The following is a 57476-nucleotide window of genomic DNA, read 5'->3' as shown; positions in this document are numbered from 1 at the left end:
GGACCTTCTCCCTTCGGTACGACCCATCCACGCGGGGCGTCCTGACCCGCAACCGGTGCGGCCGTCATGGCGTGCGCCGAATCTTGGATATGTTGATGACCGATTTCACGTCCCTCGGCCTGGCCGAACCGCTGCTGCGCGCCCTGGCCCAGGAAGGCTACACCACCCCCACCCCGATCCAGGCGCAGGCCATCCCGCTGGTGCTCGAGGGCCGCGACCTGCTGGGCATCGCCCAGACCGGCACCGGCAAGACCGCCGCCTTCGCGCTGCCGATCCTGCACCACCTGGCCGACCGCAAGGCGCCGGCCCCGCGCGGCGGCTGCCGCGTGCTGATCCTGTCGCCGACGCGCGAGCTGGCCTCGCAGATCCATGACAACATCCGCGCCTATGGCCGCTTCATGGGCCTGTCCTCCACGGTCATCTTCGGCGGCGTGGGCGCGCGGCCGCAGGTGCAGGCGCTCTCGCGCGGCGTGGACATCCTGGTGGCGACGCCGGGCCGCCTGCTCGACCACGTGCAGACCGGCGCCGCCCGCCTGCAGGGCGTCGAGGTGCTGGTGCTGGACGAGGCCGACCAGATGCTCGACCGCGGCTTCTGGCCCGCCATCCGCAAGCTCACCGGGCTGATGTCCAAGAACCGGCAGACGCTGTTCTTCAGCGCCACCATGCCGGAGGAGATCGCCAAGATCGCCAACGAGCTGCTGAAGGACCCGGCGCGCGTCTCCGTCACCCCCGTGGCCTCCACGGCCGAGCGGGTTGAGCAGCGGCTGATCCATATCGACGCCAGCCAGAAGCGCGTGCTGCTGGCCGAGATGCTGCGTGATTCCGCCATCGGCCGCGCGCTGGTCTTCGCGCGCACCAAGCACGGCGCCGACCGCGTGGCCAAGCACCTGGTGGCCGAGGGCATTAACGCCCACGCCATCCATGGCGACCGCAGCCAGGGCCAGCGCGAGCGGGCGCTGGCCGAGTTCCGCAACGGCCGCGCGCCGATCCTGGTGGCCACCGACATCGCCAGCCGCGGCATCGACGTCGATGGCGTGACGCATGTCTTCCAGTTCGACCTGCCGGACACGCCGGAGGCCTATGTGCACCGCATCGGCCGCACCGCGCGCGCCGGCGCCAGCGGCGAGGCGATCGCCTTCTGCGCGCCGGACGAGGTGGTGAAGCTGAAGGCGGTGGAGAAGCTGATCGCCATGAAGATCCCGGCCGAGGACCGCCGCAGCCCGGCGGCGCGCGCCGAGGCCGAGGCGGCGCAGCCGAAGAAGCAGCCGCCGCGCGGCCGTGGCCCGCGCCCGCAGGGCGCGAGCGGCCGGCCGCAGGGCGCCGCCCCGCGCGGTGGCCGCGGCATGCCGCCGGGTGCCGCCGGCGCCCGCAAGGACCGCAACTGGCGCGACAGCGACTTCCGCAACTCCTCGCGCTGAGGCGTTGACGACCGGGCCGGAGGCACCCCCTCCGGCCCTTTTTTTGTCCCGCGCCGTGTTGCCATGCGGGCGGGACGGGGCAAGGCTGGCGCGGTTCGCAACCGCCGGAGCCGAACCCATGCCGCAAGAGACCGACCCCCGCCTCGCCGCCATCGCCGCCGAGGCGACGCAATGGCGCCGCCACCTGCACGCCAACCCGGAGCTTTCCTTCGAGGAGCACCGGACCAGCGACTTCGTCGCGGCGAAGCTGGAGAGCTGGGGCATCGCGGTGACGCGCGGCATCGCGGGCACGGGGCTGGTCGGCACGCTGCGCGGCAGCCGCGGCCAGCAGGGCGCCAATGCCGGCCGCGCCATCGGCCTGCGCGCCGACATGGACGCGCTGCCGATGCAGGAGATGACCGAGGACCTGCCCTACAAATCCACCGTGCCGAACGTGATGCATGCCTGCGGCCATGACGGCCACACCGCCATGCTGCTCGGCGCCGCGCGCTACCTCTCCGAGACGCGGGATTTCGAGGGCACGGTGCACTTCATCTTCCAGCCGGCCGAGGAGAAGGGCGGCGGCGGCCGGGTGATGGTGGAGGAGGGGCTGTTCACCCGCTTCCCCTGCGACGCGGTGTACGGCATCCACAACGGCTCCAACGTGCCGAAGGGGCAGTTCGTCATCACCCGCGGCACCACCAACGCGGCGGCCGACACGGTGAAGCTGACGGTGCGCGGCCTGGGCGGCCATGCCGCGCGGCCGCACCAGGCGCTGGACCCGGTGCTGGTGGCCTCGCACATCGTGGTGGCGCTGCAGAGCGTGGTGAGCCGCCGGGTGGACCCGCTGGATTCCGCCGTGCTCTCGCTGTGCAGCATCCATGGCGGCAGCGCCTGCAACGTCATCCCCGAGGAGGTGGTGATCGAGGGCACGGTGCGGACGCTGCGCCCCGAGACGCGCGACGAGATGCAGCGCCTGCTGACCGAGGTTGCCACCGCCACCGCCCAGGCGCATGGCGCCCGCGTCGAGATCGACTATGAGCGCGGCTATCCGCCCGTGGTGAACAGCGACGCCCCCGTGGAGCGCGCGCAGCTGGCGGCGGCGAAGCTGGCGGGGGAGGGGATGCTGGTGCGCGAGGCGCCGCCGACCATGGGGGGCGAGGATTTCTCCTACATGGCACGCACCGTGCCCGGCTGCTTCATCCGCCTGGGCCAGATGGACCCGGCCAGGCCGAACTTCTCGACGCACCACCCGCGCTACAACTTCAACGACGACATCCTGCCGACCGGCATCGCCTTCTGGTCGTCCCTGGTCGAACAGGAACTGACTCCCGCCTGACTGGCAGAAAGAAGATGGGGGTCTGGGGGAATTCCTTCCCCCAGCCTTTCCCTGTCCCTCAATCGGTCCCGATGACCTTCACATAGCTCCCCGGCGCATCCTCGATCGCGGGCAGCCCGCCTTCGCCCGGGATGCGCGCCGGCACCTGCGCCTTGTCCAGCCCGCTCACCCAGCGGTGCCAGTCCGGCCACCAGGAGCCGGCGAACTCGGTGGCGGCGCCGAACCAGTCATCCGGCTCGGCTGGCAGGCTGTCGGCCACCCAGTGGCTGTACTTGCCGGATTCCGGCGGGTTGGCGACGCCGGCGATGTGCCCTGAGGCGGCCAGCACGAAGCGCACCGGCCCGCCATAGATCTGCGTCGCCTTATAGGTGCTCTTCCAGGGCGCGATGTGGTCCTCGCGCGTGGAAAGGATATAGGTGGGCAGCTTGACCTTGCGCAGGTCGAGCGGCACGCCGGCCAGGGTGATGCCGCCCGGCTTGGCCAGGTCGTTCTGCTGGTACATGCGGCGCAGGTAGAAGCTGTGCATCGCCGCCGGCATGCGGGTGCTGTCGTCGTTCCAGTAGAGCAGGTCGAAGGGGAAGGGTTCCTGCCCCATCAGGTAGTTCTGCACGACGAAGGACCAGATCAGGTCGTTGGCGCGCAGCATGTTGAAGGTGGTGGCCATCTCGCGGCCTTCGAGGTAGCCGCGCTTCTGCATCCGCTCCTCGAGCGACTGCAACTGCTCCTCGTCGATAAAGACGGAGAGTTCCCCCGCCTCGGCGAAATCGACCATGGTGGTGAAGAAGGTGGCGGACTTGATGCGGGTGTCCCGCTTCTCCGCCATGTGCGCCAGCGTCGAGGCCAGCAGCGTGCCGCCGAGGCAGTAGCCGATGGCGTTGACGGCCTTCTCGCCCGTGGCCTTCTCGATCGCGTCCAGCGCCGCGTAAGGGCCTTCGAGCATGTAATCCTCGAAGGATTTCTCCGCCAGCCGCTCGTCCGGATTGACCCAGGAGACGACGAACACCGTGTGCCCCTGGCTCACCGCCCAGCGAACGAAGCTGTTCTTCGGCCGCAGGTCGAGGATGTAGAACTTGTTGATCCAGGGCGGCAGGATCAGCAGCGGCCGCTTCAGCACCGTCTCGGTCGTCGGGCTGTACTGGATGAGCTGCATCAGCTCGTTCTGGTAGACGACCTTGCCGGGCGAGACGGCGATGTTCTCGCCGATCTTGAACTTGGTCTCGTCCGTCATGCGGATGCGCAGCTTGCCCTTGCCGCGCTCGAGATCGGAGAGCAGGTTCTGCAGGCCGCGCAGCAGGTTCTCGCCGCCCGTCTCGGCGGTGCGGCGCAGCACCTCCGGGTTGGTCATCAGGAAGTTGGACGGGCTCATCGCGTCGACGAACTGGCGGGTGTAGAAATCCACCTTCTGCGCCGTCTTGGGGTCGAGGTCGTCGGCCGCGTGCGCCACGTTGGTGAAGTAGCGCGCAGAGAGCAGGTAGGACTGCTTGATGAAGTCGAACACCTCGTTGTCCCGCCACGCCTCGTCCTTGAAGCGGCGGTCCTTCGGGTCCTCGGCGATGACGGGGCTCACCTCGCCGCCCCACATGCGGCGCGCGGTGTTCTGCCACAGCGTCATGTAGTCCTGCCAGAAGCCGAGCTGCGCCTGCATCAGCCGCGCCGGGTTGGTCATCAGCCGGGCGGTCATCTCCATGAAGGCGGTGCCGATATGCATCGGGTCCGGCCCGTCCGCCCCGCCGCCCGGCGCCTCGCCCGCCTGGCGGCGCAGGAAGTCGGCCACGATGCGCTGCCCGCGCTCCGCCACATCGGCCATGGTGCGGGAGACGAGGGCGGGGTCCGGCAGGCGGAATGCGCCCGGGTCCGGGGGGGTGTCGTCCTTGGCCATGCGTCCCTCCGCGCCTTTGGCGCCTGCTTCCTGCGATTTCGCGAGCCCGCCTTGTGGCACGCGGACCCTGAAGCCTTCGTTTCGCCACACGGGGAACCCGGGCTTGGCTGCACGGTTCCGCGCGGCCTTCCGCCGACCCCGCCTTTCGGGCTAATGCCCAGGGAATGGGCGAGAAGAGGCGGAGCATGGACCAGCGCAGCGACCGAGGCCGTCTGCAAGGTAGGGCTGGCGCGAGGGGGCATCAAGCGGCCTGCGGCATTGTGCTGCTCGCGCTCTCGCTCGCGGGTTGCGTGGGCTCCCCGACGGAAGGGCCGCGGGAATTCTGGAAGAACGCCTTCGGCCCGCCGCTGGAGGGCCGGCCCCTGCCGCCCGGAACGGAAGGGGCCTACCCCAACCTGGCTTCCGTGCCGCCCGCCCCGCCGCGCGGCGCCGCCTCCGAGCGCGAGGCGCTGCGCGACGCGCTGGCCGATGCGCGCAGCCAGTCCCGCCAGCCCGTGGTGCCGGGCCAGCCCGTGCCGCCGCCGCCGGCGGGCGCCGAGAGCGCGGGCCAGGTGCCGCTGGCGCCGCCCGGGCCGCCCCGCCTGGCCGCCGCCCCGCCGCTGCGGCGCGAAGCCCCCGCCGCCGCGCCGGGCCTGCCGGACTCGGCGCCGGCCCTGCCCGCCGATCCCGGCGCGCCCCCCGCCCCGCCGCCGGCGGAATTCCTGGCGCCCGCGCCGCCCGCCGGCGACATGGCCGCCCCGCCGCCGCCGCGGCTGTAGCCCGCCGCGCGGCCGTTTCCGCGGGGGGGCAATCCGTTCTATGGTCGCGCCCCCGATTCACCTGTCTCTCTGCCCGCTCCAGTCGCACGGACCCCCAAGGCCATGACCGAGGAATTCCACCGCATCCGCCGCCTGCCGCCCTATGTGTTCGCCGAGGTGAACCAGGCCAAGGCTAGCGCGCGCGCCGCGGCCGAGGACATCGTGGATCTCGGCATGGGCAACCCGGACAGCCCGACGCCGCCGCACATCGTGGCCAAGCTGGTCGAGGCGGTGCAGAACCCGGACACGCATGGCTACTCGGCCAGCCGCGGCATCCCCGGCCTGCGCCGGGCGCTGGCCGGCTACTATGCCCGCCGCTTCAACGTGAAGCTGGACCCGGAGACGGAGGTGGTGGCCACCCTCGGCTCGAAGGAGGGGCTGGCCAACCTCGCCGCCGCAATCTCCTCGCCGGGCGACACCATCCTGGTGCCGAACCCCTCCTATCCGATCCACCAGTTCGGCTTCATCATCGCCGGCGCCTCGGTGCGCTCCATCCCGCACACGCCGGATGACGAGATGCTCCAGGCGCTGGACCGCGCGGTGCGCCACTCCGTGCCGAAGCCCACCGCGCTGATCGTCAACTTCCCCTCCAACCCGACGGGGCTGATGGCGGGGCTCGACTTCTACAAGGAGATCGTGGCCTTCGCGAAGCGGCACGAGATCTTCGTGCTGTCCGACCTCGCCTATGCCGAGCTGTACTATGGCGACAAGGTGCCGCCCTCGATCCTCGAGGTGCCGGGCGCCAAGGATGTGGCGGTGGAGTTCACCTCCATGTCCAAGACCTACAACATGGCCGGCTGGCGCATGGGCTTCGCCGCCGGCAATCCGCGCCTGATCGCGGCGCTGACGCGGGTGAAGTCCTATCTCGACTACGGCGCCTTCACGCCGATCCAGGTGGCCTCCACCGCCGCGCTTAACGGCCCGCAGGACTGCATCGACGACATGCGCAGGCTCTACCGCGAGCGGCGCGACGTGCTGGTGAAGGGCCTCAAGCAGGCCGGCTGGGACGTGCCGGTGCCGGAGGCCGGCATGTTCGTCTGGGCGCCGATCCCGGACCGCTACAAGCACCTCGGCTCGGTCGAGTTCAGCAAGCTGCTGCTGGCGCGCGCCAAGGTGGCGGTGGCCCCCGGCCTCGGCTTCGGCGAGCATGGCGACAGCCATGTGCGCATCGCCATGGTGGAGAACACCCACCGCATCCGCCAGGCGCTGCGCGGCATCCGCGCCTTCCTGGCCACCGACAATGGCGGGCCCGTCACGGAGCCCGCCGCCGCTCCTGCTGCTGAACTGGTGAAAGAATGACCCGTCCGCTTTCCGTCGCGGTCGCCGGCCTGGGCACGGTCGGCGCCGGGCTGCTCGCCCTGCTGCGCGACAACGCCGAGATCATCGCCGCCCGCGCCGGCCGCCCCGTCGTCGTCACCGCCGTCTCGGCGCGCGACCGCAACCGCGACCGCGGCGTCTCGCTCGACGGGCTGCGCTGGTACGAGGACCCGGTGGCGATGGCCGCCGACGCCCAGGCCGACGTGGTGGTGGAGCTGATCGGCGGCAGCGACGGCCCGGCCCGCGCCCTGGTGGAGGCGGCGCTCGCCGCCGGCAAGCCGGTGGTGACGGCGAACAAGGCGCTGCTCGCCCTGCACGGCACCGCGCTGGCGGGCATGGCCGAGGCCAGCGGCGCCACCCTCGCCTACGAGGCGGCGGTGGCGGGCGGCATCCCCGCCATCAAGGCGCTGCGCGAGGGGCTGGCGGGCAACCAGATCCGCCGCGTCACCGGCATCCTGAACGGCACCTGCAACTACATCCTCACCAACATGCGCGAGCAGAAGCGCGAATTCGCCGACGTGCTGGCGGAGGCGCAGAAGCTCGGCTACGCCGAGGCCGACCCCTCCTTCGACATCGACGGCATCGACGCAGCGCACAAGCTGGCCATCCTGGCGGCGCTGGCCTTCGGCCGCCCCGTCTCCTTCGCCGACGTGCATGTGGAGGGCATCCGCGCCGTCTCCGCGCTCGACATCCGCCTGGCGGACGAGCTGGGCTACCGCATCAAGCTGCTCGGCATCGCGCAGCGGGAGGAGGGCGGCATCGCCACCCGCGTGCACCCCTGCATGGTGCCGGCGGCCCACCCCATCGCCCGCGTGGACGGCGTGTTCAACGCCGTGGTGGCGGAGGGCGACTTCGTCGGCCGCGTGGTGCTGGAAGGGCGCGGCGCCGGCGCCGGCCCCACCGCCAGCGCCGTGGCGGCGGACCTCATCGACATCGCCCGCGGCCGCCACACCCCGGTCTGGGGCGCCGCGCCCGGCGCGCTGGATGGCGCGCCCGCTCTGCCCATGGAACGGCACCACGGCGCCTACTATCTCCGCCTGATGGTGCTGGACCGGCCCGGCGTCATCGCCGACGTCACCGCCACGCTGCGCGACAACGGCATCAGCCTGGAATCGATGATCCAGCGCGGCCGCGCGCCGGGCGAGGCGGTGCCGGTGGTGCTGACCACCCATGATTGCCGCGAATCCGCGATGCGCGCCGCGCTGGCGCGCATCGGCGCGCTGGAGGCGGTGCTGGAGCCGCCGGCGCTGATCCGCATCGAATCCCTTTGACACGCGTTGGCGGGGCGGTTGCAAACCCCGCACCGGGACAGACAGGAGCCACCATGCGCCGCGACACCACCCCCGTTGACCGCAATCTCGCCCTCGAACTGGTGCGCGTCACCGAGGCGGCGGCGCTGGCCGCCAGCCGCTGGATCGGCCGTGGCGACAAGAACGCCGCCGACGGCGCGGCGGTGGACGCCATGCGCAAGGCCTTCGACACCATCGCCATCAGCGGCACCGTGGTGATCGGCGAGGGCGAGATGGACGAGGCGCCGATGCTCTACATCGGCGAGAAGATCGGCCTCGGCGGCCCCAAGGTCGACATCGCCGTCGATCCGCTGGAGGGCACCAACATCTGCGCCACCGGCGGGCCGAACTCCATCGCCACCCTGGCCGTGGCTGAGGATGGCGGTTTCCTGCACGCGCCCGACATCTACATGGACAAGATCGCGGTGGGCCCCGGCCTGCCGGCCGGCATCGTCGACCTCGACGCCAGCCCGGCCGAGAACCTGCGCGAGCTGGCCCGCGCCAAGAAGGCCGAGATCAACGACCTCGTCGTCTGCATCCTCGGCCGCGACCGGCACAAGGAGATCATCCGCGCCTGCCGCGAGGTGGGCGCGCGCATCATGCTGATCCCGGATGGCGACGTGGCCGGCCTCATCGCCGTCTCCCAGCCGGAAACGGGCGTGGACCTCTATCTCGGCTCCGGCGGCGCGCCGGAGGGCGTGCTGGCGGCCGCCGCGCTGCGCTGCATTGGCGGCCAGATGCAGGGCCGGCTGCTCTACGAGGATGACAGCCAGATCGCCCGCGCGCGCGAGATGGGCATCACCGACCCGCAGAAGAAGCTCACCGCCGAGGACATGGCGCAGGGCGACGTGATGTTCGCCGCCACCGGCGTCACCGGCGGCCCGCTGCTCAAGGGCGTCCGCCGCGGCCCGACCTCGGCCTACACCCACTCCATCATCATGCGCAGCAAGACCGGCACGGTCCGCTACATCGAGGCGCACCACAATTTCTCCCTCAAGCCGAGCGCCTTTGTTGACTGACGGGCTGGCCCTGTCCGGGACCGGCATGGGCGCCGCGGTGGGCGCCGCGCCGGTCCTCGGCGTCTCCCACTCCGCCCAGGGGCGGCGCTGGATCTGGCGGCAGGGCGATTCCCGCATCGGCCTCGCCATCGCCCAGCGCCTCGGCCTGCCGGAGCTGGTGGGGCAGCTGCTGGCGGCGCGCGGCATCGGCATCGAGCAGGCGGCGGTGTTCCTGGAGCCGACGCTCCGCGCCCTGCTGCCCGACCCCTCCGTGCTGCTCGACATGGACCGCGCCGCCGGGCGCCTGGCCCAGGCGGTGCAGGCGGGGGAGTCCGTCGCCGTCTTCGGCGACTACGATGTGGATGGCGCCTGCTCCGGCGCGCTGATGCTGCGCTTCCTGCGCGGTCTCGGCTGCCCGGTGCGCGCCTATGTGCCGGACCGCCTCAAGGAGGGCTACGGCCCCAACCCCGCCGCCATCGCCGCCCTCTGCGCCGAGGGCGCGACGCTGATCGTCTGCGTCGATTGCGGCATCGCCGCCCATGCGGCGCTGGAGGCCGCGCAGGGCCGCGCCGACGTGGTGGTGCTGGACCACCACAAATCCGAGGGCCCGGTGCCGGTGGTGGCCGCCGCGGTGAACCCCAACCGGCTCGACTGCACCTCCGGCCTGCGGCATCTCTGCGCCGCCTCGGTGGCCTTCATGGCCGCCATCGCCACGCTGCGCACGCTGCGCCGCGCCGGCTTCTTCGCCAGCCGGCCGGAGCCCAACCTGCTCGGCCTGCTCGACCTCGTGGCGCTGGCCACGGTGTGCGACGTGATGCCGCTCACCGGCCTCAACCGCGCCCTGGTGACGCAGGGCCTCAAGGTGATGGGGCGCGGCGAGCGGCCTGGCATCGCCGCCCTGCTGGAGGTGGCGCAGGCGCGAGAGGCGCCCTCCGCCTACACGCTGGGCTTCCTGCTCGGGCCGCGAATCAACGCCTCGGGGCGCATCGGCGAGCCGGATCTCGGCCTGCGCCTGCTGGCCTGCGACGATCCGATCGAGGCGCGCGCCATGGCCGAGCGGCTGGATGCCGTCAACCGCCGCCGGCAGGAGGTGGAGAGCGAGGTGCTGGCCGCCGCCTTCGCCCAGGCCGAGGAGCAGGCGGAGGCCGGCCACCCGGCGCTGCTGGTCTGCGGCGAGGGGTGGCACCCCGGCGTGGTGGGCATCGTCGCCGGCCGGGTGAAGGAGAAGTTCAACCGCCCCGTCTGCGTGGCCGGCGTGGCGGCGGGGCTGGCCAAGGGGTCCGGCCGCTCCGTGCCGGGGGTCGATCTCGGCGCGGCGGTGATCGCGGCGCGGCAGGGCGGCCTGCTGGAGACGGGCGGCGGCCATGCCATGGCGGCCGGCTTCTCCTTCCGGATGGAGCAGCGGGAGGCCTTCCACGCTTTCCTCGACACGCAGCTCGCCCACGCCGCCACCCTGCCGACCAGCGCCGACCTGGTGGTGGACGGCACCCTGCTGGTGCCCGCCGCGACCGTCGCGCTGGTCGAGCAGGTGGCGCGCCTCGGCCCCTTCGGCGCCGGCAACGAGGAGCCGGTCTTCGTCTTCCCACGCACCCGCATCGTGCGCGCCGACCGCGTGGGCAAGGAAGGCAACACCATCCGCGCCTTTGTCGAGGGCGAGGGGGGAGGGCGGCTCAAGGCGGTGTGCTTCCGCGCCAAGGAGGGGCCGCTGGCGGATCTCCTGCTGAACAGCCGCGGAGCGCCTGTGCATCTGTGCGGCACGCTGCGGGCCGAGAGCTGGAACGGCAATGTTTCGGTCGGCCTGCATGTGCAGGATGCCGCCGCGGCATAGCCGTGATGCCCACCTTCGCCACGGCGTTTTCCTGCCTGGCGAGGGCTGGACGTCCGGTTCCGTCTGCGGTAGTAAGCCGCCGCTGCCGCGGGCCATGTTTCCTGGCCGGACGGCTTGCTTGGCGTAGGTCCCCATCGTCTAGAGGCCTAGGACACCAGCCTTTCACGTTGGTAACACGGGTTCGAATCCCGTTGGGGACGCCATTCTCTCTCAGATCCACTAATCCACTGTTTTTGGTAGATTTTCTGAGATGAGCGATGTGGAATTACCCACCTACTTTACCCACCAGAAAAACTGCTCCGCTGGCGTTGTGTTATGAAGGGGGCTGAACTGCTCAAGGCAGCCTTTCAGGCAGCGCTGGGGCAAACTCGCGCAGATGTGGATTCTGCTGTAGGGCCGGATAGAGCCTTTGTCCGGATTGGGTGATCTTCAGAGACTCACAGACACCCTTAGATTAGTGAGAATGGTTGATCCACTAACACTCTAACCCTGAGATTGACCCACAGGGACCCTGAGAGGTATCTAGAAACATTAAGGATGCTGTAGGACTTTGAAGTGTCTGCCTTGTATGCCCCGTTGCCAGCCGAGATTGCGTCCACCTTCCTCGATGCAGCCAAGCCGCTTTCCTTCTCCCTGGTGCCAGCCTCAGCAGCCGCTGAAGGGCTAGTGGAGGCCATCGCGGGTCAGGTCGCGGAATACGGTGCAGCAGGCCGCAAGAGGCAGCCCAGGAAGAAGCTGGGGGATCAGCATAGGGCTGTAGGCACCATCACCGGCAGCCTGCTGAAAAGGTGGAGTGCAGAACAGCCCGCCTGTGTGTGGCATTCGGCTAAAGCGGAAGGCTTCACGGAGCTTCCTGTGGGTTATCGGCTGTTCAAGGCCGCCCAGGAAGGCATGATTGCGTTGGGCTATGTGAGCCATGCGCCCGGCATCAGGTTCAATGCTTCGGGTTTTGATAGTGGGCCCTGGTCAGGCCGTGCTTCTCGTATGTGGCCCACGGAGAAGCTGTTGGCTTTGGCGTGTGAGCATGGCGTCACCCCTGGCCATGTGCCAGATGCCTTCAGGTTCCAGATGCCTTCAGGTTAGAGCCGTCCAGCAAGCCGCCAGTGGTGAAGCAACTGGTGGAACTGCGTGGCCTGTCCAGCTACGACGGTGCGAAGAAAGTCAAAGGCCAGGAGCTACCTATTCCGGTCGATGATCCTGAGTTCATCCGCATCCGGGAAGGTGTTGAGGCTCATAACGCCTTCGCTGCGGGCTTTACGGTCGAAGGCTGCACCCCTCCACGCTTCTACCGCATCTTTACCGGAGGCTGGCAGCTTCATGGCCGCTGGTACGCCGCTGGTGCCGACCAAACCACGGTCTATCTCCACATGCCGGAGAGGGAGCGGCTGAAGCTGCGGATCAGTGGTGAGGCCGTGGCGGAAGTGGATGTGTCGGCTTCCCACCTTTCCATCCTCCATGGCCTGTTCGGGTTTCCCCTGCCTGATGGTGACCTCTACAGCATGGTTCCCGGCGTTCCTCGGGGAGCTGTGAAGGCGTGGCTCACCATCACCCTCGGAAGAGGCAAGGCCAAGCCGAAGTGGTCCGATGAGACCCCGGAGAAGCACCGGTTACACGATGCCGGCCTGATCTGCGCCAAGATGGTGGAGGCTTACCCTTTCCTAACCAAGCTAGATGAGATTGTGCCTGCGGACGTCAGGGCGGCTCATTCAAAGGGGGCGCACTCTCTCCCTTCACTGGTCCTCCAGGGTATCGAAGCAAAGGCCCTGACAGGCGCCATGGAAGTGCTTCGTAACCGTGGCATCCTGGCGCTGCCGACTCATGACGGCCTGATTGTTCCCGCATCTGCCGCTGAAGAGGCCAAGGAAGCCTTCAAGGGTTCCTTCGGCTACTTTGCCAAGATCCAGCCACGGCTTGATGTGGAGCCGAAGGAGAGAGTCTGATGGGGCAGTATCAGATGGCTCTGTGAGGCTGTAGGAAGCCCACTAGAGGCCTTGCAGAGCTTCCGCTTGATAGGAAAGGCCAGCGGCCTCCAGAAACGCCCTGGCGGGGCTTGTTTGGACGCCAGGAATATCTGCCTGCCCTGGCCTCCTGAGGCGTTACCCGCAACTCGTTTTGACGCCCCCCTTCGGCAGCTTGAGGTGGTATGGGTACCGGGGGCTACGAGGAGTCCTTGAGGCTGACAACAAGGCCAATGAGATGAGGCTCGGCGCGAATGGGCCAATAAGCCATAATAAAACTGCCCGGCATTTCGCGAAGACGGGGTTATAGGGACCCCGACGGGGGCCTGTTATGGGAACCCTATCGTTGCTATATCGAACATGCTGCTTTTCTGGCGACCACGGGCACTATCCGGCTCTTGTGAAAGAGAAGCCTGGATAACCACACAAGCCCGGTAGATGATTCAAGGGCGGCTGGTCATCACACAGCAGGGCTTCATGGTAGCCTTGGAACAGAACAACGGCGCCAGAGAGGGACCGATATCCCTGACGCCGCTGCTACTGACATGCCGTTCCTGGGTGTGCCGATAGTATGCACGTTCGACCTAACCGTGATGGTCCCTTCTGGTTCCGCAGAGAGTGTTCGAAAGCGCACAAAGATCATTCCCAGCAGCGCTTTCCGTGCCAGCAAAGCGGCGGGAGCAGCCTGTGGCAGCGGCCTTCAGTAGAGGGTTGTGTGACAACAGAGGGCCGTGTGAGCCAGCCAGAAGATGGAGGCTATGCTGATAGCTACGCACCCCAGGGAAACCAGATAAGTCTGTCGCATGCCATGCCCCCCCAATTGTTGATCTTTGCTCCGGTTCATATCCCAATCGAATTGATACGAAAACAGGAAAAAGCAACCCAGTAGTTTTTTCGGCCTAGGGATAATCGCGTGACTGGGCTGGTGTCCCACAAGAGCTTGCCCATGTGAGTCAGGCCAGAAGCCCTGGAATGTGTCTCACACATGTCCAAATTGACTTTTGGAACGGTACGCCTCACTATGTCTAAAGGTCATTTGGGACATAGGACATGGCTAGCAGGGTGAAGCGGACCACCACCAAGCCAACTCCCGAAGTCGGGGCACCGTCTGCGAAGGGCCATCTGGTGGGCTATGCCAGAACCAGCACGGTTGAGCAGGAAGCCGGTCTAGAGGCCCAGGAACGGGACCTGAGGGCTGCTGGCTGCACCAAGCTGTTCTGCGAGCGGGTATCATCGGTGGCCAAGCGGGAGAGGCTTGAGGCGGCCCTAGAGTACGTCCGTGAGGGTGATATGCTGGTTGTCACCAAGCCTGACCGGCTGGCCCGCTCCACCGCCGATCTGCTGGCCATTGTGGGCCGCCTAGAGGCCAAGGGCGTGGCCCTGCTGGTCCTCTCGATGGGTGGACAAGCGGTGGACACCAGCACGCCTACAGGCCGCCTGATGCTGACCATGCTGGGGGCTGTGGCTGAGTTTGAACGGGCTCTGATGCTGGAACGGCAGCGGGAGGGCATCGCCAAGGCGAAGGCGGAAGGGGCCTACAAGGGCCGGAAGCCGACTGCTAGGGCGAAGGCTGACCAAATTCGGAAGTTGAATAGCGAGGGAGTAGGGGCAGCTGAAATTGCCAAGCTTCTGAAAATCGGACGGGCTAGTGTCTACCGAGCATTCCATGCAGATCACAAACGCAAAAAAGAAACGGAGCCGTCTTGATCATTCACGTCGCTCACGCTCAGGCTACATCAGCCTTTAGTGTGATCTGACTGATTCAGGAACAGAAAGCTAAACCTAAATCATGGTCAAAGAAAGCGCGAAAAAATGGCTCAAAACTGCCGTGCATGGGCCAGCAATAGAGAAAGAAAAATATCTCTCAAATAAGAATGTATCTCATTATACATCAGCAGAAGTAGCCATAAACATTCTTCGATACAAAGAGATATGGATGAGAAATGCGTATGTCATGAATGATTATTCAGAAATCCAACATGGGGAGAAATGCTTAGAAGCTGCGTGGCAGAGCGATGCCGGTAAAAGGTTTTGGGAACTCCTAGATCAAGGAGTCCCAGGTTTAAGCGCATCAATAAAAAAAATTCACTTGGATGATCACCTTGCCTTTCGCTCAAAAACTCACATTGCATGTTTCTCAGAGCATGGAAGCCATGAGAGCAATCTAGGGCGGTTATCCATGTGGCGAGCTTATGGCGGCGAAAATAGTGTCGCGCTCGTTTTCAAGCCATCATTTCTGTTTCCGCAAGAAAAAGAACCAAGAAGCGATGCGCCTGATGTTAACGTAGCTCCAGTATTTTATCAGACCCCCTTGGAGTTCACCTATAGCTTCAAGGTTATGGCCAAGAAATTTGAGGAAAATTTACAGTATCTTGGTCATTTAAATGGCAGTGAAGTAGCAAACGCACTTCTAAATAGATTTAGATTTACAGTACTAAGCACAAAACACCCTGGTTTTATCGAAGAAAAAGAAATTAGACTTATTGTAAATCCAGGATTTAAAGAAAACATGGAAGTCAATAGTGATGTGAAAGCTATTAATGGCGTGCCTCAGATTATTTACAAATTTACTTTAGATGTTTTAAATGATTTGGATCATATTATCATTGGTCCGTGCCGATATCCCGTAGCAATCTTTGATGCCTTTGTGTCGGAACTTAGCAAAATCGGATTTAAAGAGCCTAAAGAGAAAGTTGTTATCTCTGAGATACCACTCAGGCGTTAGCCTAAGCTTGAGACTATAGTGTCTATTATAGCCACAATATGCCACAAAGGCATTTTGATTGAAGAGAATAAAACTTATTTTATATTTAATATGTCGATAGGGAGCCTTAGTGTCGAGGCTGCATGAAGCAGTTGTTGATCGCTGGGGCCCCGACTGTATCGACCTAAACCCTCACCAGGGCGCCGATGTCCCATAAGAGCGTCTGCGACCCAAGGGTCAATGCCTCCATGCTCAAGAAGTGTGCGTGCTCTGTGCCGCCAGCTATGCCCAGCTACGAGAGTCTCATCAGACACCAGATGCTTGTCTAGATATCGTCCAAGTCGCTGTGAGACTGCGCTAGATCGCTTGCCTTTGCGGCCATTGGATTCCGTAAAATCAGGCAACTCATAGAAGATGAAGCCATCGGTGGACGCCTCACTTCGCCGTCCCAGCATTTCAACCACACTGGACTCAACTACCGGAAACCGTCTCTTAGCCGCTTTGGTCTTTCCACCGGCCACGGATACCCAAGCTGTGCCATTCTGAATCACAATGTCCTGGCAGCGAAGAGAGCAAGCCTCCGATAGCCTCAAGGTAGAGGTTGCTAACAAGCTCACAATATCCAAGTCCAACGGCAACTCGCCTGATACTTGTGCAACGATCCGCAGGAACTTAGCCGCTTCGGCCTCAGTGAAGGGCCTACGTCCATCGCCGTTCTGATCCTGCTCATCGTGACGGGCCACAGAACGGTTCAGACCGGCCCAGATATCTATCCCGGCTTCGCGATAGCCATGGGTCTCCAACCACCCCCAGAACTGCCTGATCGAAGTAAGCATCCTGTTGATGGTGGCTGGATCACGGCTCGGCGCCAGAACATCGCTTACGAACTGCGAGGCAGCCCGTTTGGTTAATTCCTGCACAGTCTTATGCCGCTGGAGTAAAAGCCCTACTGCCTGCCGGTCCATAATCTTCGTCTTATCTCTCACTTGTCGGTCGGCCAGCCACAGGCCCACCAGGGGCGCCATCTCCGTCAATTGGCCTGTAGCAAGCTGGTAGAGCCGCAGAGCTTCGGGGTGTGCCTCAGCAGCTTCCTCAGGATCATTGGGGTTGCTTGGAGCAAGCGCTTCAGCCTCGTCTTCTAGCAGGCTGAGGATGATCTCCCGGCCCTCCGCTGAAGAGGCCTGAGCAAGATGCTGCCGATAAAAGGCGGCACGAGCAATTACCTTATCTCCACCACGTGCCCTGTCGATCATGGCTTGCCACGATGCGATGAGCAGAGGGGCACGCTTCAAGGCCTCTCGCTCGCTGGCAGTCCTGAGCGACTTTATAAATCGGCGTTTCCCATCAAACTGGGACCGTAGGGGCTTAGGAATGTCCAGGCTGGCATACCAAAGCCCATTGCGGACTTCGATGTTCCTCGGTGCCTGCTTACGGATGATGGCTGACTTACCGGACACGGCATTACCCACCAAAATTACCCACCTCTATATCGGAGATAGCGCAGGAAATCCATTGATTTAGAGTGTTAGGGCAGGGTTCTTATCCCCTCCCGTTGGGGACGCCATCACTTCCAGACAGCCATTAAATTCCGCATGTCGGCTCTTCTGAGGGCCGCTGGTCTGGAAGCTGCTTGGATGGTGCTGACACAGTAGGCGCTGTAAATGATCAAGGCCAAGGCAATAAAGGCAGAGAATTTCTGCTTCCTGCCCTCGAGCTTGCCTGCCTGAACAGCTGTTCAAAGCGCCTCCTAGACTGTCCTTCAGACTTGAGATCTGCAGTTCCTCCCAGAAACGACGCTTGGGAATTCCATGCGGCATATTTTGAAGGCTGTTCTGGATCTGCGGCGAGCCGGGCGGCCTGCTTGGGCGTGTGGCGTGCAGCGCCGGCAGGTGATCCGGCGTGCCGGCTGTCGGGTGCAGCTTGGAACGCGCCTTCCGCTTGGCACCTTCATATCCGGAGCGGGTTTCGCTTTCCGGCATGGAGCGCAACGTCCTGTTGTCCAGAAGGGCAGGGCAAGGCAGGGCCTGCCCTCCGGTGGCCAGGCACGGCACGATGCGCAGATCCTTGGCCACCGCCTCGAAGCAGCCTGCCGCCAACCAGCGCTGCGCCTGCTGGTCGACAAGGGTTGTCCACTCCGGAAGGCCATTCGGCATCCAGCGCCCGGTACACCGCTCTTCACAACATAGCGCAGGCCATGGAACACCTCGCGCCGACTGCGATCACGCCGCCCTGCGTCTTGCGGCAGAAGAGTCAGAAGGTGCAACCAGCGCCCAGGCTTCATCAGATCCATCGTTCGGGTACGCCTTGCAGGCAATCACATGACCATGGAGCGCGGCCTGCGCTCTCGCGGAAAAATCTCTCGATAACAACGGGCTGATGTCCACGAGGCAGATGGTGGACGGAAAGATGCACGCGTAGGGGCCATGGCGCATGGCGAGGCGGCGCCAGCCCTCAGAGTCCGCCGAGCACGCCCTCAATGCGGCGCCACTGGCGGTAGAACTTCCTGCCATGCGGGAGACGCCGCCTGCTGCCGCTCCCGGCACCCTCATCGGGCGTATCTCCCTTCATCCCCCTTCCCGATCGGGCGGCGCGGGGCTTCGGCGGCCTGTCCGGCGCGTCATCTGTCCTAAGGCAAAAACTGTCGGGAACCTTCGGGGCTCTCGGCAACTGCGTCCTTTGTCGATCGCCCGCCCTCGGGTTCTGATCAGGATGACGAGTAGAAAAGGGCCAGAGCATGAGCGGACATTCTCCGCAGACGCCATCTCCCTCCACAACTCCGTTCGGCGCGAAGCCGACGGAGCAGGAGGGAAAGACGCGTGAGGCGATGCCGGATATCCGGCAGGATGCCAAGGACGCCGCCGCCAGCCTGGCGGAAGAGGCGAAACAGAAGAAGCGCGACATCACCGAAGCCGCGACCGAGCGGGCCGAGAGCCTGGCCGAGCAGGGCAAGGCCGCTGGTGCCGAGCGGGCCGAAGGGCTGGCCCATGCCGTGCGCCGCGTAGCCGACGACCTCGAGGACAGCTCGCCCGAGATCGCGCGTCATGTGCGCGCTGCGGCGGAATCCGTCGAAGGCATTTCCTCAAGCCTGCGCGAGCGCAGCGTGGGTGAGCTGGTGGAGCAGGTCAACGGCTTCGCCCGCCGCCAGCCGACGGCCTTCTTCGGTGCGGCGGTGCTGGCGGGTTTCGCCATCACCCGTTTCGCGCGTGTGGGCCTGTCGGAGGGCATGTCGGGTGGAGCGCGGACGGGCGGCGCGCAGCGGTCCAGCCATTCTGCCGGCATGGGCGCTGAACCCGCCATGGGCGCGGGCCGCACGGGGTATGGGACAGGCACGGGCAGCACCGGCACCGGCACCGCAGGTGCGGCCGGCCCGGCTCCCGGATGGGTCAGCAACCCGGCTGCGCCCGGCGCCCCTTCCAAGCCGGTGACGATGCCCGCCGCCACGCTGGGTGGCGCCGCGGCGCATCGCCCCGGTACCGGCCAGCCCGGCAGCATGCCGCGTGGTGATGAGGTGACATCCTGATGGCAAACGAAGGCAACCGGACCGTCCCCGATCTGCTCGGCGACCTGGTCCAGCAATCCTCGACCCTGGTCCTCAAAGAGGTCCAGCTGGTGCGGGCCGAGATGAACGAGGCGGTCGGGCAGGTGGGGCGCGGGGTCGGCAGCATCGCTGTCGCCGCCGCCCTGCTGATGGCGGGCCTGGTGATCCTGCTGCAGGCCCTGGCGGCCTGGCTGGTCACGCTGGGGCTGTCCACGGCGCTCTCCAGCCTGATCGTCGGCGTCCTGGCCGCAGTGGTCGGCTTCGTGCTGCTCCGCACTGGCGTCAATCGCCTGCGGGCAACGCAGCTGATCCCGCAGCGCGCCGCCCATCAGGTGTCGCAGGATGCTACCCTCGCCAAGGAGGCCGTGCGATGAGCCACACCAACGACCAGACCACCGATCCCCGTGGCCAGTCGGCCGCCGAGATCGAGAGCGATGTCGAGCGCACCCGCGCGCGGGTGAACGAGACCATCGAGGCCCTGCGCGGCAGCATGGCGCCAGGTCAGCTTGTCGAGCAGGCGCTGGATTATGCGCGGAACGCCGGCGGCGCGCAGTTTGCGCGCAATCTTGGCCAGGCGGTTCGCGACAATCCCTTGCCGGTCCTGATGATCGGCGCCGGGATCGGCTGGCTGATCATGTCGGGGCGGGATGGCGGTGCGCCGCGCAGCAGCCACTACATGCCGCCGCCGCGCGATCTGTCTCCGCCGCGCCAGCCTGCGCTGCCGGCGCCCACGGTCACCACCACCTCGGCTTCCAGCCATGGCACGTCCTCCGGCCCGAGCGCACCGGGCCTGGGCAGCCGGCTGGGCGACGCCGTGGCGGGCGCGAAGGAGAGCGTCAAGGACGCCGCCGCCTCCATCGGCCAGACGGCTTCCGATATGACGGACCGTGTCTCCAGCACGGCCGGAAGCGCGGGAGACAGGGCCCGGATGTACCAGCATGATGCGCGCGATGCCGCCTCGCATCACTACAACCGCCTGGCGGAGGGCACCGGTCATCTCGGCCGGCAGGCCGGCGAAAACTGGAACCGCATCACCACCGAGCAGCCTCTGCTGATCGGCGCGCTGGGCCTGGCAGTCGGCGCCGCGCTGGGTGCCCTGCTGCCTCGCACGGAAACCGAGGACCGGCTGATGGGTGAGGCCAGCGAGGCCACCGCCCGCCAGCTCCGCGAGACGGCGGAGACGCAGTACGAGCAGGCGAAGGATGCGGTCACCACCCAGGCGCAGGGCATCGGCCAGGCACTCGCCGAGACCTATGAGCATGGCAAGGAGAAGCTGAAGGAGCAGGGTGGCGGCACGGTATCGGCCACCGGTGGTGCGGTGGAGCAGGCGGTGCGCGGCACCGGCACCGGCACCGGCGCTGGTACCGGCACTGGCCCTGGAACTGGCAGCGGCACCGGCGTCGCGGGTAGCAGCAGCAGCGGTACGGCGCACAAGGATGCCAGCACCTCCACCACTCTGGGGCAGAGGTGAGGCAGCGCTCAGGCGCCGAAGCCTGATGCCTTCCTAGCCATCCGCCGGCCGGCAGTATGCCGGCCGGCGGACACCATCATGCGGGTCTATCTCCCCCGCGTGGTTGCTGTCCGCTGGGAGAAGGCGGGCCCGGGCGTCACGAGCTGGGGCGTCACCGGAAGGAGCGTCACCGGAAGGAGCGTCACCGGCAGGAGCGTCACCGGCAGGGTGGTGGACGGCCTTCCGGGCAGGGGTGGCCAGCCAAGCTGATGAAGTTCCGCCTCTGGCGCCCTCATGCGCCGAGGCTGCTTGTCAGCCCGTGCCGAACCCGGAGCCTGCGACGCGGTATTCCGGCCGCGGCGGGCTGAAGATGTCGAGCACCCGCGCGCCCTCCGGCCCGGCCCGCATGGTGTGCGGAACCCCGCCGGGCGTGCGCCAGAAATCGCCTTTCCCGACGTGGATTTCCTCCCCGCCCTGGATGCGCACGGCGCTGCCTTCCAGCAGCACGCCCCATTGCTCCTCCGGGTGGGAATGCACCTTGCCTTCCGCATTCGGCGCGATTGTCACCACGGAGAGCATGGCCTGCTCCCCCGCGAAGATCCGCGTGGTCAGGCCGGGCGCCAGTTCGCGCAGGATGCCGCCTGTTCCTGAATCGAGATTGTGGAATTCATCGGCTTGGCTCATGGCGCCTTTTCCCTCCAATGCTCAGCCCGTGCATGCCGCGGGCATGCCGGAAGCGGTTCTTGACATGGGCGCCGTCCCGGGGCGGGTGTGCGCGCGGTGGATTGTCCGTCCTGATCTCCGCCGCCGCAAGCGCGCGTCTCGCCGGGCCGGCCTCCGGCGGCTCCGTGCCCGGCATCCGGATGCCCTGCCCGGCGAGGAAGGCTTCCATGTGGTGCTGTTCCGCCGCTCCGGACCGCTGGCGGCGGCGCTCTACGGCGCGGCGCTGCCGTTCAACCTGCTGCCGCGGATGGCAAGCGTGCAGATCCGGCGCACCCGGGGCTATGCGGCTCGAGGGCGCCTCCGCCCTGGCGCAGATGGATGGCGATCCGGCCGGCGCCCTGCCGGTGAAGGTGCCGGACGCGCCCGGGCCGCTGCGCGTGCTGCTGCCACCCTGACGCGCTGCGCCCGGAAAGCCAGTTCAGGCAGGCGACTCAGGCGGCGAAGGCGCGGGCGGTTTGCGGCACCAGGCGGCAGGGCTGCCCCACGCGCAGCAGGCCAAGCGGCGCCTCCGCCTCGATGACATGGCCCGCAAGGTCCAACTCCACATGGGCATGGCCGCCAGCGGGGCGCTGGCTGCGCAGGGTGGCGTTGGCCTCCCCCTCCGGCGCCGGCGCCACCGCCCATTCATGCGCGCGGATGAAGGCCAGGACCGGCCCGTCCTGCGCCGGGGCGGCGCGCAGGGCGGCGCGCGGCAGAGGGGGCAGCGGCACGCCCCCGAAATGCAGCGCCCCCTCTGCCAGCCGCCCCGGCAGCCGCGCCGCGTGGCCCAGGAAGCCAGCGACGAAGGCGGTGGCCGGCGCCTCCACCAGCCGCTCCGGCGTGTCGATCTGCACCAGCCGGCCGGCCTCCATCACCGCCACGCGGTCGGCCAGCTCCAGCGCCTCCTCCTGGTCATGGGTGACGAAGAGGCTGGTCAGGCCCATCTCGGTGTGCAGGTCGCGCAGCCAGCGGCGCAGGCCCTTGCGCACCTCGGCGTCCAGCGCGCCGAAGGGCTCGTCCAGCAGCAGCAGGCGCGGCTCGATGGCCAGCGCCCGCGCCAGCGCCACGCGCTGCCGCTGCCCGCCCGAGATCTGCTCCGGCATCCGCCGCTCCAGCGCGCCGATCTGCATCCGCTCCAGCAGCGCGCGCACGCGGCGGCCGATCTCGGCCTCGCCCGGGCGGGCGGCGCGCGGCCGCACGCGCAGCCCGAAGGCCACGTTCTCGAACACGCTCATGTGCCGGAACAGCGCGTAGTTCTGGAACACGAAGCCCAGCCGCCGCGCCCGCGCCGGCACGGCGGACATGTCCTGCCCCTCGATCTCCACCGTGCCGCTGTCGGCGAAGTCGAGGCCGGCGAGGATGCGCAGCAGCGTCGTCTTGCCCGAGCCGGAAGGGCCGAGCAGCGCCACGAACTCGCCGGGCCGGGTCTCCAGCGCGATGTCGCGCAGCGCCGCGGTGGGGCCGAAGCGGCGGGTGAGGCCGCGCACCGCCACGCTCATGCGGCCGCGCCCCGCGCCGTGCCGCGCTCCACCAGCGCCTTGGCGCCGAGGGTGACGAGGGCCAGCAGCGCCAGCAGCGCTGCCACCGCGAAGGCGCCGACGAACTGGTACTCGTTGTAGAGGATCTCGACATGCAGCGGCATGGTGTTGGTCTCCCCGCGGATATGGCCGGAGACGACGGAGACGGCGCCGAACTCGCCCATGGCCCGGGCGTTGCAGAGCAGCACGCCGGAGAGCAGCGCCCAGCGTATGCCGGGGAGCGTCACGCGCCGGAAGCTCTGCCAGCCGGAGGCGCCGAGGGTGGCGGCGGCCTCCTCCGCCTCGCGCCCCTGCTCCTGCATCAGCGGCACCAGCGTGCGCGCCACGAAGGGGAAGGTGACGAAGAGCGTGGCCAGCACCAGCCCCGGCACGGCGAAGATGATCTGCAGGCCGCGCGCCTCCAGCCAGGGGCCGAACCAGCCATGCGCGCCGAACAGCAGCACCCAGACCAGGCCGGACACCACCGGCGAGACGGAGAAGGGCAGCTCGATCAGCGCCAGCAGCAGGGCGCGGCCGGGGAAGCGGTAGCGCGCGATGCACCAGGCGCCCGCCAGCCCGCCCAGCGTGTTCACCGGCACGGCGATGGCGGCCACCAGCAGGGTGAGGCGGATGGCCGCCAGCGCGTCGGGGTCGGAGAGCGCCTGCCACATGGGGGGCCAGCCCCGGCGCAGCGCCTCGGTGAACACCGCCGCCAGCGGCAGCAGCAGGAACACCCCGAGCAGCAGCGCGGCGAGCAGGATGAGCAGCCAGCGCAGGCCGCGCGGCTCGGTGGTGGAGGGCGTCATGCGCGGCGCCAGAGGCGCTGCACCAGGTTCAGCGCCAGCAGGAGCAGGAAGGACAGCGCCAGCATCGCCACCCCCACGGCCGCGGCGCCCGCGTAGTCGAACTGCTCCAGCCGCACCACGATCAGCAGCGGCGCGATCTCGCTCACCATCGGCATGTTGCCCGCGATGAAGATGACGCTGCCATACTCGCCGATGGCGCGCGCCGCCGCCATGGCGAAGCCGGCCAGCAGGGCGGGCGCCAGCGCCGGCAGCACCACGCGCCACAGCGTCTGCGCCCGGCTGGCGCCGAGCGTCGCCGCGGCTTCCTCCGCCTCGCGCGGCAGGTCGCGCAGCACCGGCTCGACGGTGCGGACGATGAAGGGCAGGCCGACGAAGGCCATGGCCAGCACCACGCCGAGCGGCGTGTAGGCCACCTTCAGCCCCAGCGCGGCCAGCGGCGCGCCCAGCCAGCCATTCGGCGCGTAGAGGGCGGTGAGGGCGAGGCCGGCCACGGCGGTGGGCAGGGCGAAGGGCAGGTCCACCATGCCGTCCAGCAGGCGCCGGCCGGGGAAGCGGTAGCGCACCAGCACCCAGGCCACCAGCAGGCCGGGCGGCACCGTGGCCGCCGCCGCCGCCAGGGCACCCAGGAAGGACAGCCGCAGCGCGGCCAGCACGCGCGGCTCCGTCACCGAATGCCAGAAGCCCGCCGGCCCCAGCTCCAGCGGCCGCAGCAGCAGCGCCAGCAGCGGGATCAGGACGAGGCCGAGCAGCCAGAGCAGGGTGACGCCGAGGCTGAGGCCGAAGCCCGGCAGCGGATCGCGGCGCCGCGGCGTCATTGCCCGGGCTGATAGATGCGGTCGAACAGGCCGCCATCGTTGAAATGGGTGGCCTGGGCCCGTCTCCAGCCGCCGAGGGCCGGGTCGTCGATGGTCACCAGCTCGAGCCTGGGGAAGCGGTCTCCGGCGGCGGCGAGCGCCGCCTCGTCGCGCGGGCGGTAGTGGTGCCGCGCGGCCAGCGCCTGGCCTTCCGGCGCGTAGAGCGCCTGGAGATAGGCCTCGGCCAGGGCGCGCGTGCCGCGCCGGTCCACGTTGCGGTCCACCACCGCCACGGGCGGCTCGGCCAGGATGGAGAGGGAAGGGTGGACGATGTCGAACTTGTCGGTGCCGAACTCGGCCAGGGCGAGATACGCCTCGTTCTCCCACGCCAGCAGCACGTCGCCCTGGCCGCGCTGGACGAAGCTGGTGGTGGAGCCGCGCGCGCCGGTGTCCAGCACCGGCACGTTGCGGAACAGGGTGGCGAGGTAGTCCTGCGCCGCGCGCTCGCCGCCCGGCTGGCGCAGCGCCCAGGCCCAGCCGGCCAGGTAGTTCCAGCGCGCCCCGCCCGAGGTCTTGGGGTTGGGGGTGATGACGGAGACGCCCGGCCTCGCCAGGTCGCCCCAGTCGCGCAGGGCCTTCGGGTTGCCCTTGCGCACCAGGAAGACGATGGTGCTGGTGTAGGGCGCGCTGTTGTACGGCAGGCGCTTCTGCCAGTCCGGCGCGATCAGCCCGCGCTCGGCGATGGCGTCGATGTCATAGGCCAGGGCGAGGGTGACGACATCGGCCTGCAGCCCGTCGATCACCGCGCGCGCCTGCCGGCCGGAGCCGCCATGCGAGGCATTGGCGCGCACCGTCTGGCCGGTCCTTGCCTTCCACTGCCCGGCGAAGGCGGCGTTGAAGGCGCGGTAGAATTCCCGCGTCGGGTCGTAGGAGACGTTGAGGAGTTGGGCGGCGCCCTGCGCCCGCGCGGCGTGCGGCGCGGCGGCCCCCAGGGAGGCTCCCAGGGAGGCCCCCAGGGCTGTGCCCAGCAGCAGGCGGCGAGGCAGAGCAGGCAGGGTCATCGGGACCTCACTCTCTCCAGGCACGGATCATCCAGCCTGGGCCGCCGCGATGCAATGTTTCCGTGGAGATGCCCCACGCGCCCTCCGGCGGCCGCGCCCGTCTCAGGCGGGCGGAAGCGTCACCCGGGCCTTGAGCGGAAGATGGTCGGAGGCCCGCCGCGCCAGGGGCGTGTCATGGGCCACGACCTGCGGCGCCAGGTGCGGCGGGTGCAGCAGGATCCGGTCCAGCGCCAGCCAAGGGCGGAAGGCGGGGAAGCTCGGCGGGTGCGGCGGCGCGCCGAAGACCGGCTCCAGCACGCCCAGCGCCGAGGCGCCCGGCCGCCACTCGTTGAGATCGCCCAGCAACAGGGTGGGGATGCGGGGACCGGAGCCGGTCCGCATCGCCGCCAGCAGGGCCTGCGCCTGGAGCCGCCGCCGCGCCGCGCCGAGGCTGAGATGGGCCGAGATCAGGCGGAATGGGCCGGCGCCGAGGTCCAGCTCCGCCAGCAGCCCGCCGCGCGGCTCCATCCCGCCCAGGCGCAGCCCCTCGGGCGGGCGGAGGAAGGTGGCGTCGCGCCGCACCAGCACCACGTTGCTGCGCCAGCCCTGCTGCGCCGGCGCTTCCGCCACCCGCAGCGGGCGCAGGCCCAGCGCCGCCACCGCGGCCTCCCCCAGCATCGGGGTTTCCCGGCGCAGGTAGTGCTGCGCCTCCTGCAGCGCGATCAGGTCCGGGCGGATCTCGGCGATGACGGACAGGATGCGCGCCGGGCGGAACCACCCCGCGGGCCCCCGGCCGCGATGGATGTTGTAGGTGGCGACGAGCATATGGCGCTCAGCGGCGGCAATCGGAGAGGCGCGGCGCCCGCGGCGCGGGGGCTTCCCGCCACACCGCCCAGGCGGCCGCGAGCACCGCGCCCAGCGCGGTCAGCGCCACGTCCGTCACCGTGTCCACCCCGTCGCCGATCAGCCCAGTCGCCCATTCGAACACCTCCCAGCCGATGGCCAGCGCCAGGCCGAAGGCCGCCGCCGCCCAGACCAGGCCGCGGGCGGGCCGGTGCCGCCCATCCGCCCGCAGCAGGGCGAGGAAGACGGCGCCGGCCAGCACGCCGTTGACCAGGTGCACCACCTCGTCATAGGGGCCGGGGCGGTAGAACCACCCCAGGCCATAGCCCGGCGTGGAGAGCAGCGTGGCCAGCACGGGCGTGGCGTCCAGCCCGCGCGGCAAGGCCCGCAGCCGGTGCGGCAGCACGCCCATGCGCTCGCGGGGTGGCAGGACCAGACCCAGGCAGCCCAGCAGCGCGGCGGCGGTGCCCAGCGCCGCGCCCTGCCGGCCCAGCAGCCAGAGCCCAAGGCCGGTGCCGGCCAGGGCGAGCAGGCAGGCCCAGGCGAAGGCCGAATGGGGCCGCAGGTCGTCCTTGGTCAGCAATGACATGGCATCTCCTCTCCTCTCCGCGCCTGGGCCTGGGCCTGGGCCTGGCCCGCAGCCATCGGCCGGGGGCGGAGCCTTAACGTGCGGCGGGCACTTTCGGTGCAGGCCGGCCTGCCGCCGCAATCCCCGGCCGGTCCGGCAGGAATGCAAATTTCATAAAACCGCGCATGTCGGCCCGTTAAGGCCTGGGTAAGGCGCGGCCAGGATCAGCGGATCGGGAATCGCGCCATGACGGGACTGACGTCTACCTCGCTCTGGAGTCATGACACCGCCAGCGGCGGCACGGCCGGGGGCGCGGAGGTGGTGGCCTTCGACGAGGCGCGCCAGCTGGTGCTGGTGCTGGGGCCGGATGGCGTCGACGCGCTCCGCATGCAGGATGGCAGCCTGGCCTTCTCGCTGCCGGCGGCCGGAGCCGGGCCGTTCGGCACCGGCAACAGCGTGGCCGTGCATGGCGACGTGGTGGCGGTGGCCTATGACGGCGCCACCCCCGGCAGCAATGGCACCGTGGCCCTCTACCAGCTCGACGCCGCCGGCACCGGCGCCACGCTGCTGCGCAGCGTCACGGTCGGCGCCGTGCCGGACATGGTGACCTTCACCCCCGATGGCAGCCGCCTGCTCGTCGCCATCGAGGGCGAGCCGACCGACGACTACGCGGCGGACCCGGCCGGCGGCGTGGCGGTGATCGATGTCGCGGCCGGCACCAGCACCTTCGTCGATTTCGGTGGCTTCGACACGGCGGCGCTGCGGGCGGCGGGCGTCCGCATCACCGGCCCCGCCGGCACCCTGGCCGCGACGGATCTGGAGCCGGAATACATCGCGCTCTCCGCCGATGGCCGCACCGCCTATGTGACGCTGCAGGAGAACAACGCCGTCGCCGTGCTGGACCTGGACGGCATGGCCTTCACCGCCGTCCACGCCCTGGGCACGAAGGACCATTCGGTGGCCGGGCAGGGGCTCGATCCGTCGGACCGTGACGGTGGCCCGGCCATCGTCACCGCGCCCGTCTCCGGCCTCTACATGCCGGATGGCCTTGCCACCTTCACGCGGGACGGCAAGACCTACCTCGTCACCGCCAATGAGGGCGATGCGCGGGAGTGGGGCGACTACGCGGACACCGACCGGCTGAAGAACGTCACCCTCGACGCTGACAGCTTCGGCGGCGCCGCGGCGGTGGCGGAGCTGCAATCCGACACGCGCCTCGGCCGCATCGACGTGCTGACCACCGAGGGCGACACGGATGGCGATGGCGATATCGACGTCATCACCACGCTCGGCGGCCGCTCCTTCTCCATCTGGGAAGTGACCGACAGCGGCCTGACGCAGACCTTCGACTCCGGCGACATGATGGAGCGCGTGCTGATCGAGCAGTTCCCCGCGCTGTTCGACGACGGCCGCTCCGACAACAAGGGGCCGGAGCCGGAAAGCGTCACCCTGGCGGAGCTTGATGGCGTGCTGCACGCCTTCGTGGCGCTGGAGCGCACCGACTCCGTGATGGCCTTCCGCATCGACTCGCCCACCAACGTCACCTATGCCGGCCTCATCCCGACCAGCGACGCGCCGGAGGTGATCCAGGTGGTGGACACCGCCGGCGGCCCGGTGCTGATCGCACCCGGCGAGGGCGACGGGCAGGTGCAGGCCTCCCGCCTCGAGGTGGAGGGCGACGGCACCTACACGCTGCAGATCCTGCACGCTTCCGACTTCGAGGCGGGCCTCGCGGCGGTGGACCGCGCCAGCCGCTTCGCCGCCATCGTCGACAGGCTGGAGGACAGCGTCGCCAACAGCATCACCCTCTCCTCGGGCGACAATTTCCTCCCCGGCCCGTTCATCGCCGCCGGCACGGATTCCGGGGTGAGCGGCGCGCTGCGGCAACTCTACGCCACGCTGCTCGGCGTGCCGGTGGAGCAGCTCTCGGGCCTCGCCGCCAACCCGGCGGCGGCCGACATCGCCATCATGAACGCGCTCGGCATCCAGGCCAGCGTGTTCGGCAACCATGAGTGGGACCTCGGCTCCAACGCCCTGGCCTCCGCCATCGACTTCGCCAAGGGCAGCGGCAGCACCGCCGCCGCCGTCTCCTCGATCGGCGCGCTGTTCCCCTACCTCTCGACCAATCTCGACTTCAGCGCCGACCCGGCGATGCGCGCCCTGTTCACCGCCGCGCTGCGCGACGCCGCCAGCTATGCCACCACGACCGCGGAGCTGGGCGACGCGGCGGCGCTGGCCACCGAGGCGGCCGACGCGCAGATCGCGCCCTGGACCACCATCGAGGAGAATGGCGAGACCATCGGCGTGCTGGGCGTCACCACCCAGCTGCTGCAGAGCATCTCCTCGCCCTCCGGCACGGTGGTGAAGGACCCCGCCGGCGATGGCGGCGCCAACAACACCGACGAGCTGGCCAGCATCCTGCAGGCCTATGTCGACCAGATGGCGGCGCAGGGCCTCGACAAGATCATCCTGCTCAGCCACCTGCAGCAGTACCAGCTGGAGCTGGACCTGGCCGGCAAGCTGAGCGGCGTCGATGTCATCGTCGCCGGCGGCAGCCACGCGGTCTTCGCCGACGGCACCGACGCGCTGCTGCCGGGCGACAGCGCCGCGCAGGGCTACCCGGTCTTCGTCCAGGGCGCCGATGGCGGCACTGTCGCCGTGGTCAACACCGGCAGCGAATACTCCTATGTCGGCCGGCTGGTGGTGACCTTCGACGCCGAGGGCCGCATCGTCCGCGACAGCGTCGATGCCGGCCAGTCCGGCGCCTACGCCACGACCGAGGAGACGGTCGCCGCGCTGTGGGGCAACGAGGACGCCTATGCCGAGGGCACGCGCGGCGGCATGGTGCGCGGCCTGACGGACGCCATCGGCACCGTGATCGACCAGAAGGACGGCCAGCTTCTCGGCTACACCGAGGTGTTCCTCGAAGGCCGCCGCGGCGAGGTGCGCACCGAGGAGACCAATCTCGGCAACCTCACCGCCGACGCCAATCTCTGGCTGGCGCAGCAGGTGGATGCGGCGGTCAGCGTCTCGATCAAGAATGGCGGCGGCATCCGCGCCGAGATCGGCAGCATCGGTACCGGCGCCGAGGCGGGCGAGCTGCCGCCGCTGGCCAACCCCGATGCCGGCAAGCCGTCGGGCGCCATCAGCCAGCTCGACATCGAGAACTCGCTGCGCTTCAACAACGCGCTCTCCATCGTCACCGTCTCGGCCGAGGAGCTGCTGCGGATCGTGGAGCACGCCGTCTCCGGCATCGCGCCGGGTGCCACGCCGGGCTCCTTCGGCCAAGTGGGCGGCCTCTCCTTCTCCTACGACCCCGCCGGCACGGCGCAGCGGCTGAACGCCGATGGCAGCGTGGCGGTGGCCGGCACGCGCATCCAGAACCTGGCGATCGTCGATGCGGACGGCTTCGTCATCGAGACGCTGGTGCAGGATGGCGCGCTGGTGGGCGATGCGTCGCGCGGCATCCGCATGACCACGCTGAGCTACCTGGCCGATGGCGGCGACGGCTACCCGATCGGCGTCTACGCCGAGGACCGCATCGACCTGCAGGGCAGCGATCTGCTGGCCGAGGGCGCCAGCCGCTTCGCCACCCGCGGCACCGAGCAGGACGCGCTGGCCGAGTACCTGCTGGCCCGGCACGGCAGCGCCGGCACCGCCTTCGACGACGCCGACACCACCGCCGCGCAGGACAGCCGGGTGCAGAACCTCGCCCTGCGCGAGGATGGTGTGCTGGCGCAGGAGCAGATGGGCGGCGCGGACGCCGACAGCCTGGCCGGCACGGCGGGGCGCGACATCCTGCGCGGCGGCGCGGGCGACGACCGGCTGGCCGGTGGCGGCGGCTCCGACATCATCGACGGCGGCGCGGGCTTCGACACGCTGGTGCTGGGCCAGGACATCCTGTCCTACAGCGTCTCCCGCGTGGGCGGGACGGCGATGACGCTGCGCGGGAATGGCGAGGTCATCCGCGCCGAGGGCATCGAGCAGATCACCTTCGCCAACGGCACGGTGCGGCTCGACCAGGGCGGGGCGCTGTTCGACGCCATCCACTACGCCGCGCAGAACCCCGACGTGCTGGCGGCCGGCGTCAACCTGCTCGACCACTACAACCAGCATGGCTGGCGCGAGGGGCGCGACCCGAACGCCCTGTTCGACACCGACGCCTATCTGGCGGCGAACCCCGATGTGGCGGCCTCCGGCATGCTTCCGCTGGAGCACTACATCCTCTTCGGCTGGCAGGAGGGCCGCGATCCCTCCGCCTGGTTCGACGGCGAAGCCTACCTGGCCCGCAACGCCGATGTGGCGGAGGCCGGGATGCTGCCGCTGACCCACTACCTGCTGCACGGCGCGGTGGAGGGGCGCATCGTCACGGCCGCCATCGGCGATGTCTCGGCGGACGGCTTCGACGCCGGCTACTACCTGCTGGCCAACCCCGATGTGGGCCTCGCCGGCATGGATGCCCGCCAGCACTGGGAAATCTATGGCCGCGCCGAGCAGCGCGACCCGAACGGCTATTTCGACACGGACGCCTACCTCGCGGCCAATCCCGACGTGGCGGCGGCGGGCATCGACGCCCTGGCGCACTACAACGCCTTCGGCTGGAAGGAAGGCCGCGACGCCAGCAGCCGCTTCGACACGGATGCCTATCTCGCCGCGAATTCCGACGTGGCGGCGGCGGGGATGAACCCGCTGCTGCACTTCCTGGAGTTCGGCAGCGCGGAAGGGCGCACGCCCTACGCCGTCATCGCCTGAGGCCCGGGCGGGGAGGGGAGCGACCCTCCCCGCCTTCCGGGCGGGGCCCCAGCCGCCCGCCACGCCCTGCGTGTTGCCGCAGACGGCGTAGAGCGCCTTGCCGGCCGTCCTCTTCGCAGGGGATGAGGCGGTCTTGCCGGTCCTGGCTGTGGCTGTTCGGGATGTCGGGCCAGGTCAGGCCGGCCGCCGGGCCGGAGGCAGCCCCCGCGCCAGCCTGCCCCGGCCCGGCCCGGGCCGGGGCGGAGCAGGCCGGCAGGGCGCCGCCGCGCGTGGCCGGAATGCCGGGGCCGCACCGCATGGGCCTGCACGCCATGCGGGATTTCCGCAGGACGATCTGCGCATTGCGCGCAAATTCTTGCCGCGCCCCGGAATGGCACTATGTTCGCCCCTTCCTGTCCGCGGAGACCTGTCCCTGGCCAGCCCCGGAGCCGACCGATGCAGCGCTGGCTGATCCTCGCCGACGACCTGACCGGCGCTGCGGATTGCGCGGTGTCCTTCGCGCGCCGCGGCCATGCCGCCGCCGTGGCCTGGGGCCCGGCAGGAATCGCGGAGGAGACGGTGCTGGCCATCGACGCCGACAGCCGGCGCCTCCCGCCCGCGCAGGCGGCGGCGCGCCACGCCGCGCTCCTGGCGGCGCCGCCGGGCCCGGGCGCCGCCCTCTACAAGAAGATGGATTCCACCCTGCGCGGGCAGCCGGCGGCGGAGCTGGCGGCCAGCCTCGCCACGCTCCGCGCCGCCGGGCGGCCGGCCCTGGCGGTGGTCTCGCCCGCCTTCCCCGCCACAGGCCGCACCATGGAGGATGGGCGCGTCCGGCTGCAGGGCGCGCCGCTGGAAGCCTCGCCCCTCTGGCGGCGGGACCACACCTACCCCGATGCCGATCTGCGCGCCGTGCTGGAAGGGGCGGGGATGACCACGGCGTTGCTGCCGCTCGCCGCCCTGCGCGCCGAGCCCGGCGCGGCGGCGCGGGCGGTGCGCGCGGCGCTGGAGGCCGGCCAGGATGCGCTGGTCTGCGACGCGGCCACCGAGGCGGACCTCGCCGCCATCGCCCACGCCACCCTGCCGCTGGCGGGGTCCGTCATCTGGGTGGGCTCGGGCGGGCTCGCGGCGGCCCTGGCCGGGGCCCTGCCCATGGGGCATGCGCCGCCGCCTTCGCGCCCGCCGCCGCGCCGCACCGGGCTGCTGCTGGTGGTGGGCAGCATGGCCGAGGCCTCCCGCGTCGCGGCGGCGGAGGCCCTGGCAGGGGGAGGGCTGCGCCGCTTCGGCCTGGCACCCGCGCTGCTGCGCGCCGGGCCTGGGGAATGGGCCGGGACCGCCGGTGCCATCGCCGCCACCATCGCCGCCGGCGAGGACGCGCTGGCCATCATCGAGGAGGAGCCGGGCGCCGATCTGCGCCAGGGGGCGGCGCTGGCCGAGGCGCTGGCGGCGCTGCTGCGCCCGGCGGGGCTGGCCGCCGGCGGCCTCTTCGCCACGGGGGGCGAGACCGCCCGCGCGCTGCTCGCGCAGCTCGGCGTCCACAGCATCCGCCTGCTGGAGGAGATCGCCCCCGGAGTGCCGCTCGGCCTCGCCCAGGGCGGCCGCGCCATGCCCGTCATCACCAAGGCGGGCGGCTTCGGCGGCGCACAGACTATCGGCCATGCGCGGCAGCGCCTGCGTGCCTGGCTGCAGCAGGAGGCTCAGGCATGACCACCGCGAACGACACCCGCCCGATCATCGCCATCACCATGGGTGATGCCTCTGGCGTCGGCCCCGAGATCATCATGAAGGCGCTGGCGCGGGCGGATGTCCACGCGCTCTGCCGGCCGCTGGTGGTGGGCGATGCCACCCGGCTGCGCGAGGCGGGGGCCATCACCGGCACCGGCCTCGCGGTCGCCGCGCGCGCCGCCCCGGCCGAGGCGCGCTTCGCCCGCGGCACGGCGGATTGCATCGACCTCGGCCTGATCCCGGCCGGGCATCCCTTCGGCCAACTCTCGCCCGTCTCGGGGGAGGCGGCCTACCGCTACATCGAGCGCGCCACGCGGCTGGTCGAGGCGGGGGAGGCGGACGCCATCTGCACCGCGCCGCTCTCGAAGGAGGCGCTGCACGCCGCCGGGCACAAATATCCGGGCCACACCGAGCTGCTGGCGCACCTGACCGGCACGCCGGAGGTGTCGATGATGCTGGTGGCGCCGAAGCTGCGCGTCATCCACGTCACCACGCATATCGGGCTGATGGATGCCATCCGGAAGATCGAGCCCGGGCTGGTGGAGCGCGTCATCGCCCGCGGGCATGCGACGCTGGTGAAGGCTGGCATCGCCGAGCCGCGCATCGGCGTCTGCGGCATCAACCCGCATGCGGGCGAGAACGGGCTGTTCGGCCAGGGCGAGGAGGAGGAGAAGATCATCCCCGCCGTGCGGGCATGCCGGGCGAAGGGCTGGAAGGTGGACGGACCGCTGCCGGCGGACACGCTGTTCTTCCGCGCCGCGCGCGGCGATTTCGACCTCGTCGTCGCCATGTACCACGACCAGGGCCATGCCCCGGTGAAGGTGATGGGGCTGGAGGCGGGGGTGAACATCACCGTGGGCCTGCCGGTGATCCGCACCTCGGTGGACCATGGCACGGCCTTCGACATCGCCGGCCAGGGCATCGCCGACGAGGGCAGCCTGGTCGAGGCGCTGCGCCAGGCCTCGGAACTGGCGCCGAGGCGCGGCGCCTGAGGCGCCCCCGCGCGCCCGTTCCCTTCCACGGCGATCTGCTCCGGGAGCCCGCCATGCGACAGAGACGCGCGCGCCAGGATTCGATCCTGGCCGCGATCGCCGCCGGCGAGGCGGATGTGGACCGCCTCGCGGCGCGCTTCGCCGTCTCGCCCTCTACCATCCGGCGTGACCTGCAGCACCTCTCGGCGCGCCGCGCCGTGGCCCGCACCTATGGCGGCGCGATCCTGGCCCCGCCGCTGCCCGAGCAGAGCCTCGGCACGCGGGAGGCATCGAACGGCGCCGCCAAGGCCGCCATCGCCGCGGCGGCGCTGGCCCGCATCCGGGATGGCGAGACGCTGATCCTGGATGGCGGCTCCACGGTCGCGGCGCTGGGGCGGCTGCTGCGCGGGCGGCGGCTGCGCGTCATCACCGGGAACCTGCCGCTGATCCCGCTGCTGGCCGGCGAGCCGGGGATCGAGCTGATCGTGCTGGGCGGGGTGGTGCGGCCGCTCAGCATGGGCACCACGGGTCCCCTGGCCGAGCAGGCGCTGCGGCAGATGACCGCCGACAAGGCATTCACCAGCGCCGACGGGGTGGTGGCGGAGCGCGGCCTGTGCGAGGCGACGCTGGAGCAGGCGGCGCTGAAGGCGCTGATGACGGCGCAGGCGGCCGAGGTGTTCGTGCTGGCCGATGCCACCAAGCTGGGCCGCGCCGGGCAGCCCTGCTGGACACCGCTGCGGCCGGGCTGGCACCTGGTGACCGACGCGCCGGCGGCGGCCTGCGCCGCCTTCCTGGCGGGCGGGCTGCGCATCCTCCCCGCCGCATGACCGATCTCGCGGCCTATGGCGGCCTGTTCCTGGCCGCGCTGGTGGCGGCCACCATCCTGCCCGCGCAGTCGGAGGCGCTGCTGGTGGGGCTGCTGCTGGGCGGGGAGCACCCGGCGGTGCTGCTGGTGCTCGCGGCCAGCCTGGGGAATGTCGCCGGCTCGGCGGCCAACTGGTGGCTCGGGCGCTCGCTGGAGCGCTTCAAGGGCCGCCGCTGGTTCCCGGTCTCCGCGGCGGGGCTGGCGCGGGCACAGCGCTGGTTCGGCCGCTTCGGCCTCTGGTCGTTGCTGCTGGCCTGGGTGCCGGTGGTGGGCGATCCCCTGACGGTCGTTGCAGGGGTCCTGCGTGTGCCGTTCTGGCGCTTCTTGCTCCTGGTGGCGCTGGGCAAGGTGGGGCGCTACGTGCTGCTGGCCTGGGCGAGCATCGGCCTCGGTTGAGAGCGGGGCGGACAGGCGGCGGCTTTTCGCGCGGAGCGGGTAAAAATGACCTACACCCTTCTCCGAGATTGTCACAGCGTAAGCGTTGCTCTACCAAACCATCCATGGAGCGTGAGCGGCCTGCGCCGTCCCTTTGCGGTGGGGCTACACCGGCATTCCGAGAGAAGCGAACCCGCCACGCCACGCTGCGGGCGCGGCTCTGCTTGACCAGAACCTGCCGGTGAAGCGGGCGCAACATCTCGTCCTGGTGGCGGCGGTGCTGGTGCCAGCCAGCGTGTTCGCCATAGCCGCCTGGTGGAACCGCGCGGAAGTGCTGCGGGAGGGTAGCGACGCCATGGCCCGGAGCGCCGCGGTGCTGCACGAGCACGCCGCCAAGGTGTTCGACACGGCCGAGCTGATCCTGACCCAGGCGGAGCAGCATGTCGGGGGGATGGAGCCGGAGGCGATCGCCGCGCCCGGCGTCAGCGATTACCTGAGCCAGCTCGCCGCGCCGCTGGAGCAGATCGTCTCCATCTGGGTGGCGGATGAGCAAGGGAAGGTGCTGGCCGGCAGCCAGCCTTGGGACCGCAACGTCAGCATTGCCGGCCGGGACTTCTTCCTGGGCGCGAGGGAGCAGGGCGCGCCCGGCACCTATGTAAGTGCGCCCTTCGTCGGCCGCGCCACGCAGGAGGCATCCTTCGCGCTCAGCCGGCCCCGCCTGACGCCGGAGGGCCGCTTCATCGGCACGCTGCACGTGGCGATGAGCCCGGCCTATTTCGCGCAGTTCTACAAGGAGACGGTGCCGCCCTTCCTGCGCTACGCGGCGCTGGTGCGGCTGGATGGCACCATCCTCGCCCACCATGCCGCGCCGGGGCGCTCCATGCCGCTCGCCCGCTTCCCGGCGGGCGGCCCCTTCCAGCAGGCGGTGAGCCGCAATCCGGATGGGAGGGTGGCCATGGCCACCTCCCCGCATGACGGGGTGGAAGCGGTCTTCGCCTACCGGCGCATCAGGAACCAGTCCGCCTTCGTCGCCCTGCGGGCCGATGTCAGCAGCCTGCTGGAGCGCTGGCGGCGCAACATGATCGCCTATGGCACCGTGGCCGGCGTCGCCTCCCTGACCCTGCTGGCCACCGCGGGCATCGCCATACGCCGCACCCAGGCGGAGCGGGTGGCGCTGCAGCGCGTGGCGGAGGAGAGCGAGCGCCGGCTGGCGATGGAGGAGCGGCTGCGGCAGGCGCAGAAGCTGGAGGCGCTGGGCCAGCTCGCCGGCGGCGTGGCGCACGACTTCAACAATGCCGCGGCGGTGATGCTCGCCGGCATCACGCTGCTGGAGAAGCGCCATGGCGCCGCCCTGCAGCAGCAGGAGCCGGAGGCGGCCTATCTGCTCGCCGGCCTGCGCGAGGGCGCGGGGCGGGGTGTGGCGGTGGCGCGGCGGCTGCTGGCCTTCGTCCGGCGCGAGGGGCTGCGCGCCGCGCCCATCGTGCCGCTCTCGCTGCTGGAGGAGGTCCGGCAGGTCGTCACCCCCACGCTGGGGGCGGGCCAGGTGACCCTCTCGGTGCAGGCCGGGCCGGACCTGCCGCCGCTGCTGGCCGACCGCGGGCAGCTGGTGACGGTGCTGATCAACCTCGTGCTGAATGCACGCGATGCGATGCCGCAGGGCGGCCGGCTGGTGATGAGCGCAAGGCTGGCCGGGGCGGGCGACCCGCCGCCGGACGCCGCCGATCCTTCCCGCGCGGCACTGCCAGAGCTTTCGCAGAGGCAGTTCATCCGCCTGGATGTGACCGATACCGGCCTGGGCATGGACAGTGAGACGCTGGCCCGCGCCACCGAGCCCTTCTTCACCACCAAGCCCCCGGGCCAGGGAACCGGGCTGGGTCTGGCCATGGCCTTTTCCTTCGCCGGCCAGTCCGGCGGCGCGCTGGCGATCCGCAGCCAGCCGGGGCAGGGCACCACCGTCTCGCTTTGGCTGCCCAGCACCAGGACGGATTCTCCGTTGGCCTGAAAGGCCCTGATTCGATCCATAAGGTTGCGTGAGGGGAAAAAACCGTCAGCTCCGCCAATTTTTTCGGGCAGGGAATGTCTGGCCCGCGCCCCCGCCGCCCGAAGGGGCTGCGTGGAAGCTGCGCGGACGGCACCGCGCCGGCAGGGACGCCGAAATGATGGAGGCTGGTTTACCGGCCTGTAACCTATGCTTTTCCTCCCCGGCGCGGCATCGGGCCACCTGCGATGGCGACAGGGGAGAGGCCCCATCCTTTCAGCGCCAGCAATCCAGGTTCAGGGCCGAAAGCCACCTGAGGTTGAAAAATATCCGGGAATATTCGGAAAATCGGAGTTCATATTTCGATAAATTCTCGTCAGGAAAATAGATTTCCCGAGAACTGAAAGATGTCGTTGGTTTCATGCGCGAACGCACGATCCGGTGCGCTCGACACAATGTGAGAAATAATCTAGGGCTTCGGCATTCCCGGATGCCTGCAAAAAAGCGCGGGCATGATCGGGAGAGCGCCACAAGACCGGACGCTTCCGGACTTTCCTTTGCATGACAGAGGAATTCGGGACTCCGGCGACGCTTGACAGGATTCAAGATGACCCTTCTCGGCGTGTACGTCGGAAACGAGCCTTCGCAGCTCAACAATTTCGAGAAATGGCTGGGGCGCGATGTGGATGTCGTCCACGCCGTCGTCGGCGGTGCCAACTGGAAAGACTTCACCAACAGCGCCGAGTGGATGGCGGAGCGCCTGTGGAACAATGCCGGGCGCGACCCCTTCTGGTCGGTGCCGCTGATCACCTATGACGGTGCCACGCTGGAGAAGGCCGCCTCGGGCCAGTACAACCAGTATTACCGCGAGGTCGCGCAGACCCTGGCGGGGGCGCAATCCGGCAACGACCCGATCTATGTGCGCACCGGCTGGGAGTTCAACGGCGGCTGGTTCCCCTGGAGCGCGATCGGCAAGGAGGAGGCGTTCAAGGAAGCCTTCCGCGAGTTCGTGGACACCTTCCGCTCCGTGTCGGACCGCTTCAAGTTCGAGTGGAACGTCAACGAATCCTACGGCGGCATGGATCCCTCCAGGGCCTATCCGGGCGACGGCTATGTCGACATCGTCGGCATGGATTTCTACTGGAACACCCAGTTCGCCGACCGCGATCCGGCCAAGGCCTGGAACAACGTCGTCAATCAGAAGTACGGGCTGAAGTGGCACCAGGACTTCGCGGACGCGCACGGCAAGCCCACGGCCTATTCCGAATGGGGCGTGATGACCGACGCCGCCAGCCCCTTCGTCAAGGCCGCCAAGGCGTGGTTCGATAGCCACGACGTGGTCTACCATGCCTACTGGGATTCCAACTCGTCCTTCCCGGGCAAGATCTCGGACAACAGCGACCCGACGACGGGCGCCACGTTCCGCTCGATGTTCTCCGGCAAGACGGTGGATCAGCCGGAGTGGAACGACAAGCCTGATCAGCCCGTGCCCGAGGCGCCCGCCGATTCACCGGATGCCGATTCACCGGATGAAGGCAACACGGCCGGGAACGATGGCGAGGCCGCTCCGGGTGGCGCCGCCGCGTCCGACGCGCCCACCCGGCAGGCCTGGGGCACGCGTGGCCAGGACACTTGGTTCGGCACCGATGCGAACGACAAGTACTTCTCCCTGGGTGGCGGCGACGCCATGCATGGCGGCAAGGGTGACGACACCTACGAGGTCTCCAGCGCCGGCGACCGTGCCATCGAGAAGGCGGGCGAGGGGGTGGACAGCGTCCTGACCTGGCTCTCCGCCTACACCCTGCCCGAGCATGTGGAGAACCTGACCTTCTTCGGCACCGGCTGGTCGCAGGGCACAGGGAACTGGCTGGACAACATCATCATCGGCAATGACAGCCAGAACCGGCTGAACGGCGCCGGCGGCAACGACATCCTGACCGGCGGCGGCGGGCGTGACGTGTTCATCATCGGCAAGGGCGAGGGGCACGACACCATCACCGACTTCCGCCGCGGAGAGGACAGGCTGGAGCTGAAGAATTTCGGCTCCGACGTCAGCCTGTGGAACGAGGGCTCCACCTGGAGCATTCGCGCCCAGGACGGCTCCGTCACCAAGCTGACGCTCGACGGTGTCAGCAGCCTGTCGGGCAGCGACTACTACCTGGCCTGAGACAGTGCGCCAGGGGGCCGCAGGGCCCCCTGGCCGCCAACGGACCACCCGCGCTTAAAAAGACGCTCTTGTATCGAAACGTCAACATTGCCCCCTCACAAGGCGCTGGCTTTGCCATTGGCGGCGTTTTTCTCTTCTTGTGAGGCGAAAAATTTCACGCTCGCGTGAGATTGTGGTTCAACTCTTCTGTTAAATTGCCCATCGTTCGTCACTGCGAACAGGGAGGGGCAAGCGTGGCCGAGTTTTGGGCGGATTGGGGGGCGCTGGCTTATCTCGCAGCCGCGGCCTGGGCATTCTTCGAGGGCGAGACCTTTGTCATCCTGGCTTCCGCCGCCGGGCATGCGACAGGCCTGATCAATCCCTGGATCCTGATGGTCTCCGTCTGGCTCGGCTCCTTCCTGGGGGACCAACTCTGGTTCACCCTCGGCCAGCGCTACGGCATGCGCGCCGTCCGCAAGATCCCCGGCGCCGAGAAGCGGATGGCCACCGCGCTGCGCTTCCTGGACCGCTACGGCACGCTCTTCGTCCTCTCCTTCCGCTTCGTCTATGGCGTGCGCAACGTGGCCTCGGCCGCCTGCGGCATCGCCGGCATGCGGCGCATCCGCTTCGCCACGCTGAACTTCATCGCCGCCGGGCTCTGGGCCGCGTCCTTCGTCGCCGCCGGCTGGTTCCTGGTGGCCTGGCTGGGCGAGCGCTACACCAGCTACGCGCTGGCCGGCATCGGTGGCGCCGTGGTGCTCTACCTGATCTTCCGCTTCGTCCAGCACCGCCGCCGCGGCAGGGCGGCGCAGCCCGCGGCCGAGCCGCAGCCGCATCCCTTGCCGCAGGGGGGCGCCACCCTGCCGCCTGGCCCGGAGAAGGGCCGCACGCTGAACCGGCTGGCCGTCTGAGCCGGCTCAGCCGGGCAGGAGGGGCGTCATCTCCTCCTTCAGCCCTACCCCGGTGAGTTGGCGCGTCAGCGCCTCGCGCGCCAGCCAGGCCAGCTTGTCGGCCGCCACCTCATAGCCCAGCCCGCCCTGGCCATGGATGTTGGAGATGCAGTTGCGCTCCGCATCCGCCCGCCCGGGACGGGGCGCGTAGGTCACGTAGACGCCCAGGCTGTCCGCCACGCTCAGCCCCGGCCGCTCACCGATCAGCATGACGCAAAGCCGCGCCCCCAGCGCCGCGCCGATGGCGTCGCCCAGCGCCACCCGCGCCTGCCGCGCCACCACCAGCGGCGCCACGCGGTAGGGCCGCAGCCGCGCCAGCGCCGCGCGCAGCAGGGCCGGGGCGTGGCGCTGCACGGCGGTGGCGGAAAGCCCGTCGGCCAGGATGAAGGCGATGTCGTGCTCCCCCGCCGGCAGCTTTGCCGCCTCCTCCGGCGGCAGGCGGCGGCCCAGATCCGGGCGGCGCAGGTAGGTGGCGCGGTCCGGTGCCGCGCTGTGCACCGCCACGAAGGCGAGGGGCGCGAGGTCCGCCGCCAGCGCCTCCAGCTCCAGCGCCGCGTGCACCGCGTCGCGCGCCGCGGCATGGGCCATCTGGAAGGCCAGCACGTCGCGCAGCGCCAGGGCGTCGCCGGCGCGGCCCAGGCCGATGCGCGCCCGGGTGGCCATCCGCAGCCGGTCCCAGCCCGCCATCAGCCGGCCTCGACCAGCCGGGCGAGGCGGGCCGTGCCGGGGTCGAGGGCACGCATCCGCCCCTGCGGGTCCAGCATCTCCATCCGCTCCAGCCAGGCCTCGAACTCGGGCGCCGGGCGCAGGCCGAGCAGGCCGCGCAGCGCCAGGATGTCGTGGAAGGACAGGCTCTGGTAGTTGAGCATGATGTCGTCCGCCCCCGGCACGGCGATCAGGAAGTTGACGCCGGCGACGCCCAGCAGCGTCATCAGCGTGTCCATGTCGTCCTGGTCGGCCTCGGCGTGGTTGGTGTGGCAGACATCCACCCCCATCGGCAGGCCGAGCAGCTTGCCGCAGAAATGGTCCTCCAGCCCGGCGCGGATGATCTGCTTGCCGTCATAGAGGTATTCGGGGCCGATGAAGCCCACCACCGTATTGACCAGCAGCGGGCGGAATTCCCGCGCCACGGCATAGGCGCGCGCCTCCACCGTCTGCTGGTCCACGCCGTGATGCGCCTCGGCCGAGAGGGCGGCGCCCTGGCCGGTCTCGAAATACATCACGTTGTCGCCCACCGTGCCGCGCTTCAGCGAGAGCGCCGCCTCATGCGCCTCGCGCAGCAAGGCGAGGTTGACGCCGAATCCCGCATTGGCGCCCTCCGTGCCGGCGACGGACTGGAACACCAGGTCCACCGGCGCGCCGCGCTCGATCATGGCGATGGCGTTGGTCACATGCGTCAGCACGCAGCCCTGCACCGGCATGTCGTGGCGCAGCCGCAGCCGCTCCAGCATCTCGGTCAGGGCGATGCCGTTGGCGATGTTGTCGGTGGCGGGGTTGATGCCGATCACCGCGTCGCCGCTGCCGAGCAGCAGCCCGTCCAGCATGGCGGCGGCGATGCCCTGCGGGTCGTCCGTCGGGTGGTTGGGCTGCAGCCGGCTGGCCAGCCGTCCCTCCAGCCCGATCGTGTTGCGGAAGGCGGTGACGACGCGGCACTTCCGGGCCACCGCGATCAGGTCCTGGTTGCGCATCAGCTTGGAGACGGCGGCCACCATCTCCGGCGTCAGCCCCGGCGCCAGGGCGGCGAGGAAGGCGGCATCCGTCTCATGCGCCAGCAGCCGGTCGCGCAGGCCGCCCACCGTCAGGTGGCGGATGGGCGCGAAGGCGGTGGCGTCATGCCGGTCGATGATCAGCCGCGTCACCTCGTCCTGCTCGTAGGGGATCAGCGCCTCGTTGAGGAAGGCATCCAGCGGCAGCTCGGCCAGCGCCATGCGGGCGGCGACGCGCCGCGCGTCGCTCGCCGCCGCGATGCCCGCCAGCTCATCGCCCGAGCGGCGGGGGGAGGCGGCGGCGAGCAGGGCCTTGAGATCCTCGAAGCGGTGGCGCTCGCCACCGGCCAGGCTGGTGCGCGTCGTCATGCGTGGCCTCCTCCGGCGGCATGCTGCCACGGACCGCGCCCGGGGCGCATCCCCTTGGTGCATCCCCCTGGTGCACCCCTTGGGCGCGCGGGCGCCTCACGCCGGCTCGGTCTCCGGCGGCGTGGCGTCGCCCTCCCCGAGTGCCCGTTGCAGCAGCACGGAATCCAGCCACCGCCCATGCTTGCGGCCGACGCTGCGCAGCGTGCCGACCAGGGTGAAGCCCATCGCCTCATGCAGCCGGATGGAGGCGATGTTGTCGCTGTCCCCCACCACCGCGATCATCTGCCGGGCGCCCCGCGCCGTGCAGGCCTCGAGCAGCGCGCCCAGCAGCAGGCGGCCCAGGCCGCGCCCCGCGGCATCGGCGCGCACATAGATGGAGTTCTCCACCGTGTCCCGGTAGGCGGCGCGGGGGCGATAGGGGCCGGCATAGGCGTAGCCCAGCACCACGCCATCCTGCTCCGCCACCAGATAGGGCATGCCCTGCGCCAGGATGGCGGCGAAGCGGCGGCGCATCTCGGGCAGGTCGGGTGGCGCCGTCTCGAAGGAGGCGCAGCCCTGCCGCACATGGTGGCCATAGATGGCCGTGATGGCGGGCAGGTCGGCCTCGGTGGCGGGGCGCAGCAGGGTGGCGGCAAGGGTGGTGCTCATGGTGCTGTCCGGCGATGCAATCCTCGCGCCAGGGTGCGGCCGGGCCGCGCGGGGGCCAAGAAAATCTTTCTGATACGCCGCATTCGGATCACATTGCCTTATGGCTGCTCCGACCCTGCGCCAGCTCCGCGCCTATCTCGCCATCGTCGAAGCCGGCAGTGTCTCGCTGGCCGCCCGCTCCCTGGGCCTCACCCAGCCGGCGCTGAGCCAGCAATTGCGGGAGCTGGAGCGGCTGCTCGGCCTGCGGCTGCTGGACCGGGCGGGCGGCCGCTCCCTGCCCACCGCGGCCGGGCAGGCGCTGCTCGGCCCCGCCCGGCAGGCGATCGAGGCAGCCGAGGCGGTGTCCGCCGCCGCCGCCCGGCATCGCGGCGGGCTGGCCGGGCGGGTGCGGCTCGGCACCGGCGCCTCGGCCTGCATCCACCTGCTGCCGCCGGTGCTGGCGGCGGTGAAGCGGGCGCATCCCGGGCTGGAGATCGTGGTGGCCACGGGCAACTCGGCCGAGATGGTGCGGCGGGTGGAGGAGGGGGCGCTGGACCTGGCGCTGGTGACGCTGCCCGCCGGCGGCAGCCGCGCCCTGCAGGTGACGCGGCTGCGCGCCGACCCGCAGCTCGCCCTGCTGCCGGAGGCCATGGCGCCGGCCGCCGCCGCGCTGCGCCCGGCGGAACTGGCCCGCCTGCCGCTGATCCTCTATGAATCGGGCGGGACCAGCCGGCGGCTGGTCGATGCCTGGTTCGCCCGTGCCGGCCTGGCGCCGCGCCCGCTGATGGAGCTGGGCAGCGTGGAGGCGATCAAGGGACTTGTGGCGGGCGGGCTGGGGGCTTCGGTGGTGCCCTCCCTCGCGGTGCCGGTGGCGCCGCCGGGCACGGTGCTGCGGCCATTGCGCCCCGCCTTGCCGCGCGAGCTGGGCCTGGTGCTGCGGCGGGAGAAGATCCGCGAGCACGGGCTGCGCGTGCTGCTGGAGGGGCTCCAGGCCCTGCGCGCCACGCCGCCCGTTCTCCAGGGCCAAGGGGAGGCTCAGGGGGAAGCGCCGGGCGCAACCGGCCCGGCGAGCATGGCATTCACACGACGGCCCGGCACCTCCGCGCCGGGGACAGGGGATCTTCCGTGCCTGGATTGCAAAGACTGACCTGCTGGCTGGCGGCGGCGCTGCTCGGCCTGGGCCTGGGGCTGCCCCTGGTGGCCCGCGGCCAGGGCGCGCCCGCCGCGCCGGCCACCACCGCCCCCGCCACCAACACCCCCGCCGCGCCCGACCCGGTGGCCGCTCTTGACGGCATCCTGGCCACGCTGCGCAACGACGCTGAGCGCGCCGCCTTCGTCGGCCAGCTCGAACAGCTGCGCGCCAGCCTCGCCGCGCGTGGCCAGGGCAGCGCCGATGGCACCGCCGCCGACGGCACCACCCCGGCCGGAGCCGCCGCCGCCCCCGCCGAGCCGCCGCCGGAGGCCGGGCTGCTGGGCGCGGTGGCGGCCGGGCTGACCGATGTGGGGCAGTCGGTGCGGGAGCAGGTGGAAGGCGGCGCCCTGGGGCACCGGCTCACCGCCGCCGGCGAGCAGTTGGCCGGCCGGCTGGGCACCGCCTGGCGTGATGGCGACCTGTGGCACTTCGTACTCTGGGCCGGCGCCGGCTGGGGGCTGGCGGCGGCGCTGCTCTACGGGCTTTCGGCCCTGAGCTGGCTGCGGCCGCGCCGCGACGCCGAGCGCTTCCAGCCCGAGAGCCGCGCCGCGCTGTGGCGCACCGCCGGCCTCGAGGCGGCCCGCCGGCTGGCGCCGCTGCTGCCGGCGGCGCTGGTGATCTTCGGCTGGCAGGCCATGGTGCCGGGCGGCTGGCAGGAGGCGCGGCTGTTCCTGGCAGTGGCCACGCCCTTCCTGCTGGGTGCGCTGGTCTGGCGGCTGGGGCATCCGCTGTTCTTCCTGCTGGGCCCGCTGCGCGGCTGGCAGATCGCCCGCTACGCGCGGCGGCGCGTGCTGCCCTGGCTGGTGGCGCTGGCCGCCCTGGCCGCCGCCAGCTCCAACCTGCGCGACGCCGAGCTGCGCTGGATCATCGGGCCGGATGCGGCCCTGCTGGCCGGGCTGGCGCTGGATGCGGCGCTGGTGGTCGTCTCCATCCTGTTCGTGCTGCGCCGCCGCCGCGCCGTGCGCCGCCTGCTGCTGGACAGCCGCGACGAGGCGGCCACCGGCAAGGGCGGCACGCTGCGCGCCGTGGGCCGCACCGTGGCCGACAACTGGCACTTCCTGGCGCTGATCCTGGTGGCGGGGCACATCATCTCCCGCCTGCTGGGGCTGGGGCAGGGCTCCTTCCTCGGCCGCGCGCTGCTCACCATCGGGCTGATCGTGCTGGTCATGGCCGTCACCTTCGCGCTGTCGGGCATGCTGGGGCGCATGGTGTCGGGCATGCAGCAGGGCCGCGGCGGCCTCGTCCGGCAGTTGCAGGGGCGCTATCTCGGCCTGCTGCGCCGTCTGCTGCGCGTGGTGGCGGGCGTGCTGGTGGTGGCGCTCTGCCTGCGGCTGTGGAACTTCGACGTGCTGGCCTGGATCAGCGGCGGCATCGGCTTCGCCATCTTCCGCCCCATCGCCTCCATCGCGGTGGCGGTGCTGGTGGGCTGGGTCATCTGGATCACGCTGGACACGGCTGTGGAGCACGCGCTGCTGCCGAGCGACGCCAGCGGCCGCCCGCGCGACCACAGCACCCGTGCCCGCACCCTGCTGCCGATGCTGCGCAACTTCGCCTTCGTCGTGCTCTGCGTGCTCACCGTCATCGCGGTGATGAGCAATCTCGGCATCAACGTGGCGCCGCTGCTGGCGGGTGCCGGCGTCGTTGGCCTGGCCATCTCCTTCGGCGCGCAGCAGCTGGTGCAGGACGTCATCACCGGCCTGTTCATGCTGATCGAGGACACCATCGCCATCGGCGACACGATCGACACCGGCGACCGCGCGGGGGTGGTGGAGAGCGTCACCATCCGCACCGTGCGCATCCGCGACGGCGAGGGCGCGCTGCACACCATCCCCTTCAGCCAGATCAAGGCGATGAAGAACCGCTCGCGCGGCTTCGGCGTCTACACGGTCAAGGTGGTGGTGGGCTACGACGCCGATCTGGACCGCGTGATGGAGATCATGACCGAGGTGGGCGAGGCGCTGCGGGCCGACCCCGAGTTCGGCCCCAACATGCTGAGCGGCCTGCAGATCTGGGGCGTGGACCAGTTCACGCCGGAGGGCATCACCATCATGGGCGGGCTGCGTACCCGCGCGCAGCAGCAATGGGGGGTGGGCCGCGCCTTCAACCTGCGGCTGAAGCAGCGCTTCGACCGCGAGGGCATTCCGCTGACGCCGCCGCGCCCCTCCCTCCTGCTGCCCTCCCGCGCGGCCTGGCCGGAGCCGGAGACGGGGCCGGAGTCCGGCACCGAGGCCCGGCAGCCGGGCTGAGGCTTCAGCCCTGGCCGGGCGCCCCGGCGGCGGACAGCCAGCGCGCCGCGCCCTGGCCGGCCCGGAGCCCGGTGGCGAAGCAGGCCTGCAGGAGGTAGCCGCCGGTCGGCGCCTCCCAGTCCAGCATCTCGCCGGCGGCGAACAGGCCGGGGCGCTCCCGCAGCATCAGCCACGCGTCCAGCGCCGCCAGGGAGAGGCCGCCGGCCGAGGAGATGGCCCGCTCCAGCCCCTGCGGCGCCACCAGCCGCAGGGGCAGCGCCTTCAGCAAGGCGGGCAGCGCATCGGGCGCGGCGCCGCCATGCAGGGCCTCCTGCACCAGCCCGATCGAGACCGGCGGCAGCGCCAGCGCCTTGCGCAGGAAGGTGGAGAGCGACTGGCCCCGGCGCGGCGCCGACAGCCGGCGCGCCACCTCCTCGGCCGGGAGGTCCGGCCGCAGGTCGAGCCGTGGCACCGCCACGCCATCGGCCGCGATGGCCTCGCGCAGCGGGGCGGAGAGGGCATAGACCGCGCCGCCCTCGATGCCGTCGCGGGTGATCACGGCCTCGCCGCGCACGGTGCGGTCCCGGAAGTGCAGGGCGATGCGCTTCAGCGGCGTGCCGGCATGGCGCGCGGCGAAGACGTCCGACCACGGGACACGGAAGCCCATATTGGCCGGGCGGAGTGGCGCCACCGGCAGGCCGGCCAGCGCCCGAACCCAGCTTCCATCCGCCCCGAGGCGCGGCCAGGAGGCGCCGCCCAGCGCCAGGACCGTGGCGGCGGGGCGCGGCAGCGCAGGGCCGGCGGGCGTGTGGAAGCGCAGCGCGCCATCCGGCGCGAAGCCCTGCCAGTCATGCCGCGTCCGGATCTCCACGCCCTGCGCGGCGAGCCGCGCCAGCCAGGCGCGCAGCAGCGGCGAGGCCTTCATGGCGCGCGGGAACACCCGGCCGGAGCTGCCGGTGAAGACGGGCTGGCCCAGCGCCTCCGCCCAGCGCATCAGCGCCTCGGGCGGGAACGCCTCGATGAGCGGCGCGAGAGGCCGCGCCGCCGCGCCGTAGCGGGCGATGAAGGCGGGCAGCGGTTCGGTGTGGGTGAGGTTCAGCCCGCCGCGCCCCGCCATCAGGAACTTTCGCGCCACGGAGGGCATGCGGTCGAACACCACCACGCGGTGTCCGGCCTGGGCGAGGGTCTCGGCGGCCATCAGCCCGGCCGGCCCGGCCCCGAGCACGGCGGCCCAGGGGGAGGAGATGTCATTCAGCACGCCCGCCTTATAGCGGATCGGGGAGGGTGGGGCAGCGCATGCCTCGCCCGCGCATGGCGCGGCATTCGGGGGCAGCGCGGCCGGCCTTTCTCCTGTATTTTGCCCGGCGGCAGCGCGCCCGCCGGCGCCCGACCCCTGCCGCCCCATCAGAACCGCAGAGTATCTCCCCCGCGATGACGCTTCCCATTCCCGCCGGCCCGAGCCAGGACATCCAGAGCCGGGACACGCAGAGCCTGGCCAGGCTGCGCACCGACCATGTGCTGACGCTGACCTGCGCCAACCGCCCCGGCATCGTCGCCGCGGTGGCGACGGCGCTGTTCGAGGCGGGCGGCAACATCCAGGAGGCGCAGCAATTCGACGATACCGCCACCGGCCGCTTCTTCATGCGGGTGGTGTTCGACGTACCGCCGGAGGCGGAGGCGGCGGCGCTGCGCGCGGCGGTGCAGCCGGTGGGCGAGCGCTTCGGCATGCAGTGGACGCTGCGCGAGCGCGCCGCGAAGCGCCGGGTGATGCTGCTGGTGAGCCGGTTCGACCATTGCCTGGCCGACCTGCTCTACCGCTGGCGCATCGGCGAGCTGCCGATGGAACTGACCGGCATCGTCTCCAACCATCCGCTGGAGACCTATGCGCATCTCGACTTCACCGGCGTGCCCTTCCACCACCTGCCGGTGACGCGCGCCACCAAGATGGAGCAGGAGGCGGAGATCTGGCGCCTGTTCCAGGAGACGCGCTCCGACCTGATGGTGCTGGCGCGCTACATGCAGGTGCTGTCGGACGGGCTTGCGGCGAAGCTGCCGGGGCGCTGCATCAACATCCACCATTCCTTCCTGCCCGGCTTCAAGGGCGCGCGCCCCTACCACCAGGCGCATGCGCGCGGCGTCAAGCTGATCGGCGCCACCGCGCATTTCGTGACGGCCGACCTCGACGAGGGGCCGATCATCGAGCAGGACGTGGAGCGCATCAGCCACCACGACACGGCCGAGGACCTCGTCCGCAAGGGGCGGGACATCGAGCGCCGCGTGCTGGCCCGCGCCATCACCTTCTTCCTGGAGGACCGCGTGATCCTCAACGGCAACAAGACGGTCGTGTTCACCGGCTGAAGCGCGCCCGGTAGGCCGCCGGGCTGCTGCCCAGCGCGGCGCGGAAATGGTGCCGCAGCGCCGCGGCGGTGGCGAAGCCGCTGGCCTCCGCCACCGCCTGCACCGGCAGGCGGCCGGTCTCCAGCAGTTCCCGCGCGCGGGCGAGGCGCTCGGCCAGCAGCCAGGCGCCGGGGCTCTGGCCGGTGGCGGCACGGAAATGCCGGTGCAGGCCGCGCGGGCTCAGCGCCGCGGCGGCGGCGAGCCGGCCGATGTCCCACGGCTCCGCCAGGCTGGCGCGCACCGCGTCCAGCAGCGGGCCGAGGCGGTGGCCGCCGGCGCGCTCCCGTGGCACGGGCCGCTCCACATACTGCGTCTGCCCGCCCTGCCGGTGCGGCGGCACGACCAGGCGCCGCGCCACGCTGTTGGCCACGGCCGCGCCCCAGTCCCGCCGCACCAGGTGCAGGCAGAGATCGAGCCCCGCCGCGCTGCCGGCGGCGGTCAGCACCATGCCCTCGTCCACATAGAGGACATCCGGCACCACGCGCAGGCCGGGGTGGCGGGCCGCCAGCGCCGCGGCATGGTGCCAGTGGGTGGTGGCGCTGCGGCCTTCCAGCAGCCCGGCCGCCGCCAGCACGAAGGCGCCGGAGCAGAGCGAGAGCAGCCGCGCCCCGCGCGCCGCCGCCGCCCGCAGCGCCACGGCCAGCTCCTCGGGCACCGGCGCATCGATGCCGCGCCAGCCGGGGATGACGATGGTGCCGGCCTGCTCCAGCAGCGCCATCCCGCCATCGGCCAGCACCCGCACGCCGCCGGTGGCGCGCAGCGGCCCCGGCTCGATGGCGGCGACGGCGAAGCGGTACCAGTCCGGCTCCAGCTCCGGGCGGGGCAGGCCGAACACCTCCACCGCGCAGCCGAACTCGAAGGTGCAGAGCCCGTCATAGGCCAGCAGCACGACGAGGCGGTTCCGGGGCGGGGCGGGGTTTGGCACGATCTCGACGATAGGTGGCATTCCGGCCACTCACCAGCCCCGGCGCGGCGGGCGCAGCATGGCCGGGCCATGCGATCCAGCAGAGGAGCCGAGGATGCCCAGCCCCGTCGCCGCCATACCCGCCGCCGCGCCCGAGGAGGCGGCCGCGCATTTCGCGCGCCGCCTGGCGCTCGAGACCGACTGCGCCGACGTCCACGCCGCCCTGCGGGCGGGTGCTGCGGATTTCGTGCTGCTCGACGTCCGCGGCCCGGGCGCCTTCGCGCGCAGCCATGTGCCGGGGGCGGTGAACCTGCCGCATGCGCGGATCGACGCGGCGGCGCTGGAAGCCTGGCCGGCGGAGACGCTGTTCGTCGCCTACTGCGCCGGCCCGCACTGCAACGGGGCGGATCGCGCGGCGCTGCGCCTCGCCCGGCTGGGGCGGCGGGTGAAGCTGATGCTGGGCGGCATGACCGGCTGGGCGGATGAGGGCTTCGCCTTCGCCGAAGGCGCGGGCTGAGCCGCGCCGCCCCTCACTCCAGCCGCACGCGCGGGGTGCTGGCGCGGCGCAGCAGGTCGGAGGCCCAGAACAGCAGCGAGCGCCAGAAGCCGTGCAGCGCCAGCTGGTGCTGGCGGTAGAGCGAGGCATAGCTGATCTGGGCGATGCGGCCCTGGATGAAGGTGCCGCCGCCCAGCAGCCCGCGCCGGCCCAGGCTGCCGAAGGCGTTGTAGTGGCCGATGGCCACCAGCGCCCCGCGGTGCTGGTAGTCGAACTCCGGCAGGGGCCTGCCTTCCAGCAGGGCGGGAATGGCGCGCGCCAGATGCTTCGCCTGCTGCTGCGCCACCTGCGCCGTGGCGCCGAGCGGGCGCTCCTGGCCGGGGAGGGTGAGGGCGGCGCAATCGCCCATGGCGAAGATGGCGTCGTCCCGCGTGGTCTGCAGCGTCGGGCGCACCACGAGCTGGGCGTTGCGCTGGCTTTCCAGCCCGTCCAGCTCGTGCAGGAAGGCAGGCGCGGCCACGCCGGCCGCCCAGACCTTCAGCCTGGCGGGCACGCGCCGGCCATCCTTCAGGTTCAGCCCCTCGGCATCCACCGAGACCACCTGCGCGCCGGTCAGCACCGTGGCCTTCTGCCGCTCCAGCTCCTGGCGCGAGGCCTCGGCCACGCGCTCGGGCAGGGCGCCCAGGATACGCGGCGCGGTCTCCACCAGGGTCAGCCGCAGCCGCTCGCGCAAGCCGGGGAAGCCATAGGCGGCGGCGAGGTCGAGTGCGGTGTTGATCTCGGCCGTCAGCTCCACCCCCGTGGCGCCCGCGCCGACGATGGCGATGTCGAGCGTGGCGCCGTCCGCCGCCGCCAGGCAGCGGATCACCTCGGTGCGGAGCGCGGTGTTGAAGTCCTCCGCTTGGTTGCGGCTGTCGATGAAGTGGCAGTGCTCGCGCACGCCGGGGATGCCGAAATCATTGGCGCGGCTGCCCACGGCCAGCACCAGCAGGTCGTACTCCACGGTGCGGGGGGGCAGCACCTCGGTGCCGGCGCGGTCGCGCAGGGGGCCGAGCTGCACCTGCCGCGCGGCGCGGTCCAGCCCCACCATCTCGCCCGGCAGGTAGCGGAAGCCGTGCCGGCTGGCATGGGCGATGAAGCCGAGCTGCTCCTGCCCGGTGTCCAGCGTGCCGGCCGCCACCTCGTGCAGCAGGGGCTTCCAGATATGGCTGGAATCGCGGTCCAGCAGCAGGATCTCCGCGCGGCCGCGGCGCCCGAGGAGGTGCCCCAGCCGTGTGGCCAGATGCACCCCGCCCGCGCCGCCGCCCACGATCACGATGCGCTTCGGCACCGCCCGGGCCGGGGCGGGCGTGACCGCGAGGGGGCGTGGCGAGGGCTCGGAGGAAGGGCCGGGCATGCGCGTATCTCCACATGGAGAAGGGGCGCCATGCAGGATGGCGCCCCTTCGTTTTCGTCCTGCTGTCGGGAGGTGAACCGGCGGGGGGCGAATGGGTTGCCCCCCGCCGGCCGGGCCAGTGCGCCGGGCCTCAGTGGGCCGCCGGGCCGTGCCCGCCGGCGCCGGCATGGCCCGTGCCGGCATGCTGGCCCCGGCCGAGACGGCGGTGCGTCGCCTCGCGCATCCGCTGGAACACCACGTAGAGCATCGGGATCAGGAAGATGCCGATGGTGGAGGCGGCGATCATGCCGGCGAAGACGGGGGTGGAGACCGCCCGCCGCGCCAGCATCGAGGCGCCGCTCGCCCAGACCAGCGGCACCAGGCCGAGGATGAAGGCGATCGAGGTCATCATCACGGCGCGGAAGCGCAGGCGGGCGCCCATCTCGGCGGCCTCCAGGATGGAGCGCCCGGCCTCCCGCTGCTCCTTGGCGAACTCGATGATCAGGATGCCGTTCTTGGCCGCCAGCGCGATCAGCACGACGAGGCCGATCTGCGCGTAGAGGTCCATCGACAGCCCGGCGAAGGAGATCGCCCCCACCGCCGCCATCACGCCCACCACCACGGAGAGCAGCACGGGGATGGGGATGACCCAGCTCTCGTACAGCGCCACCAGGAAGAGGAAGGCGAAGAGGACCGCCAGCGCCAGGATGTAGACCGTCTGGCCCTGGGCCTGGCGCTCCTGGAAGGCGGTGCCGGTCCACTCGAAGGCGTAGCCGGCGGGCAGGGTGTTGCGGGAGATCTCCTCCATCGCCTGCAGCGCGGCGCCCGAGGAGACGCCCGGGGCCGGGCTGCCCTGGATGGTGATGGAGCGGTAGTTGTTGTAGCGCGTGATGGTCTGCGGCCCGACCACCGTGCGCACGGTGGCGATGGCGCGCAGCGGCACCATGACGCCGCGCGCGTTGCGGATCTGGATCTTCCAGAGATCCTCCTCGCTGCGCCGGTCCTGCGCCTCGCCCTGCACCAGCACCTGCCAGGTGCGGCCGTAGAGGTTGAAGTTGTTCACGAAGCTGCTGCCCAGCGTGGATTGCAGCGCCGCGAACACGTCGGTCATGGTCAGGCCCAGCGCCTGCGCCTTCTCGCGGTCGATGTCGAGGTAGAGCGAGGGCGCGCGGGCGGAGAAGGTGGAGAACACCTGGGTCAGCCGCGGGTCCTGGTTGGCGGCGGCGAGCAGCCCGCCCATCACCTGGCCGATCTGCGCCGGGTCCGCGCCTTCCAGGCTCTCCAGCTGGTACTCGAAGCCGCCGCCGGTGGACAGGCCGATGATCGGCGGCAGGTTGATCGGGATGATCTGCGCGCCGCGGATCTGCTGGCTCTCCATGAAGATCCGGCCGATCAGCGCCTGCACGTTGTCGCCCGGGCCGGTGCGCTCGCTGAACTCCTTGAGCTGCACGAACATGGTGGCGGCGGAGGAGGAGTTGCTGCTGTCGAGCAGCGACAGGCCGACGATGGCGATGGCGTCGCGCACCTGCGGCAGCTCCTTCAGCCGGCGCTCCATGTCGGCCACCACCGCGCTGGTGCGCGGCTGCGCGGCGCCGTCGGGCAGCTGGAAGGCGATGATGAAGGCGCCCTGGTCCTCGGAGGGGAGGAAGCCCTGCGGCACCTTGCTGGCGAGGGTGAAGGCGCCGAAGCCGAAGGCGCCGACCAGCACGATGCTGACGATGGCCAGCCGCAGCAGCCGCCGCACCAGCCCGGCATAGCCGTCGCGCACATTGTCGATGCGCCGGCTGATCCAGCCCATGATGCCGCGCCGCTCGCCGCCATGGCGCATCAGGATGGCGCAGAGGGCGGGCGAGAGGGTCAGCGCGTTGATCGCCGAGATCACCATGGCGACCGAGATGGTCACCGCGAACTGCCGGAACAGCACGCCGGAGAGGCCGGGGATGAAGCCGATCGGCACGAAGACCGAGAGCAGCACCAGGGTGATGGCGATGATCGGCGCGGTGATCTGCGCCATCGCCTTCTTGGTGGCCTCGGCCGGGGAGAGCTCCGGCTCCTCCTCCATCACCCGCTCGACGTTCTCGACCACCACGATGGCGTCGTCGACGACGATGCCGATGGCCAGGACCATGGCCAGCAGCGAGACGGTGTTGGCCGAGTAGCCCATCACCAGCAGCACCGCGAAGGTGGTGATCAGGCTGACCGGCACCGCGATGATGGGGATGATGGTGGCGCGCAGGCTGCCGAGGAACAGGAACACCACCACGCCCACCAGCACGAAGGCCTCCACCAGGGTCTTGATGACCTCGTGGATGGTGTCGGAGACGAAGATGGTGGTGTCGAACACCGGGCGGACGGTCATGCCTTCGGGCATGCGGGCGCGCACGCGCTCCAGCGTCGCGCCCACCGCCGCGGCGGCGTTCACCGCGTTGGCGCCGGGGGCGAGGTAGATGCCGATGCCGACGCCGTCCTGGCCGTTCAGCCGGGTGCTGACGTCCTGGTTCTGCGGCCCCATCTCGACCCGCGCCACGTCCCGCACCCGCAGCAGCGAGCCGTCCGGGTTGGCGCGGATGACGATGTCGCCGAACTGCTCGGGCGTGGACAGGCGGCCCTGGGTGCGGACGTTCATCTGCACCGCCTGGTCCCTCGGCACCGGCTGCGCGCCGATGCGGCCGGCGGGCGCCTGCACGTTCTGGGTGCGGATGACGTTGATGATGTCGGACGGCGAGAGGTTCAGGCTGACCAGCCGCTGCGTGTCGAACCAGATGCGCATGGCGTAGTTCTGACGCGAGAACAGCGTGGCGGAGCCCACGCCCTGGGTGCGCGAGATCTCGTCCAGCAGGTTCAGCGTGGCATAGTTGGTCAGGAAGAGCGGGTCGTACTCCCCCGCCTCGTTCGCGTAGAGGAACAGCACCTGCAGGATGGAGGAGGACTGCTTGCGGACCTGGATGCCCTGCTGCTGCACCTCCGTCGGCATCAGCGACAGCGCGGCCTGCACGCGGTTGTTGACGTTGACGGTGTTGATGTCGGCGTTGCTGCCCAGCCGGAAGCTGACGTTCAGCGTGTAGCTGCCGTCGCTGCCGCTGGTGGAGCGCATGTAGATCGAGTTCTCGACGCCGACGACCTGCGCCTCCAGCGGCTGGCCGACGGCCTGCTCCACCACCTCGGCCGAGGCGCCGGGATAGGTGGCGCTGACCTGCACCTGCGGCGGCACGATGTCGGGGAACTGCGAGACAGGGATGCGCGTGAGCGACAGCGCGCCCGCGATCGTCATCACGATGGCGATGACGATGGCGAGGCGCGGGCGCTCGACGAAGATTGCGGAGAACACGCGCTCAGCCTCCCTGGCGTGGCGCCGCGGCGCCGCCTGGCTGCCGCGGCTGGCCTTGACCCTGGCCTTGGCCCTGGCCTTGGCCCTGGCCCGCCGGCTGGACCGGCGCCGGGTTCACCTCGGTGTTCGGCCGCACGCGCTGCAGGCCCTCCACCACCACCTGCTCGCCCTCCTTCAGGCCCTCGGTGACGACGGCGAGGCTCGGCGTGGATTGCGAGCCGAGCCGGACGGCACGCCGCTCGGCCTTGTTGCCCTGGCCGATGACGTAGACGAAGTCACCCCGCTGGTCGGTGCTCACGGCGGCGCGCGGCACGGTCAGCAGCTGCACCGGCTCCACCGCCTCCAGCACCACGCTGACGAACTGGTTGGCGGTCAGCTCGCGCCCGCCGCCCGGCGAGCCGGCCAGCGGCGGGTTGGGCATGCGGCCGCGCATGGCGAGGCTGTCGGTGTCCTGGCCGACGCTGACATCGACGAAGTCCAGCTTGCCGGTCTGGCCGTACATGCGGCCATCCTGCAGGCGCAGCTTCACCGACACGGCGTCCAGGCCGCCGCGGCTTGCATAGCGGTCGCGCAGCTGCAGGACGGTGCGCATCGGCACGCTGAAGGAGACATACATCGGGTCCTGGCTGACGATCACCGCCAGCGGGCCGGAGGAGGGCGTCACCACGTTGCCCGGCGTCACCACCGCGCGGCCGATGCGGCCGGAGATGGGGGCGCGGATCTCGGTGTAGTCGAGGTTGATCTGCGCCTGGCGCTCCTGCGCCTGGGCGGAGAGCAGCTGCGCCTGGGCGCCGCGCTGCGCCGCCAGGGCGGTGTCGACGGTGGAGCGCTGGCCGGCCACGGTGTTCAGCAGGGCCTGGGCGCGGTTCAGCGTCACATTGGCGTTCTGCAGCTGGGCCTCGGCCTCGGCCACGCCGGCGCGGGCGATCTGCAGCTGCGCCTCGAACGGCCCGCGCTCGAGGCGGAACAGCAGGTCGCCCTGCTTCACCTCGGCGCCCTCGTTGAACTCGCGCTTCTCCAGGAAGGCGGTGACGCGCGCCATCAGTTCCACCCGGTCGGTGGCCTCGACGCGGCCGATGAACTCGTTGGTCTCGGTGATGGCCCGCTGGGCCACCGGCGCCACGCCGACAGCGGGTGGGGGGCCGCCGGGCATCTGGGCCAGAGCCGGACCGGCCAACAGAAACAGGCCGAGGGCGGCTATCCCGCGACGGTGCAGGAGCTGCATGGATCCTCCAGGGAAACGGTCCGCGGCGTCGCCGGCGGCTTGTAAAGATACCTTCAAGTATGTATATAAAGAAGGGTAACGCAGCTGCAAGGTTGGAAATGGCGCGACGCACAAAACAGGAAGCCGATGAGACGCGCGAGGCCCTCCTCGACGCGGCCGAGCAGGTCTTCCTGGAGCGTGGCGTCGCCCGTGCCTCCCTCGATGAGGTGGCCCGTGTCGCGGGCTGCACCAGGGGGGCGGTGCATTGGCATTTCCGTGACAAGCTGGGCCTTTTCCTGGCGCTGGACGAGCGCCTTGTCCTGTTGCAGGACGAGATGAAGCAGCGCCTATGCTCCGAGGAGGATGGCTCCCTCCCGACCATGGCGCGCGCCATCACCACCGCTATCAAGGATTTCGAGGAGAATCCACGCCGGCGGCGGCTGCTGACGATCATGTTGCATCGTTGTGAATATGTGGCCGAGATGGCGCCGGCCCTGTTGCGCCGCCGCCAGGCCGATGCCGAAGTGCGCGAGACGCTGCGCCAGCGCTTCCAGGAGGTGGCGGAGCGCGGCGGCCTCTCGCCCGCCTGGCCGCCCGAGCGTGCGGCGCTGTTCCTGTATGCCCTGGTCAGCGGCTTCCTGCACGAATGGCTGCGCGGGGAGGCGGATTTCACCCTTTCGGGGGAGGTGAGTGACGCCATACGGTCCTTCCTGGACTGCGTCGCCGCCCGCCCCGGTTCCGGAGGAGAGAAATGATGCAGCGCATTCTGCGCATCGGTCTTTTGGCGGGACTGCCGCTGCTTGCCGTGGCCTGCTCCGGCTCCGGCGCCGGCCCGGAGATGGCGGGGGGCAGCACGCTGAGCGCCGTGCGGGGCGACGCGGGCGGCTCGGCGCCGCTGCGGCCTGAGCCGGGCAATATCTGGGCCGAGGGGCTGCAGGCCGAAGCGCCGGCGCGCATGCCATGATCCTCGCGCCTTGCCGATTCTCGTTGAAGGTTTCTTGCCCATGAATCCGTTTCGCCCAGGTCCGTTTCGCCCAGGGGTGATGCCGTTTGCGGTGGTGATGGCGGCTGTGGTGGCCTCTCCGCTGCTGGGGGTGGGTGTTGCGCGCGCGCAGACGCTGCAGGAGGCGCTGAGCCAGGCCTACGCCAAC

46 protein-coding genes and 1 tRNA gene are annotated in these 57476 nt (G+C 70.3%); 29 read left to right on the top strand and 18 right to left on the bottom strand.

Annotated features, from left to right (window positions below):
- Positions 1-95: 95 nt before the first annotated feature.
- Positions 96-1418, top strand: coding sequence for a DEAD/DEAH box helicase (locus tag CR165_RS05700; protein ID WP_109516019.1), 1323 nt, complete (start codon positions 96-98; stop codon positions 1416-1418).
- A 118-nt stretch (positions 1419-1536) separates the two neighbouring features.
- Positions 1537-2736 (top strand): M20 aminoacylase family protein, encoded by a 1200-nt coding sequence (locus CR165_RS05695; protein ID WP_109516018.1) that lies wholly within the window; start codon positions 1537-1539, stop codon positions 2734-2736.
- 58 nt (positions 2737-2794) lie between these two features.
- Here CR165_RS05695 and CR165_RS05690 read toward each other — a convergent pair whose 3' ends face one another.
- Complete coding sequence (locus CR165_RS05690) at positions 2795-4615, bottom strand: PHA/PHB synthase family protein (protein WP_109516017.1); 1821 nt, start codon at positions 4613-4615, stop codon at positions 2795-2797.
- A gap of 260 nt (positions 4616-4875) precedes the next feature.
- On the opposite strand from CR165_RS05690, the gene CR165_RS25960 reads away from it, so the two are divergent.
- The 10 genes from CR165_RS25960 (at position 4876) to CR165_RS05645 (ending at position 15527) form a co-directional block, all read left to right on the top strand.
- On the top strand, positions 4876-5373 hold the full coding sequence (locus CR165_RS25960; RefSeq protein ID WP_109516016.1) for a hypothetical protein: 498 nt from the start codon (positions 4876-4878) through the stop codon (positions 5371-5373).
- 102 nt (positions 5374-5475) lie between these two features.
- Positions 5476-6711, top strand: a complete 1236-nt coding sequence (locus CR165_RS05680) for an LL-diaminopimelate aminotransferase (RefSeq protein WP_109516015.1) — start codon at positions 5476-5478, stop codon at positions 6709-6711.
- Positions 6708-8000, top strand: a complete 1293-nt coding sequence (locus CR165_RS05675; protein WP_109516014.1) for a homoserine dehydrogenase — start codon at positions 6708-6710, stop codon at positions 7998-8000. Before CR165_RS05680 ends, CR165_RS05675 begins: the two co-directional genes overlap by 4 nt.
- A gap of 53 nt (positions 8001-8053) precedes the next feature.
- A complete protein-coding gene (gene glpX, locus CR165_RS05670) occupies positions 8054-9037 on the top strand; it encodes a class II fructose-bisphosphatase (RefSeq protein ID WP_109516013.1) in 984 nt (327 codons plus the stop codon).
- A 25-nt stretch (positions 9038-9062) separates the two neighbouring features.
- Complete coding sequence (recJ, locus tag CR165_RS05665; RefSeq protein WP_109516012.1) at positions 9063-10844, top strand: single-stranded-DNA-specific exonuclease RecJ; 1782 nt, start codon at positions 9063-9065, stop codon at positions 10842-10844.
- A gap of 127 nt (positions 10845-10971) precedes the next feature.
- Positions 10972-11047, top strand: a tRNA-Glu gene (locus tag CR165_RS05660).
- A gap of 361 nt (positions 11048-11408) precedes the next feature.
- A complete protein-coding gene (locus tag CR165_RS24400) occupies positions 11409-11927 on the top strand; it encodes a hypothetical protein (protein ID WP_146201835.1) in 519 nt (172 codons plus the stop codon).
- 23 nt (positions 11928-11950) lie between these two features.
- A complete protein-coding gene (locus tag CR165_RS05655) occupies positions 11951-12784 on the top strand; it encodes a hypothetical protein (RefSeq protein ID WP_146201834.1) in 834 nt (277 codons plus the stop codon).
- Between the two features lie 1140 nt (positions 12785-13924).
- Complete coding sequence (locus tag CR165_RS05650; protein ID WP_245906223.1) at positions 13925-14509, top strand: recombinase family protein; 585 nt, start codon at positions 13925-13927, stop codon at positions 14507-14509.
- A gap of 82 nt (positions 14510-14591) precedes the next feature.
- A complete protein-coding gene (locus tag CR165_RS05645) occupies positions 14592-15527 on the top strand; it encodes a DUF2971 domain-containing protein (RefSeq protein WP_109516386.1) in 936 nt (311 codons plus the stop codon).
- Positions 15528-15601: 74 nt separating this feature from the next.
- On the opposite strand, the gene CR165_RS05640 is transcribed toward CR165_RS05645, so the two are convergent.
- Positions 15602-16975 carry a tyrosine-type recombinase/integrase gene (locus CR165_RS05640; protein ID WP_245906221.1) on the bottom strand — a complete coding sequence of 458 codons (1374 nt, stop codon included), beginning with the start codon at positions 16973-16975 and terminating at the stop codon, positions 15602-15604.
- A 48-nt stretch (positions 16976-17023) separates the two neighbouring features.
- Positions 17024-17659: a hypothetical protein gene (locus CR165_RS24395; protein WP_146201832.1), complete on the bottom strand. Its 636-nt coding sequence runs from the start codon at positions 17657-17659 to the stop codon at positions 17024-17026.
- A 581-nt stretch (positions 17660-18240) separates the two neighbouring features.
- Here CR165_RS24395 and CR165_RS05635 point away from each other — a divergent pair.
- From CR165_RS05635 to CR165_RS05625, 3 genes are read left to right on the top strand one after another with little or no spacing between them, the layout of a single operon-like run.
- Positions 18241-19026: a hypothetical protein gene (locus tag CR165_RS05635; RefSeq protein ID WP_146201831.1), complete on the top strand. Its 786-nt coding sequence runs from the start codon at positions 18241-18243 to the stop codon at positions 19024-19026.
- Entirely contained in the window at positions 19026-19418 is a 393-nt protein-coding gene (locus CR165_RS05630) for a phage holin family protein (RefSeq protein ID WP_109516007.1), read from the top strand. The genes CR165_RS05635 and CR165_RS05630 overlap by 1 nt, the downstream gene beginning before the upstream one ends.
- Positions 19415-20515, top strand: coding sequence for a DUF3618 domain-containing protein (locus CR165_RS05625; protein WP_109516006.1), 1101 nt, complete (start codon positions 19415-19417; stop codon positions 20513-20515). Before CR165_RS05630 ends, CR165_RS05625 begins: the two co-directional genes overlap by 4 nt.
- A gap of 291 nt (positions 20516-20806) precedes the next feature.
- Here the strand turns inward: CR165_RS05625 and CR165_RS05620 are convergent, their stop codons facing one another.
- The 7 genes from CR165_RS05620 to CR165_RS05585 all read right to left on the bottom strand — a co-directional run bounded on the left by CR165_RS05620 (position 20807) and on the right by CR165_RS05585 (position 26785).
- Complete coding sequence (locus CR165_RS05620; RefSeq protein ID WP_109516005.1) at positions 20807-21178, bottom strand: cupin domain-containing protein; 372 nt, start codon at positions 21176-21178, stop codon at positions 20807-20809.
- 470 nt (positions 21179-21648) lie between these two features.
- On the bottom strand, positions 21649-22695 hold the full coding sequence (locus CR165_RS05610; protein ID WP_109516003.1) for a sulfate/molybdate ABC transporter ATP-binding protein: 1047 nt from the start codon (positions 22693-22695) through the stop codon (positions 21649-21651).
- On the bottom strand, positions 22692-23519 hold the full coding sequence (cysW, locus tag CR165_RS05605) for a sulfate ABC transporter permease subunit CysW (RefSeq protein WP_109516002.1): 828 nt from the start codon (positions 23517-23519) through the stop codon (positions 22692-22694). Before cysW ends, CR165_RS05610 begins: the two co-directional genes overlap by 4 nt.
- A complete protein-coding gene (gene cysT / locus CR165_RS05600) occupies positions 23516-24334 on the bottom strand; it encodes a sulfate ABC transporter permease subunit CysT (protein ID WP_109516001.1) in 819 nt (272 codons plus the stop codon). The genes cysW and cysT overlap by 4 nt, the downstream gene beginning before the upstream one ends.
- Positions 24331-25374, bottom strand: coding sequence for a sulfate ABC transporter substrate-binding protein (locus CR165_RS05595; protein ID WP_109516000.1), 1044 nt, complete (start codon positions 25372-25374; stop codon positions 24331-24333). Before CR165_RS05595 ends, cysT begins: the two co-directional genes overlap by 4 nt.
- 102 nt (positions 25375-25476) lie before the next feature.
- Positions 25477-26178: an endonuclease/exonuclease/phosphatase family protein gene (locus CR165_RS05590; RefSeq protein ID WP_109515999.1), complete on the bottom strand. Its 702-nt coding sequence runs from the start codon at positions 26176-26178 to the stop codon at positions 25477-25479.
- Between the two features lie 7 nt (positions 26179-26185).
- The gene (locus tag CR165_RS05585) at positions 26186-26785 is read right to left on the bottom strand and encodes a hypothetical protein (RefSeq protein WP_146201830.1); all 600 of its coding nucleotides are present in this window, start codon (positions 26783-26785) and stop codon (positions 26186-26188) included.
- A 225-nt stretch (positions 26786-27010) separates the two neighbouring features.
- On the opposite strand from CR165_RS05585, the gene CR165_RS05580 reads away from it, so the two are divergent.
- The 8 genes from CR165_RS05580 (at position 27011) to CR165_RS05545 (ending at position 40463) form a co-directional block, all read left to right on the top strand.
- Positions 27011-31516 (top strand): choice-of-anchor I family protein, encoded by a 4506-nt coding sequence (locus CR165_RS05580; RefSeq protein ID WP_146201829.1) that lies wholly within the window; start codon positions 27011-27013, stop codon positions 31514-31516.
- 435 nt (positions 31517-31951) lie between these two features.
- Positions 31952-33199, top strand: coding sequence for a four-carbon acid sugar kinase family protein (locus CR165_RS05575; RefSeq protein WP_109515996.1), 1248 nt, complete (start codon positions 31952-31954; stop codon positions 33197-33199).
- Entirely contained in the window at positions 33196-34209 is a 1014-nt protein-coding gene (gene pdxA, locus CR165_RS05570) for a 4-hydroxythreonine-4-phosphate dehydrogenase PdxA (RefSeq protein WP_109515995.1), read from the top strand. Before CR165_RS05575 ends, pdxA begins: the two co-directional genes overlap by 4 nt.
- A 53-nt stretch (positions 34210-34262) precedes the next feature.
- A complete protein-coding gene (locus tag CR165_RS05565) occupies positions 34263-35015 on the top strand; it encodes a DeoR/GlpR family DNA-binding transcription regulator (protein ID WP_109515994.1) in 753 nt (250 codons plus the stop codon).
- Positions 35012-35449: a YqaA family protein gene (locus CR165_RS05560; protein ID WP_109515993.1), complete on the top strand. Its 438-nt coding sequence runs from the start codon at positions 35012-35014 to the stop codon at positions 35447-35449. Before CR165_RS05565 ends, CR165_RS05560 begins: the two co-directional genes overlap by 4 nt.
- Positions 35450-35669: 220 nt before the next feature.
- Complete coding sequence (locus tag CR165_RS05555) at positions 35670-37430, top strand: hybrid sensor histidine kinase/response regulator (protein WP_109515992.1); 1761 nt, start codon at positions 35670-35672, stop codon at positions 37428-37430.
- A gap of 583 nt (positions 37431-38013) precedes the next feature.
- The gene (locus CR165_RS05550) at positions 38014-39573 is read left to right on the top strand and encodes a glycosyl hydrolase (protein ID WP_109515991.1); all 1560 of its coding nucleotides are present in this window, start codon (positions 38014-38016) and stop codon (positions 39571-39573) included.
- Positions 39574-39806: 233 nt separating this feature from the next.
- Positions 39807-40463 (top strand): DedA family protein, encoded by a 657-nt coding sequence (locus CR165_RS05545; RefSeq protein WP_109515990.1) that lies wholly within the window; start codon positions 39807-39809, stop codon positions 40461-40463.
- A 6-nt stretch (positions 40464-40469) separates the two neighbouring features.
- Here the strand turns inward: CR165_RS05545 and eutC are convergent, their stop codons facing one another.
- The 3 genes from eutC to CR165_RS05530 form a co-directional block, all read right to left on the bottom strand.
- Positions 40470-41189 carry an ethanolamine ammonia-lyase subunit EutC gene (gene eutC / locus CR165_RS05540; protein WP_109515989.1) on the bottom strand — a complete coding sequence of 240 codons (720 nt, stop codon included), beginning with the start codon at positions 41187-41189 and terminating at the stop codon, positions 40470-40472.
- Positions 41189-42577 carry an ethanolamine ammonia-lyase subunit EutB gene (locus CR165_RS05535; protein ID WP_109515988.1) on the bottom strand — a complete coding sequence of 463 codons (1389 nt, stop codon included), beginning with the start codon at positions 42575-42577 and terminating at the stop codon, positions 41189-41191. The genes eutC and CR165_RS05535 overlap by 1 nt, the downstream gene beginning before the upstream one ends.
- Before the next feature lie 96 nt (positions 42578-42673).
- Positions 42674-43225 carry a GNAT family N-acetyltransferase gene (locus CR165_RS05530; RefSeq protein ID WP_109515987.1) on the bottom strand — a complete coding sequence of 184 codons (552 nt, stop codon included), beginning with the start codon at positions 43223-43225 and terminating at the stop codon, positions 42674-42676.
- A gap of 100 nt (positions 43226-43325) precedes the next feature.
- Here CR165_RS05530 and CR165_RS05525 point away from each other — a divergent pair, with 100 nt between their 5' ends.
- Together CR165_RS05525 and CR165_RS05520 are read left to right on the top strand one after the other, a co-directional pair.
- On the top strand, positions 43326-44351 hold the full coding sequence (locus CR165_RS05525; protein ID WP_109515986.1) for a LysR family transcriptional regulator: 1026 nt from the start codon (positions 43326-43328) through the stop codon (positions 44349-44351).
- The gene (locus tag CR165_RS05520) at positions 44339-46642 is read left to right on the top strand and encodes a mechanosensitive ion channel family protein (RefSeq protein WP_109515985.1); all 2304 of its coding nucleotides are present in this window, start codon (positions 44339-44341) and stop codon (positions 46640-46642) included. Before CR165_RS05525 ends, CR165_RS05520 begins: the two co-directional genes overlap by 13 nt.
- 4 nt (positions 46643-46646) lie before the next feature.
- On the opposite strand, the gene CR165_RS05515 is transcribed toward CR165_RS05520, so the two are convergent.
- Complete coding sequence (locus tag CR165_RS05515; protein ID WP_408887529.1) at positions 46647-47879, bottom strand: BaiN/RdsA family NAD(P)/FAD-dependent oxidoreductase; 1233 nt, start codon at positions 47877-47879, stop codon at positions 46647-46649.
- A gap of 173 nt (positions 47880-48052) precedes the next feature.
- Between CR165_RS05515 and purU the strand changes: the two genes are divergently transcribed.
- Positions 48053-48979: a formyltetrahydrofolate deformylase gene (gene purU, locus CR165_RS05510; RefSeq protein ID WP_245906163.1), complete on the top strand. Its 927-nt coding sequence runs from the start codon at positions 48053-48055 to the stop codon at positions 48977-48979.
- Here purU and ftrA read toward each other — a convergent pair.
- Positions 48969-49964: a transcriptional regulator FtrA gene (ftrA, locus tag CR165_RS05505; protein WP_109515983.1), complete on the bottom strand. Its 996-nt coding sequence runs from the start codon at positions 49962-49964 to the stop codon at positions 48969-48971. The two genes, purU and ftrA, sit on opposite strands and share 11 nt — an antisense overlap.
- A gap of 73 nt (positions 49965-50037) precedes the next feature.
- Here ftrA and CR165_RS05500 point away from each other — a divergent pair, with 73 nt between their 5' ends.
- Positions 50038-50439, top strand: coding sequence for a rhodanese-like domain-containing protein (locus tag CR165_RS05500; protein ID WP_109515982.1), 402 nt, complete (start codon positions 50038-50040; stop codon positions 50437-50439).
- Between the two features lie 13 nt (positions 50440-50452).
- Here CR165_RS05500 and CR165_RS05495 read toward each other — a convergent pair whose 3' ends face one another.
- The 3 genes from CR165_RS05495 to CR165_RS05485 all read right to left on the bottom strand — a co-directional run bounded on the left by CR165_RS05495 (position 50453) and on the right by CR165_RS05485 (position 56274).
- Positions 50453-51814 (bottom strand): NAD(P)/FAD-dependent oxidoreductase, encoded by a 1362-nt coding sequence (locus CR165_RS05495; protein ID WP_109515981.1) that lies wholly within the window; start codon positions 51812-51814, stop codon positions 50453-50455.
- Positions 51815-51944: 130 nt separating this feature from the next.
- Positions 51945-55121: an efflux RND transporter permease subunit gene (locus CR165_RS05490; protein WP_109515980.1), complete on the bottom strand. Its 3177-nt coding sequence runs from the start codon at positions 55119-55121 to the stop codon at positions 51945-51947.
- Between the two features lie 4 nt (positions 55122-55125).
- Positions 55126-56274, bottom strand: coding sequence for an efflux RND transporter periplasmic adaptor subunit (locus tag CR165_RS05485; protein ID WP_245906161.1), 1149 nt, complete (start codon positions 56272-56274; stop codon positions 55126-55128).
- A gap of 170 nt (positions 56275-56444) precedes the next feature.
- Here CR165_RS05485 and CR165_RS05480 point away from each other — a divergent pair, with 170 nt between their 5' ends.
- On the top strand, positions 56445-57080 hold the full coding sequence (locus CR165_RS05480) for a TetR family transcriptional regulator (protein WP_109515978.1): 636 nt from the start codon (positions 56445-56447) through the stop codon (positions 57078-57080).
- On the top strand, positions 57077-57289 hold the full coding sequence (locus tag CR165_RS05475; RefSeq protein ID WP_146201828.1) for a hypothetical protein: 213 nt from the start codon (positions 57077-57079) through the stop codon (positions 57287-57289). The genes CR165_RS05480 and CR165_RS05475 overlap by 4 nt, the downstream gene beginning before the upstream one ends.
- Positions 57290-57476: the final 187 nt, after the last annotated feature.

It is taken from the genome of Teichococcus aestuarii, from assembly GCF_003116135.1.
GTDB lineage: Bacteria > Pseudomonadota > Alphaproteobacteria > Acetobacterales > Acetobacteraceae > Pseudoroseomonas > Pseudoroseomonas aestuarii.
The sequence above is the reverse complement of the archived record's forward strand: the minus strand, read 5'-3'. Positions and strand labels throughout refer to the sequence as shown.

What these genes read in the sequence shown, in the direction of transcription:
- CR165_RS05535 (WP_109515988.1), bottom strand. Translation starts at nt 42,577, where the DNA reads ATGACGACGCGCACCAGCCTGGCCGGTGGCGAGCGCCACCGCTTCGAG.
- cysW (WP_109516002.1), bottom strand. Translation starts at nt 23,519, where the DNA reads ATGACGCCCTCCACCACCGAGCCGCGCGGCCTGCGCTGGCTGCTCATC.
- CR165_RS05485 (WP_245906161.1), bottom strand. Translation starts at nt 56,274, where the DNA reads ATGCCCGGCGGCCCCCCACCCGCTGTCGGCGTGGCGCCGGTGGCCCAG.
- CR165_RS05610 (WP_109516003.1), bottom strand. Translation starts at nt 22,695, where the DNA reads ATGAGCGTGGCGGTGCGCGGCCTCACCCGCCGCTTCGGCCCCACCGCG.
- CR165_RS05625 (WP_109516006.1), top strand. Translation starts at nt 19,415, where the DNA reads ATGAGCCACACCAACGACCAGACCACCGATCCCCGTGGCCAGTCGGCC.
- recJ (WP_109516012.1), top strand. Translation starts at nt 9,063, where the DNA reads ATGGGCGCCGCGGTGGGCGCCGCGCCGGTCCTCGGCGTCTCCCACTCC.
- ftrA (WP_109515983.1), bottom strand. Translation starts at nt 49,964, where the DNA reads ATGCCACCTATCGTCGAGATCGTGCCAAACCCCGCCCCGCCCCGGAAC.
- CR165_RS24395 (WP_146201832.1), bottom strand. Translation starts at nt 17,659, where the DNA reads ATGCCGAATGGCCTTCCGGAGTGGACAACCCTTGTCGACCAGCAGGCG.
- CR165_RS05575 (WP_109515996.1), top strand. Translation starts at nt 31,952, where the DNA reads ATGCAGCGCTGGCTGATCCTCGCCGACGACCTGACCGGCGCTGCGGAT.
- CR165_RS05595 (WP_109516000.1), bottom strand. Translation starts at nt 25,374, where the DNA reads ATGACCCTGCCTGCTCTGCCTCGCCGCCTGCTGCTGGGCACAGCCCTG.
- CR165_RS05590 (WP_109515999.1), bottom strand. Translation starts at nt 26,178, where the DNA reads ATGCTCGTCGCCACCTACAACATCCATCGCGGCCGGGGGCCCGCGGGG.
- CR165_RS05495 (WP_109515981.1), bottom strand. Translation starts at nt 51,814, where the DNA reads ATGCCCGGCCCTTCCTCCGAGCCCTCGCCACGCCCCCTCGCGGTCACG.
- glpX (WP_109516013.1), top strand. Translation starts at nt 8,054, where the DNA reads ATGCGCCGCGACACCACCCCCGTTGACCGCAATCTCGCCCTCGAACTG.
- pdxA (WP_109515995.1), top strand. Translation starts at nt 33,196, where the DNA reads ATGACCACCGCGAACGACACCCGCCCGATCATCGCCATCACCATGGGT.
- CR165_RS05500 (WP_109515982.1), top strand. Translation starts at nt 50,038, where the DNA reads ATGCCCAGCCCCGTCGCCGCCATACCCGCCGCCGCGCCCGAGGAGGCG.
- CR165_RS05530 (WP_109515987.1), bottom strand. Translation starts at nt 43,225, where the DNA reads ATGAGCACCACCCTTGCCGCCACCCTGCTGCGCCCCGCCACCGAGGCC.
- CR165_RS05525 (WP_109515986.1), top strand. Translation starts at nt 43,326, where the DNA reads ATGGCTGCTCCGACCCTGCGCCAGCTCCGCGCCTATCTCGCCATCGTC.
- CR165_RS05630 (WP_109516007.1), top strand. Translation starts at nt 19,026, where the DNA reads ATGGCAAACGAAGGCAACCGGACCGTCCCCGATCTGCTCGGCGACCTG.
- eutC (WP_109515989.1), bottom strand. Translation starts at nt 41,189, where the DNA reads ATGGCGGGCTGGGACCGGCTGCGGATGGCCACCCGGGCGCGCATCGGC.
- CR165_RS05680 (WP_109516015.1), top strand. Translation starts at nt 5,476, where the DNA reads ATGACCGAGGAATTCCACCGCATCCGCCGCCTGCCGCCCTATGTGTTC.
- CR165_RS05695 (WP_109516018.1), top strand. Translation starts at nt 1,537, where the DNA reads ATGCCGCAAGAGACCGACCCCCGCCTCGCCGCCATCGCCGCCGAGGCG.
- cysT (WP_109516001.1), bottom strand. Translation starts at nt 24,334, where the DNA reads ATGACGCCGCGGCGCCGCGATCCGCTGCCGGGCTTCGGCCTCAGCCTC.
- CR165_RS05565 (WP_109515994.1), top strand. Translation starts at nt 34,263, where the DNA reads ATGCGACAGAGACGCGCGCGCCAGGATTCGATCCTGGCCGCGATCGCC.
- CR165_RS05700 (WP_109516019.1), top strand. Translation starts at nt 96, where the DNA reads ATGACCGATTTCACGTCCCTCGGCCTGGCCGAACCGCTGCTGCGCGCC.
- CR165_RS05580 (WP_146201829.1), top strand. Translation starts at nt 27,011, where the DNA reads ATGACGGGACTGACGTCTACCTCGCTCTGGAGTCATGACACCGCCAGC.
- purU (WP_245906163.1), top strand. Translation starts at nt 48,053, where the DNA reads ATGACGCTTCCCATTCCCGCCGGCCCGAGCCAGGACATCCAGAGCCGG.
- CR165_RS05635 (WP_146201831.1), top strand. Translation starts at nt 18,241, where the DNA reads ATGAGCGGACATTCTCCGCAGACGCCATCTCCCTCCACAACTCCGTTC.
- CR165_RS05690 (WP_109516017.1), bottom strand. Translation starts at nt 4,615, where the DNA reads ATGGCCAAGGACGACACCCCCCCGGACCCGGGCGCATTCCGCCTGCCG.
- CR165_RS05550 (WP_109515991.1), top strand. Translation starts at nt 38,014, where the DNA reads ATGACCCTTCTCGGCGTGTACGTCGGAAACGAGCCTTCGCAGCTCAAC.
- CR165_RS05475 (WP_146201828.1), top strand. Translation starts at nt 57,077, where the DNA reads ATGATGCAGCGCATTCTGCGCATCGGTCTTTTGGCGGGACTGCCGCTG.
- CR165_RS05620 (WP_109516005.1), bottom strand. Translation starts at nt 21,178, where the DNA reads ATGAGCCAAGCCGATGAATTCCACAATCTCGATTCAGGAACAGGCGGC.
- CR165_RS05645 (WP_109516386.1), top strand. Translation starts at nt 14,592, where the DNA reads ATGGTCAAAGAAAGCGCGAAAAAATGGCTCAAAACTGCCGTGCATGGG.
- CR165_RS05675 (WP_109516014.1), top strand. Translation starts at nt 6,708, where the DNA reads ATGACCCGTCCGCTTTCCGTCGCGGTCGCCGGCCTGGGCACGGTCGGC.
- CR165_RS05585 (WP_146201830.1), bottom strand. Translation starts at nt 26,785, where the DNA reads ATGTCATTGCTGACCAAGGACGACCTGCGGCCCCATTCGGCCTTCGCC.
- CR165_RS05560 (WP_109515993.1), top strand. Translation starts at nt 35,012, where the DNA reads ATGACCGATCTCGCGGCCTATGGCGGCCTGTTCCTGGCCGCGCTGGTG.
- CR165_RS05480 (WP_109515978.1), top strand. Translation starts at nt 56,445, where the DNA reads ATGGCGCGACGCACAAAACAGGAAGCCGATGAGACGCGCGAGGCCCTC.